Raw genomic sequence first — 42,681 nt, 5'->3', positions numbered from 1 at the left:
TTCAGGGGAGGGGTTGGGGGTGGGGGAAGCCTCGCAGAGACCTGACCCAGCCGGTGGTCGCGCTACACGGCCCCACCCCACCCCTTCTCTAAAGCGGAAGGGCTTTCCCCACACAGATCGTGTTAGTTAAGCGGGACGATCACTTCGTCCTGATGCACCACGCCAAGATCCTTGCGTGCCAGTTCATCGGCCAGATCAGGATCGGCATGCCGCGGGTCGAGCAAATTGACCCGGTTCTTCAATTCGCTGCGATTCCGGTCGAGCGCCGCCAGTTGCTTCTGCTTGACCGCGAGCTGCCGTTCCACGTCGCCATAGGCCAGCGCGCCGTTCGGGCCGAAGATCGCATAGCCTCCGAAAAACAGGCCAACGATCATCAACGCCGCCGGCGCGACGGCGCGGCGGAGCATCATTCGGACATTGGAGCGGCGCTTGATCACGGTCGCGATTCTCGCGCATCGCGACTCGTGGATCAAGACGTATTTTTCAAAGACTTCAGACGCGAAGGATAGAACGCCCCGCATAGACCGCCGCGCCCTCGAGCTCCTCCTCGATGCGGATCAGCTGGTTGTACTTTGCAAGCCGGTCGGAGCGCGCAAGGCTGCCCGTCTTGATCTGTCCGCAATTCGTCGCAACCGCGAGATCGGCGATCGTCGAATCCTCGGTTTCGCCCGAGCGATGCGACATCACCGCGGTATATTTCGCACGATTCGCCATGGATACCGCTTCGAGCGTCTCGGTCAGCGTGCCGATCTGGTTGACCTTCACCAGCAGCGAGTTGGCGAGACCGTCCTTGATCCCCTGCCCGAGCCGCTTGGGGTTGGTGACGAACAGATCGTCGCCGACCAGCTGGACCGTGTCGCCGCACAGGTCGGTCAATGCCTTCCAGCCCTCGAAATCGTCCTCGGCCATGCCGTCCTCGATCGAGAAGATCGGGTAGCGGCGTGCGAGATCGGCGAGATATTCGGCCATTTCGTGGCTGCTGAGGCTCTTGCCCTCGCCCGAAATCTCATACTTGCCGTTCTTGTAGAACTCGGTCGCGGCGCAATCGAGCGCGAGCATCACGTCCTCGCCGGGCTTGTAGCCGGCGGTTTCGATCGAACGCAGGATGAACTCGATCGCTTCGTCGTTCGACGCGATGTTCGGCGCGAAGCCGCCCTCGTCGCCAACCGAGGTCGCGAGACCCTTGTCGTGCAGGCCCTTCTTGAGCGTGTGGAATATCTCCGACCCGCACCGCACCGCTTCGAGGATCGACGACGCACCGACCGGCACGATCATGAATTCCTGGAAATCGATCGGATTATCAGCATGTTCGCCGCCGTTGATGATGTTCATCATTGGCACGGGCAGGACGTGCGCAGCGACACCGCCAACATAGCGGTACAGCGGCAGGCTGCGCGCATCGGCAGCCGCCTTGGCGACCGCGAGCGACACGCCGAGGATCGCGTTCGCGCCGAGGCGATGCTTGTTCTCGGTCCCGTCGAGCTCGATCATCGTGTGGTCGACGTCGCGCTGGTCCTCGGCTTCGAGCCCGAGCACCGCGTCGGCGATCTCTCGGTTGACCGCCTCGACCGCCTGGTCGACGCCCTTGCCGCCCCAGCGGCTCTTATCGCCGTCGCGCTTCTCGACCGCTTCATGCTTTCCGGTGGAGGCACCCGACGGGACCGCCGCGCGGCCGAAGCTGCCGTCTTCCAGCATCACGTCGACCTCGACCGTGGGGTTGCCGCGGCTGTCGAGGATCGTGCGGGCATGAATGTCGATGATTGCGGTCACGGAACGATCCTTCTACGATTTCGGAATAGCGTCGCGGGTGCCTCTATCGCTTAAGCTTCGCCGCCGCAATTCGTGCGCGACCGATGGAACTAGGCGCGGTCCGGACCGCTTATTGTCGACAAGTAACAATTGGAGGGCATTATCATGGCCACGACCCCGGGATCCCATGCGGGCGCAGATGCGCACGCCGCTAACGAAAAGATCGATGCCGCCGCTGGTGCCGCCAAGGATGCCGCCTCTTCCGCGCGCGACGAAGCCGCGAAGCTGACCAGCGGTGCCGCACAGTTGTTCAAGGACAGCACCGACAAGCTCGGCAAGGAAGTCGTCGATCGCGCCAAGACCTATGCCGAGGACGGCAAGGCGCGCGCCGGGACCGCGCTCGACGAGATCGTCCGGATGATCAACGATGCCGCGGGCACCGTGGATGACAAGCTCGGCGCCCAGTACGGCCAGTATGCGCGGACCGCTGCGGACAAGGTCCAGGGCTTCTCGGAAGGGCTGAAGGCGAAGGAGCTCGACGACTTGATCGACGACGCGCGCGGGTTCGTCCAGAAGAGCCCGGCGATTGCGATCGGCACGGCGGCGGCGCTCGGCTTCGTGCTAGTGCGGCTGATCCAGTCCGGGCTTGCCGTCGACAGCGACCCCAAGGCCTAATCGTAGCGTGACGGGAGCCGGAATGGGTGAGACCCTGAAGAACCTCGCGCCGGCTACGGTGGACGACAGCGTCGGGGCATTGCTGTCCCGCGCGGTGTCGGATGCCGAGCAGGTCGCGCGTGCCGAGATCGACCTGCGCAAGGCTAAGCTCTTCGCCAAGGTCGACGAGGCCAAGGCGGGTGTCGTGCTGGTGGCAGCAGCGGCCTTCACTGGGCTATTGGCAGCGATTGCGTTGGTCGTCGGCGTTCTGATGATCCTGACGCCGCTGGTCGGCCCGGTCTGGGCGACGGTGATCGTCGTCGGCGTGCTGCTCGTCGTGGCTGGGCTGTTGGGGATGCTGGGGATACAGCATTTCAAGCGGATGTCCGGCGCGACGGAGGTGTCGGCATGAGCATGAAGGCTCCCTCCCCGCGCGTCGTGGCCGCGCAAGCGCGGGCCGATGCGGCGCGTGCGCGCTTGTCCGAGACGATGGGCCTGCTCCAGAAGCGCGCCAACCCGCAGACGATTGCGTCGGACGTGGTCGCGACCCTCAAGACACGGGGTGGCGAAGCGATGCAAACCGCGATGGATACGGCGGAGAAGCGCCCGTGGGCGACTGGGATCGGCGTGGCGTTGACCGGCCTGTTCCTCGCCCGCGGGCCGATCTACCGGGCGATTCGCGGCACCGACAAACCCAAAGCCCCCAAGCGATAGATATTCCAGGAGATTGAGTGTGACCGTCAAAGATACCCTTCAAACCCAGGGCGCGGCGCTTTCGGACAAGGCGCATCACGCCGTCGACGTCGCGCGGGACAATGTCGGCAAGGCCGTCGAAACCGTTCGTGAAACTGCCGGCAAGGCCGCAGAGACTGCCCGCGAGACTGCCGAGAAGGCCGCCGAGACGACTTCGCATGCCGCCCACGATCTTGGCGCGCGCGCGATCGAGACGATCGAGAGCAGCCCGCTGGGCGTGCTGGTCGGCGGGATCGCGGTCGGGATGCTCGCCGCATCGGTGCTGCCGCGCAGCCAGACCGAGGCGCGCCTGTTCGCGCCGGTCGGTCGCCGCCTGACCGATACCGCAAAGGGCGCGGTCGGCGCGGCGAAGGAAACCGCGCAGTCGGAATTCGCGTCGCTGGGTCTTTCGCGGGACTCCGCGAAGGATCAGGCGGGTAAGTTGCTCGGCGGGATCGTCGACGCGCTGACCGCCGCGGGCACCGCCGCACTCACCGCTCGGCTTTCGGGCGGCAACGAAAAGCCGGTCGCCGCAGCACCGAAAACCGGCCCGGCGCACGAATAATCCTTCATGACAGGTTCCCGAAGCGGCCGGGCGTGCCTATGAGGTGCGCGAAACCTGCCGTTTTCGGGAACCCATTATCATGAGCAAGCTTCACCTGGTCTTCGGCGGTCGCGTTCGCGATCCGCGCGGAACCGACTTTGTCGATACCGCCGCGATCGAAATCATCGGGGTGTATCCGGATTATGCCAGCGCCGAGAAGGCCTGGCGCGCCGCAGCACAACGTACGGTCGACGATGCCGAGATGAAATTCGTGGTGGTGCACCTGCACCGTCTGCTCGAGCCGGATCTGCTCACGCCAGGCACTGCCGCCTGAATACAGAAAAGCCCGCCATGCATTTGCACGGCGGGCTTTTTTATTAGATGAACTCAATCTTCGAGACGACGTAGTAGCGGTCGCCCGACGGAACGGTCACTTCGACCTCGTCGTCGAGCTTCCGCCCGATCAGCGCACGGCCGAGCGGCGAGTTGTACGAGATGCGGCCGCCCTTGGCGTTCGCCTCGGTCTGGCCGACGATCTGGTACGTGACCGGCTTGTCGTCCTCGTCCATCAGCGTGACGGTCGCCCCGAACACGACCTTGTCGCCCGACAGGTCGCGGGGGTCGATCACCTGCGCGCGCGCAAGCTTGTCCTCGATATCGCTGATCGACGCTTCGATCTGGCCCTGGCGCTCCTTGGCGGCGTGATATTCGGCGTTTTCCGAAAGGTCGCCATGCGCGCGCGCCTCTTCGATCGCATCCACGATCGTCGGGCGTTCCGCCTTCAGCCGTTTCAGGTCTGCATTCAGCGTTTCATAGCCTTCCTGCAGCATCGGCATCTTTTCGACGGTAGCCATCCCTTAAACCCTTTGTCTTCGAACAATCCCTTATCAAGCGAACCCTCCGGAGAGGGCCCGCCCGCACTGTTTCAATATGTCGGGATCAATGGTGCGAAGAGGAATAATAGGATTGTAACGGTCGCACTTCAAGGCTGCGTGTCGAAAGCGCGACGATTGCCTGTGCCGCCTCGACGCTTGCGGGCGCCGTGGTGAAGTAGGGAATCTTCAATTGCAGCGCCGACGCGCGGATCGGTTGCGAGTCCTTGAGGCTCTGCCACCCTTCCGTCGTGTTGAAGATCAGCGCGATCCCGCCGTCCTTGATCCGGTCGACGATATGCGGCCGGCCCTGCGCGACCTTGTTGACGCGCTCAACCGGCACACCCTGCCCCGCGAGATAATCCGCGGTGCCGCCGGTCGCGACGATCGTGAAGCCGTGCTCGGCCAGCGCGCGCACGCCCGGCAGGATCACCGGCTTGTCGGTATCCTTGACGCTGACGAACACCGCGCCCGCCTTGGGCAGGATCGTCCCCGCCCCAAGCTGCGACTTGGCGAAGGCAAGCGTGAAGTCGGGGTCGATCCCCATCACCTCGCCCGTGCTCTTCATTTCGGGCGACAGCACCGGATCGACGCCGGGGAAGCGGTTGAACGGGAAGACTGCTTCCTTGACCGCATAATAATCGATGTGGCGATCGATCAGCGGCAGGTTGGCGAGCTTCTCCCCCGCCATCACGCGCGCGGCGATCTTGGCGATCGGCGCGCCGATCGCCTTGGCGACGAACGGCACGGTGCGGCTGGCGCGCGGGTTGACTTCGATGAGATAGACCTGTCCGCCCTTGACCGCGAACTGGATGTTCATGAGACCGACCACCGACAACGCCTTGGCGAGCGCGGCGGTCTGCTTCTCGATCTCTTCGATGATCGCGGGCGTCAGGCTGTACGGCGGGATCGAGCAGGCGCTGTCGCCCGAATGGACCCCCGCTTCCTCGATATGCTGGAGCACACCCGCGACGACGACATCGGTGCCATCCGAAATGGCGTCGACATCGACCTCGATCGCATCGCGCAGATACTGGTCGATCAGGACGGGCGAATCGCCCGACACCTGGACCGCGGTCTGGATATAGTCGTCGAGCTGAAGCGGCCCGTCGACGATCTCCATCGCGCGCCCGCCGAGCACGTAGCTCGGGCGCATCAGCACGGGGTAGCCGATCCGCTCGGCGACCGCGATCGCCTCGTCACGGCTCCGAGCGATGCCGTTGGCGGGCTGGAGCAGGCCGAGCTTGTTGATGAGCGCGGCGAACCGCTCGCGGTCCTCCGCCAGATCGATCGCGTCGGGCGAGGTACCGAGGATCGGGATCCCGGCGTCCTGGAGCGCCTGCGCGAGGTTGAGCGGGGTCTGCCCGCCGAACTGAACGATCACGCCCACGAGCGTGCCGTTCTGCTGCTCGACATGGAGGATCTCAAGCACGTCCTCTGCGGTCAGCGGCTCGAAGTACAGGCGGTCGGAGGTGTCATAGTCGGTCGACACCGTCTCCGGGTTGCAGTTGACCATGATCGTCTCATAGCCCGCATCCGCGAGCGCGAAGCAGGCATGGCAGCAGCAGTAATCGAACTCGATCCCCTGCCCGATCCGGTTCGGCCCGCCACCGAGGATGACGATCTTGCGCCGGTCGGTCGGCTGGCTCTCGCACTCGGGCTCACCGAAGCTCGGGGCTTCGTAGGTCGAGTACATGTACGGCGTCTTGGCGTTGAATTCCGCCGCGCAGGTGTCGATCCGCTTGAACACCGGACGGACGCCGAGCCGATGCCGCAGTGCGCGGACTTCGGACTCGGTCACGCCGCCGGTCATCGCGACGATCGCGTCGTGGACCAGACCCGACCCACGCGCGATGCCACGTGCGTTCCCGCGCAAATTCGCTGATTTAAGAGCGAGATAGGCGAGACGCTTGTCACTGAATCCCATCGACTTCAGACGCCGCATGCCCGGCGCGTCGATCGGCAGGCCGTTGCCGCAGATCTGCTCCTCGGCTGCGACGATCTCGGCGATGCGTTCGATGAACCACGGGTCGAACTTCGCGAGCGCGTGGACTTCGGCGACGGTGAAGCCCTCGCGCAGCGCCTGCGCTGCGACGAGCAACCGGTCCGGCGTTGCGATCGCGAGCGCGGCCTCGATCTCGGCGCGCGGCGCGCCTTCTAGGCGGTCGATCATGTTGAACCCCGACAGCCCGGTCTCGAGCCCGCGGAGCGCCTTCTGCAGGCTCTCGTGGATGTTGCGGCCGATCGCCATCACTTCGCCGACCGACTTCATCGCGGTCGACAGCACGGCTTCGGCGCCCTTGAACTTCTCGAACGCGAAACGCGGGATCTTTGTGACGACGTAATCGATCGTTGGCTCGAACGATGCCGGCGTCGCGCCGGTGATGTCGTTCATGATCTCGTCGAGCGTATAGCCGACCGCCAGCTTGGCGGCGACCTTGGCGATCGGGAAGCCGGTCGCCTTCGACGCGAGCGCCGAGGAGCGCGACACGCGCGGGTTCATCTCGATCACGATCAGGCGGCCATCCTTCGGATTGACCGCGAACTGGACGTTGGAACCGCCTGTTTCGACACCGATTTCGCGCAGGCAAGCGATGCTTGCGTTGCGCATGATCTGATATTCCTTGTCTGTCAGCGTCAGCGCGGGCGCGACGGTGATCGAATCGCCCGTGTGGACGCCCATCGGATCGATGTTCTCGATCGAGCAGATGATGATGGCGTTGTCGGCGCGGTCGCGCACGACTTCCATCTCATATTCCTTCCAGCCGATCAGCGATTCCTCGATCAGCACTTCGGTCGTCGGCGAAGCGTCGAGCCCCGAGCGCACGATCGTCTCGAATTCCTCGCGATTATACGCGATCCCGCCGCCGGTGCCGCCCATCGTGAAGCTCGGCCGGATGATCGATGGAAGTCCAGTCCGTTCAAGCACTTCGAACGCTTCGGTGAGGCTGTGTGCGATGCCCGAGCGCGCGCTTTCGAGACCGATCTTGGTCATCGCGTCGCGGAACTTCATCCGGTCCTCGGCCTTGTCGATCGCCTCGGCATCCGCCCCGATCATCTCGACGCCGTACTTCTCGAGCGTGCCGTCGTTGAACAAGGCGAGCGCGGTGTTGAGCGCGGTCTGCCCGCCCATCGTCGGCAGGATCGCGTCGGGGCGTTCCTTCTCGATGATCTTGGCGACGATCTCGGGCGTGATCGGCTCGACATAGGTCGCGTCCGCCAGCTCGGGATCGGTCATGATCGTGGCGGGGTTCGAGTTCACCAGGATGATGCGATAGCCATCTTCCTTGAGCGCCTTGATCGCCTGCGTGCCCGAATAATCGAACTCGCACGCCTGCCCGATGACGATCGGCCCCGCGCCGACGACGAGGATCGAGGAGATGTCGGTACGTTTTGGCATTAGTGGGTCTGTCCGGTTTCTTCGGTGTCTTCTTCGTCGTCGCTGCCGTCTTCCGACGTGCAGCCCCAGCCGTCATATTCGACGCCGTAGGCCATTTCGATCTGGACGCACTTGCGGGTCAGCGCGCGGATCGAGGTTTCGTCCGCCGCCTGTTCGCGGCCGAGGAACAGGCACATCTCGCCTTCCTCATCCTCTTCGCGCTCGATCACTTCGAACCCGAGTTCCTCGGCATCCGCTTCGAGCTTGTCGAGCGCGGCGTCATCGCCACGGAAGCTGACGTCGACCGGGCGGACGAGATGCGCGATGTCGCCGCTTTCCTTGAGGCTGGCGAGCACGTCCTTGTCGGCGGCCCATTCTTCTTCGAGCCGGGCGGGCGGGACTTCTGGGAGGTTCATCATGCCGGTGCTTTCAGAGATGAGACGAATTTCTCGAACAGATACAGGCTGTCCTGCGGGCCGGGGCTCGCTTCGGGGTGATATTGCACGCTGAACGCGGGGCGGTCGGTGAGTTCGATGCCGGCGTTGGAGCCGTCGAACAGCGACACGTGGGTCTCGCGCGCGGTGGCTGGCAGGGTGGCCCGCTCGACTGCGAAGCCGTGGTTCATCGAGGTGATCTCGACCGCGCCGTCACTGAGGCGCTGGACCGGGTGGTTGGCACCGCGGTGGCCCTGGAACATCTTGGTCGTGCTTGCGCCGACCGCGAGCGCGAGGAGCTGGTGACCGAGGCAGATGCCGAACAGCGGCTTGCCGGTGTCGAGCAGTTGCTGGATCACGGGCACGGCGTATTCGCCGGTCGCGGCGGGGTCGCCCGGGCCGTTCGACAGGAAGATGCCGTCGGGCGCGAGCGCCATGATGTCTTCGAAGCTCGCGTTCGCGGGGACGACCGAGACGTTCGCTCCGGCGTGCGCGAGGTTGCGGAAAATGTTGCGCTTGGAGCCATAATCGATCGCGACGACGTGGGGGCGCTTAAGCCCCTCCCCCTCAGGGGAGGGGTTTGGGGTGGGGCTGTCCTGTGAAATCGCGAGGTCGGTTGGCTGCACGGCCCCACCCCCGGCCCCTCCCCTGAAGGGGAGGGGTGAAGATGTGTCGTAGCCTGCGCCGAGCTTCCACATGCCGCCGGCCCAGCCGTAGTGCATCTCGGTGCTCACCCCGAGCGCGAGGTCCATGCCCTCGAGCCCCGGCCATGCGCGCGCCATCTCCAGCAGCGCGGGCACGTCGAACACGCCATCCGCCGCATGTGCGATTACGCCGTTAGGCGCGCCGCCGTTACGGATCCGGCGGGTCAACGCGCGCGTGTCGACGCCCGACAGGCCGATTCGCCCGTGCTTGGCCATCCACGCGTCGAGTCGCTCGGTGCTGCGGAAGTTGCTCGGTTCGGTCACGTCCTCGCGCACGATCATGCCCAAGGCGTGCGGATCGTTCGCCTCGACGTCGTCGGCATTCGCGCCGACGTTGCCGATATGCGGGAAGGTGAAGGTGATCATCTGGCCCGCAAAGCTCGGGTCGGTCATGATTTCCTGGTACCCGGTCATCGCGGTGTGGAAGCAGACTTCGCCGACCGCGGCACCTTCCGCGCCGAAGCCCCTGCCCCACACGCATTCGCCAGTGGATAGCACCAAAACGCCGGTAGCTCCGTCGGGCACAGTCATGGGATAGGCGTCGGCCATTGCGGCGGGCACTCCGTTTTTCGTTTCGATGTCGCTAAGCGCCGGGAGCTAGAGGGGGATGGGCAGTGCGTCAATCGGATAAACCCGCTACCCTCCTGCCCCAGCAAAAGGACGACACATGATTCGAGACGACATCAAGGCTGCATTGATCACTGCGATGAAGGGCGGCGACAAGGCTGGCACCGCGACCCTCCGGCTGGTGCAGTCCTCGATCAAGAACCGCGACATCGAGGCACGCGCGCCGCAATCGCGCGAGGGCAAGGCCCCGGACGACGACAATGTACTCGTGGTCGAGGTGCTGCAGAAGATGATCAAGCAGCGCCGCGAGTCGATCGAGATGTACGTGAAGGGCGGTCGTCAGGAACTGGCCGATGCCGAGAGCGCGGAGATCGCGGTGATCGAGCAGTTCCTGCCCGCGCAGCTGAACGAAGCGCAGACCGCGGCGGCGATCGAGGCGATCAAGGCGGAGCTTGGGGCTACGGGCATGAAGGACATGGGCCGGGTGATGGCGGAGCTCAAGGCGCGGCATGCGAGCGAGATCGACATGAGCAAGGCGAGTGCTGCGGTGAAGGCTGCGCTGGCGTAATGGACGAGGGCGCGCCCCTTCTTCCTCCCCTCCCGCTCGCGGGAGGGGCTGGGGGAGGGCTTGTTGGACAAGGGATACACCAGACCGACCAAGCTCGCCCGAGAGTTGCGCGCCAACGCAACGGATGCCGAGCGCAAGCTTTGGTCGTATCTGGGCGCGCGCCGCGTCGCCGGCATCCGGTTCAACCGACAGGTGCCGATCGGTCCCTTCATTTGCGACTTTGTATCCCGCGGCGCGAAGCTTATCATCGAGGTCGATGGCGGACAGCATGACGCCAATGCCGCCGCAGATCACACGCGTACGCAGCTCCTGGAACGGCACGGCTACCGTGTCCTGCGTTTCTGGAACAACGAAGTCATGCAGAATATCGAAGGCGTTGTGAACACAATCGAACGAACGTTGGCGGACATGCCCTCCCCCAACCCCTCCCGCGAGCGGGAGGGGGGTAAGGTTGCGCCCACCCCCTGCCCCCTCCCGCAGGCGGGAGGGGAGGATTTGGGGCTAGCGGATCTCCCTACGGGGACCGCAGACGCATGACCCTGTCCCCGCAATTCCTCGACGAACTCCGCAGCCGCACGCTCCTGTCCGGCCTGATCGGCAAGACCACCAAGCTCCAGAAGGCGGGGCGCGAGTGGCGCGCGTGCTGTCCGTTCCACAATGAGAAGACCCCGAGCTTTTACGTCAACGACGACAAGGGCTTCTACCATTGCTTCGGTTGCTCGGCGCATGGCGATGCGATCCGCTGGATGACCGACCAGCGGGGCTTGCCGTTCATGGATGCGGTCAAGGAACTTGCACAGACCGCCGGCATGGAACTCCCCGCGATGGACCCGCGCGCCGCCGAGAAAGCGGAAGCCGCCAAGGGCCTCCACGAAGCGTGCAACGACGCTGCGACCTGGTTCACCGAGCAGCTCGACGGCCTCGCCGGCGCGACCGCGCGCGGGGTGCTCGCCAAGCGCGGGATCAAGCCCGAGACCGCGCGGACCTTCGGGCTCGGCTTCTCGCCCGATTCGCGCGGCGGGCTCAAGACCGCGCTCAAGGATTATGGCGACCCGCTGCTGATCGAGGCCGGGTTGCTGATCAAGGTCGACGACAAGGTCCCGTACGATCGCTTCCGTGGGCGCCTGATGATCCCGATCCGCGATCCGCGCGGGCGCACGATCGCATTCGGCGGCCGCATCATCGGCGACGGCGAGCCTAAATATCTCAATTCCCCCGAAACCCCTTTGTTCGACAAGGGCCACACGCTCTACAATCTCGATCGCGCCGCGCCTGCATCACGCAAGACCGGCCGCGTGCTGGTGGTCGAGGGCTATATGGACGTCATCGCGCTCGCGCAGGCGGGGTTCGGCGAGGCGGTCGCCCCGCTCGGCACCGCGCTGACCGAGCCGCAGCTCGAGCGGCTGTGGCGGCTGTGCGAAGTCCCGATCCTGTGCTTCGACGGCGACAGCGCCGGGCAGAAGGCGGCTTTGCGCGCCGCACATCGTGCGCTGCCGCTGCTCCAGCCGGGACGGAGTCTTGCCTTCGTCACCCTCCCCGCTGGCCAGGATCCCGACGATCTCGTCCGCGCCAAGGGGCCGGGTGCATTCGAGGCGTTGCTTCAGCAGACCGAACCGCTGGTCGACCGGCTGTGGAAAAGCGAACTCGCCGCCGAGCCGCTCGACACGCCCGAGCAGAAGGCCGGCCTCAAGGCGCGGCTCGCCGATCTCGCCAAGACGATCGCCGACAGCAACGTCGCGCACGAATATCAGGCCGAGTTCCGCGCCCGCTTCGACGAGGCGTTCCGGCCACAGCGCAAGGCGTTCGAACCGCGTGCCCCCTTCCAGCCATTCCAGCGCGGCAAGCCCGGCAAACCGTACAAAGCGCCGCATCTTCCCGTCGGAGATGGTGTCAAATCGGTACGCACGCGTGGAATCGACCCGATCCTCGCCAAGGCGGTGCTGGCCGGGTTGATCCGCCATCCAGCGGAAATCGCACGGCATATGGAAGTGCTTGGCAGCCTGAAACTTGCCGATGATGCGCTCGGGCGATTGTTCGAGGCGGTGGTTGATCTCGCGGTAGAAGACCATGTGCTTGATAGTGACCGGTTGCTCACCATATTGGCTTCATCCGGATTTGACAGTATCGCGCATGATCTGCTGCGACCCGACCGTTTGTCGTGTTCGTTCACGCAGAAGGATGCCGAGCCGGCCCGGGCGCGTGAAGACCTCGATGAGGCTATCGCGATCCTGGTGGCGCGACCCGAAGTCGACGCCGCGCTGGCTGAGGCAACCGCTGCCATGCAGTCGGACTATTCGGATGAGGCCTTTGCCCGCCAAGTGGCGTTGGTGAAGGAAAAACAGACGCTCGACGCGCGACTTGCAAATCTGGTGCAGTCGAACGAAGACGCAAGAAGCTTTATGACCGAGGGCAGTTGATGGCGAAGACGGATATGGCGGACGTTGCGGATACGACCGAGTCGAGCGACGCACCGCTGATCGATTTGAACGACGCTTCGATCAAGAAGGTGATCGCGCGCGCCAAGAAGCGCGGGTACATCACCTATGAGCAGCTCAACGAAGCGCTGCCGCAGGGCGAGATGTCGTCCGACCAGATCGAGGACATCAGCGCTGCGCTCAGCGAGATGGGCATCAACATCGTCGAGAATGACGAGCAAGGCGAGGACGGCGACGAGCCCGCCAAGGCCGAGGACGACGATGATGCGGAGCCGGTAGACGCGTCCGAGGACGCCGGCCCGGCGCTTGACGTCAAGAAGAAGGAAATCGTCGACCGCACCGACGATCCCGTCCGTATGTACCTGCGCGAGATGGGCGCGGTCGAACTGCTCAGCCGTGAGGGCGAGATCGCCATCGCCAAGCGGATCGAAGCCGGTCGCGACACGATGATCCTGGGCCTGTGCGAATCGCCGATCACCTTCAACGCGATCATCGACTGGTCGACCGCGCTCAACGAAGGCACGATGCAGCTGCGCGAGATCATGGATCTTGATGCGATGCTGTCGAAGGATCCAGCGCCCGAAGCGATGGCCGAAGCCGAGGATGGCGACGGCGAGATTTCCGAAAAGAACGCAGGGCCTTCGTTCAAGGAAGAAGCCGAGCCCGAGGAACCGTCGGTCGACGACGACGAGGACGGCGAGCGCCGCACGCCCCGCGCTTCCGACGACGAGGAAGAGGACAACACCCTCAGCCTCGCGCAGATGGAAGAGCAGCTCAAGCCGATCGCGCTCGAACGCTTCGCCAGCATTACCGCGCTTTACAAGAAGTTCAGCAAGATCCAGCAGGCCCGCCTCGATGCGATGGCCGGCGGTGGGGAACTGTCGAACGCGGACGAGAAGAAGTATCACAAGCTTCGCGAGGAACTCACGGCGGAAGTCGAGAGCGTCCAGTTCCACAACGCGAAGATCGAGTATCTGGTCGACCAGCTCTACGCCTTCAACCGGCGCCTGACTGCGCTGGGCGGCCAGATGCTGCGCCTCGCCGAGCGCCACAAGGTGCCGCGCAAGGACTTCCTCGACCGCTATATCGGCCATGAACTGGACGAGCAGTTCCTGCCCAGCGTCGCGAAGCTCGACAAGAAGTGGACCGCGTTCGTCACCAACGAAGGCGAGGCCGTCGATCGCATCCGCGTCGAAATCAGCGAGATCAGCCAGGCGACCGGCATGGCGCTCGGCGAGTTCCGCCGGATCGTCAACATGGTCCAGAAGGGCGAGCGCGAGGCGCGGATCGCCAAGAAGGAAATGGTCGAGGCGAACCTGCGGCTCGTCATCTCGATCGCGAAGAAATACACCAACCGTGGCCTGCAGTTCCTGGATCTCATCCAGGAGGGCAACATCGGCCTGATGAAGGCGGTCGACAAGTTCGAGTATCGCCGCGGTTACAAGTTCTCGACCTATGCGACCTGGTGGATCCGTCAGGCGATCACGCGTTCGATCGCCGACCAGGCGCGGACGATCCGTATCCCGGTCCACATGATCGAGACGATCAACAAGCTGGTCCGCACCAGCCGCCAGTTCCTCCACGAGCAGGGCCGCGAGCCCACGCCCGAGGAAATGGCTGAGCGTCTGTCGATGCCGCTCGAGAAGGTCCGCAAGGTGATGAAGATCGCCAAGGAGCCGATCTCGCTCGAAACGCCGATCGGCGACGAGGAGGATTCGCATCTCGGCGACTTCATCGAAGACAAGAACGCGATCATCCCGGTGGATGCCGCGATCCAGGCAAACCTCAAGGAAACCGTCACGCGGGTTCTGGCGAGCCTTACCCCGCGAGAGGAGCGCGTGCTGCGCATGCGCTTCGGGATCGGGATGAACACCGATCACACGCTCGAGGAAGTCGGCCAGCAATTCTCGGTTACGCGCGAGCGTATTCGCCAGATCGAGGCGAAGGCGCTGCGCAAGCTCAAGCACCCGAGCCGCAGCCGCAAAATGCGGTCGTTCCTCGACCAGTAAGGTGCGGCGCCTGTAGGGACGTCGATGCGGCGATGGTGGGCACCCCCACCATCGCCGTTTTCGTAATCACATCCGTTTTGGCGCCAACCCGTGGCGTCCTCGCCCCGATCGCGCGATCTACTTGGCGATGATTGTCACACCACCGTTCTTCGCCGACGCGTCGATGCCGCGATCCGGCGATTCGTGCGTCACTTCCTCCATTTTGGTGCGGCATTTTGGCCTGTGGGGCCAGCGCGCCGCCAAGTCGCCCGTCGCGATCCTGCAGCATGGGCGCCCCCGCCTGATGCTGGCCTCGTGCGATCACTGGAATGCGCTGGTGGCCAAGGCAGCGGAAACGGCCTCGGTCGGGGCGATTGCGGCCGTCGAGGTGCTGGATGCCATTTCGGATCTGGTGATCGGCGCCAACCCCAAGGCGGTCGTCACCGAGACCAGCAGGACCGCACGTACCCATTTCGGCAGGATCGTGGAGCCCGGCGCGCTGCTGGAGACGATCACTCCGGAAGCCAACCGGGCAATGCTGCACGATGCCATCCGGAACGTGCTGGCGTCCGGGACCGAGGCCATGCTCGTCCTGCCATCCGCGGCCCGGGCCGGACGCACGATCCGATGGCTAATCGTTCCGCAACGCTACGGGATCGCGCTGATCGGCCGAAACGACCCCGCGATCGACCCAAGTTCGATCGGCAATACAGAAACCGACGATCTTGTTTGCCCGGAGACAAGGACATGACAGGGTTCGCGCAAAGACGTGCAAACGTTTCCGGCTTCGTCAGGACGTTTTCGACTACACGGCGGTTCGTGATTGCACCGGTGTAAAGTCTTTCTCGGGCAAACACTTGCAGAGTATTCTGCAAGAACGATCCTTTCGAAATAGGCTCGAAAAACCGGCTGTACAGGTAACCTGGCATTATTATTGGCTGCGCACGAAAGGCCTTAAACAAAGTCTTTACGGTATTTGGCGTAGTCCTTGGGATCAATGGTGCCGTAGCCAGCGTGATCTGCCCACGTGTAGCCGGCATGAGGACGCGTACGAACCATGCCGAGCCGATCGCCCAACACGCCCCGACGCGATCTCGAACCAAGCGGCTTCGCAATGCTTGCAGCGGCAGACGGAAGCGCCAGCCATCCCCTTCTCGCGCAATTGAGCGACGTTGCCGCGTGGGGCCGCGATATCGCAGATGCAATTCATTGTATTTGCGCGGTTCACGGCGGCACCACGGGCAATTTCAGGGCTGCTGCGCTGCATCCCGTTCCCGGCGTCGCGCAGCATTGGATGGAGGACGCCGCCATCGCGTTCGCAGGCGAGCGTGCCTATCTTGCTGCGGTCACCGCCGCGGTCGGGCCCCTGCCCTCCACACCGGGCCAAGCGGCCAGCGACAGTGCCTTTGCGGCGCTGCGCCACGCGTTCAATATGCTCGCGACGTCCGACCGGGTCGGCTGCTCGGCTGGTGCGGCAATCGCGCTGTTGACGGACTGGACAAGTTTCCGCCAGATTTTTGACACGGCGGCGGATCGGCTCGGTGTCGAGATTCCCGTCAACGCGCTGCCAGACACTACCGCCGTCATCGCGGCCTATGCAGCGCCGGAAGTACCGGCTGCAGCGCAACGCGCGATCCGGTTCGGGGCACAACAGGCGTTCGCCCAGCATCGCGGTTTGCTCGACCTGCTCGAGGCGCGCGCCGCCGCACGCGATCACGCGTAGCGGCTTGCACTCGACCCGACTTTGCCTCTATCGCCGTACCCGGAATTCAAACGGACGGGACCGATCGCGATGAAGCGTTTCGAAGGCACGCAAGGCTATGTCGCAACCGCCGATCTGAAAGTCGCGGTCAATGCCGCGGTGACGCTCCGTCGCCCGCTGCTCGTCAAGGGCGAGCCGGGGACCGGAAAGACCGTGCTGGCCTATGAAATCGCCAAGGCGCTCGACGCCGAGCTGATCGAATGGAACATCAAGTCGACCACCAAGGCACAGCAAGGGCTGTACGAATATGATGCGGTGGCGCGGCTGCGCGACGGCCAGTTGGGCGACGAACGCGTCCACGACATCGGCAATTACATCCGGCGCGGCAAGTTGTGGGAAGCGTTCACGCGGCCCAAGCCGCCGGTCCTGCTGATCGACGAGATCGACAAGGCGGACATCGAATTTCCCAACGATCTGTTGCAGGAACTTGATCGGATGGAATTCCACGTTTACGAAACGCGCGAAACCGTTCGGGCGATCGAGCGGCCGATCGTCATCATCACGTCGAACAATGAGAAGGAACTGCCCGACGCGTTTCTACGGCGGTGCTTTTTCCACTATATCAAATTCCCCGATCGCGAGACGATGCAGGCGATCGTCGATGTTCATTTTCCGGGGATCCAGAAGATCCTGGTCAACCGCGCGATGGACATCTTCTACGACGTGCGCGACGTGCCGGGGCTGAAAAAGAAGCCGAGTACCAGTGAGTTGCTCGATTGGTTGAAGCTTCTGTTGCACGAGGACATGCCGCTCGACGTGCTCCAGAATCGCGATCCTACTAAGGCGATCCCGCCGCTCCACGGAGCGCTGCTCAAGAACGAACAGGACGTCATGTTGTTCGAACGGCTCGCCTTCATGGCTAAGCGGCAGCAGAACAAGGGGTAACGCGGCGCTGAATTTGCCAACAGCCCCCGGTTTGCGGTAAAGAGTTGTTACGATCTTGCCGCTACGGGACGCTCGGGGGTGTCCGTTGGGATACGAGATGCGCAAAACGCTACAGATTGTTGCGGGAATGGCGCTGATCGCGACCGCTTTACCCGCGAATGCCGCCTCTTTGCTCGACTATATTGGCCAATGCGTGCCGTTTGCGCGCGCCGCTTCGGGGATTCAGCTGTTCGGCGATGCGTGGACCTGGTGGGACCAGGCGGACGGACGATACCGCCGCGGCGAACGCCCGCAACCCGGTGCGGTGCTCGTCTTCGCGCGCACCAGTCGGTTGCCGCTCGGGCATGTCGCGGTGATCAGCCGGGTGGTGGATTCGCGCGTGGCGATGGTGACGCACGCCAATTGGTCGCGGATGAACGGCGAACGCGGGCATGCCGAGCAGGACGTGACGCTGACCGACGTTTCGCCAGACAACGACTGGAGCAAGGTCAAGGTGTGGTTCCGCGACAGTGCGGGGCTCGGGGGATCGGTGTTTCCGACCTACGGATTCATCTATGGCACCCGCACGACCACCGGGGCGAGCGCACGCGCCGATACCGAGCTGACCGGGCGCAGCCCGGATTACGTGGGCGCGTTGATCGACTCCTACGCGCACTGACATCCTTAACGGTCGCGTAAGACGCAGTCGCTACCCCGGGGTCCAACGGGGGTTCCACTTGGTCGACCGGCGCTATTCCTTCTTCATCGTGGCGATCGTGGCAGTGGGCCTGCTGCTGCGGATCGCGGCCGCGCAGGGCGGGCTGTGGCTCGACGAAGCGTGGTCGGCGGAATTCGCGCGGCAAGCGGGGACGCCGCTGGGTGTGCTGCTGAGCATCAACCACGACAACAACCATCACCTCACGTCGCTCTGGCTGCTCGCGGTCGGCGAGGCGGCGCCGCCCGTCGTGCAGCGCGCGCTGTCGATCGTCACCGGGACGATCGGCATCATAGTTGCCGCCGAGATTGTCCGCCCGCGCGACCGTGGCGTGGCGGTGATCGCCGCCGCGCTGTTTGCAGTCTCGCCGATCCTCGTGACGATGGGGTCCGAAGCGCGCGGATATGCGGGGATGACGCTCGCGCTGCTCACCGCGATCCTGCTCGTCGACCGCTGGTTGATGGAGGAGCATGGGGAGAGCACGGCCTTTCGGCTGGGCCTCTGCTTTTTGCTTGGGGCGCTGTCGCAGCTGACGATGGTGTTCGGGTGCGTCGCGCTGGTCGGGTGGACGTTCGTCACGCTGGCGCAGCGCCATGGGGCCGGGATCGCCGCGCGCCGGACACTGGCGCTGTTTGCGGCACCGCTGCTCGTCCTGGCGGCCGTGCTTGGGTTCGTCGCGGTTGCGGCGCTGGCAAGCCCCACCGGGTTTCAGATCGGCAGCTACATCCCGTTCCAGAGGAGCCTGTTCGTCCGGGCCCTCACCGATGTCGTCGGCTATACCATTGGATGGGCGCCGCTGTCGGCGTGGGCGATCGTGCCGGTCCTCATTCTCGTCGCCGTAGCGCGGCGGGCGGGTGCACGGCATGTCGGCTTTTACAGCGTTGCGATCGTGGCGTTCCCGGCGATGCTCGTCCTGCTCCAGATCGGCAATACCGGCTATCCGCGCTACTACATGCTCACCGCCGTCGCGCTGCTGCTGCTGATCGCGGAAACACTCGGCACCGCCGTCGCGCGGGGCGGATGGCGGCGCGGCGCGGCGCTGGCGGTGCTCGCCGCGATGCTGCCGGGCGGGCTGTGGCAGGATGTCGCGCTGCTCCGCAACCAGCGCGGCGACCCCGATCGCGCGATCGCCGCGCTGCGCGCCATAGCACCGGGCGGCGCGACGGTCCTGCTCGATCCCGCAAGCGGCCTGGCGATCCTGCGCGTCGCCGCCGCGCGCCGGCATTACCCGATCGCGTTCGTAATGTCCGGGTGCCGCCCTGCCCGGTTCCTGTTCGCCCATTACTTCGCCGGGGAAAGCGTTCCGCTCGCGCCGATCCGCTGTGGCAGCCGCTATCGCCCGATCGCGAGCGCCACCGCGCAAGGTCTCTCCGGAACCCACTGGACACTGTACGAGCGCCGGTCCTAGCATGACGCCATGTTCCTCACCTTCCTCGACGAGCTGCGCAGCGCAGGCATCCCCGCCAGTCTGAAGGAGCATCTGCTGTTGCTCGAGGCGCTCGACGCCGAGGTGATCGATCGCACCCCGGAGGCGTTCTATTATCTGTCGCGCGCGGTGTACGTGAAGGACGAGGGGCTGCTCGATCGGTTCGATCAGGTGTTCGCCAAGGTGTTCAAGGGGATCGCCACCACCTTCGGCGAGACCAGCGCGGAGATCCCGGCGGACTGGCTGCGCGCGGTCGCCGAGAAATATCTCAGCCCCGAGGAAATGGCCGCGATCGAGTCGCTTGGGTCGTGGGACGAGATCATGGAGACGCTCAAGAAGCGGCTCGAGGAACAGCAGGGGCGCCATCAGGGCGGCAACAAATGGGTCGGGACCGGCGGCACCTCGCCCTACGGTAACACCGGCTATAATCCCGAAGGCGTCCGCATCGGCGGCGAAAGCACACACAAACGTGCGGTGAAGGTGTGGGACCAGCGCGCGTTCCGCAACCTCGACAATACGCGCGAGCTCGGCACGCGCAACATCAAGGTCGCGCTTCGCCGCCTGCGCAAGTTCGCCCGCGAAGGTGCGGCCGACGAACTCGATATCGACGCGACGATCGCGGGTACGGCGCGGCAGGGCTGGCTCGACGTCGTGATGCGCGCCGAACGCCGCAATGCCGTGAAGCTGTTGCTGTTTCTCGACGTCGGTGGATCGATGGACCCGTGGGTCAAGCTGTGCGAGGAACTGTTCTCCGCCGCCACGACCGAGTTCAAGAACCTGGAGTTCTTTTACTTCCACAACTGCCCGTACGAAGGCGTGTGGAAAGACAATACCCGTCGTTTCGCCGAACGGACCCCGGTGTGGGACGTGCTCCACAAGTTCGGCCATGATTACAAACTGGTGTTCGTCGGCGACGCGTCGATGAGCCCGTATGAAATCAGCCATCCGGGCGGATCGGTCGAGCATTTCAACGAAGAATCGGGGGCGACGTGGATGCAGCGCCTGACGACGACATACCCTGCCGCCGTCTGGCTGAATCCGATCCCCGAACAGCAATGGGGCTATTCGCAGAGCGTGCGAATCATCCGCGAGTTGATGTCCGACCGGATGTATCCACTGACGCTCGCCGGACTGGACGCGGCGATGCGCGAACTGACCCGCAAGCGTTAGGTCAGGCGGCCGTCAAGTCGGCAGACAGTGCCTGCAGCTTTGCCAAATACGATTGGACGAGGACCAAACGACGGTCGCGCGCTTCAACGGTAATCGCGCGGGCTGCGGCAAGACGTTCTGCCGTAACACGACGCTGGTAAAAAAGACGGTCCGATTCCACGTGATCCACCCTCCATGGCGATCCGACAACCCCCCAGCCGCCGCGAATCACCTGACAATTACTTGTACGATGATTCTGCTGTGCGCCATCGTCAAACAGGACCGTATCCGTGAATGGTTACTGAATTACGACCAATGGAGTATTACATAGCACATACGGGGAATTGCTTAGTATCGCAGCAATGCTTTGCGCTGTTGCGACCATAGTGTTTCATCGCCTGCGCTCATGGCATCGAGATCGCCCGGCGTCGCTTCTCCGTCGTCGACCCAAGTGCGCAAGCCGGGACCACCGTTGATGACGTCGATTGGCAACTTGCCGAATGCATATTCGTACGGGAAGTCACGCCACAAAGGATAATCGGGATACACCTGCCGGATCACTTTGAACGCCAACGCCTGGACTCGCCATGGCTTGAAGGCGTCGTGATTGTAGTAAGGGCCTTCGGCGTGGATGTGCACCCCGTTGCACAATTGGTGAACGTGCTTGTGGAAGGTCGGTTCGAACCAGATCTCCCGCAAGCGGCACCCCGCGAGCCATTCGGGCGCGAGCCGCTGCATTTCCGCGATCACGGCGGGGGCGGAAATGTCGGGCGCGCCGAACAGTTCGAGCGGGCGCGTCGTCCCGCGTCCCTCCGATAGCGACGTTCCCTCGAGCATGACGGTGCCGGGATAGGCGCGCGCCATCATTACGTTGGGCGCATTGGGGCTGGGGTTGATCCAGGTCCGCTCGGTCGGCCAGCCGAAGCCGGGCGCGGCATCGGGGTGCCAGCCTTCCATTTCGACGACCTGATAGTCGACGTCGAGCTTGAGCAGGTCGACGAACCAGTCGCCGAGTTCGCCCATCGTCAGCCCGTGGCGCATCGGCATCGGCCCTGCCCCGACGAAACTCTCCCACCCCGGCAGCAGGGTGAGCCCCTCGACCGGCCGACCGACCGGATTGGGGCGATCGAGCACCCATACCGCCTTGCGGTGCTCGGCGGCGGCTTCAAGCACGTAGCGCAGCGTCGTGATGAAGGTGTAGATCCGCGTGCCGAGATCCTGCAGGTCGACCAGCATCACGTCGAACAGATCCATCGACGCAGCGGTCGGCCGCCGGACTTCGCCGTACAGGCTGAAGACGGGCATCCCGTAGGTCGGATCGGTGAAGTCGGGCGACTCCATCATATTGTCCTGCAGGTCGCCGCGCACGCCGTGCTGCGGGCCGAACATCGCGGTGACGTTCAACCCGACCGCGATCAGCGCATCGACCGAATGCGTCAGGTCGGCGGTGACGGACGCTGGATGTGCGAGCAGCGCGATGCGCTTCCCCTCGAGCGGCTTGCGCAAGGCGGGGTCGGCGAGCAGGCGATCGATACCGAAGTTCATGCGCCGGTTGGTGCCGGGAGGGTCGCGATAAAGCAATCCCGGTTGTGGAAATCGGGGGCCCCGCGCGCATGTGCGAGCGCCCAATAGGACTTGGTGCCGTCGGTTTCCTCGATCACGGCGGAAAGGTTCATTTGCAGCTGGCCCGCTGGAAGATCGGACAGGTCCTGATCGACCGTGACCAACGCGTTGGCCGGGGTTGTGCCGCGAACGACCTGCGGTTCGATCGACAGCGGGAGGTCGCATCCGCCGGTTCGGTAGGAGTCGAACCGATATGCCGCCCATTGCGTCGACGGCGCATAGTTGAACTCGAAATAGGCGTCAGACCCGGCAGCGGCGAGGAACAGTTCGCAGCAGGTCGTCTTCCACAATCCGTCGGCGCGGGTGGCGGGCGTCGGATCGGGGATCCGGACCGCATCCTTGCCCGCGACGACGAACTCCAGCCGCAGCCCCCCACCGTCCGGGCGGACCTCGACCGTCACGCCCCGGACCGCCGCGGGCGGCGTATCCGGGTGCGACACTAGCCCATACGTCGCCATCAGCGGGTCACTGCGCCTTGGGGGCGTCGTGGCCGATCAGTTCGCGACCGATCAGCATGCGGCGGATCTCGTTGGTCCCCGCCCCGATGTCGAGCAGCTTGGCGTCGCGATAATAGCGCTCGACCGGCCAGTCCTTGGTGTAGCCTGCGCCGCCCAGCGCCTGCACCGCCTCGTTCGCGACGCGCACCGCATTCTCGCTCGCGAGCAGGATCGCGCCCGCCGCATCGAACCGCGTCGTCTTGCCCGCATCGCACGACCGCGCGACCGCATAGACATAGGCCCGCGCCGAATTGAGCGCGACGTACATGTCCGCGATCTTCCCCTGCATCAGCTGGAACGCGCCGATCGGCTTGCCGAATTGCTGCCGCTCGCGGACATAGGGCACGACCACGTCGAGACACGCCTGCATGATCCCGAGCTGGATCCCGGCGAGCACGGTGCGCTCGTAATCGAGCCCAGACATCAACACGCCCGCGCCGCCGTTGACCGGGCCCATGACGTTCTCTTCGGGCACTTCGCAATCGGTGAAGACGAGCTCGGCGGTCGGCGAGCCGCGCATCCCCATCTTGTCGATCTTCTGCCCGATCGCGAACCCGGGCATGTCCTTCTCGATCAGGAAGGTGGTGATCCCGCGCGATCCCTCGCCGGTCTTGGCATAGACGACGAGCGTATCGGCATAGGCCGCGTTGGTGATCCAGAATTTGGTGCCGTTGAGGACATAGCCGCCCTGCACCTTGTCCGCCTTGAGCTTCATGCCGATGACGTCGGACCCTGCCCCACTCTCCGACATGGCGAGGCTGCCGACATGCTCGCCCGAGATGAGCTTGGGGAGATACTTCGCCTTCTGCTCCGGGTTGCCCCAGCGCGCGATCTGGTTGACGCACAGGTTGGAATGCGCGCCGTAGCTGAGCCCGACCGAGGCGGACGCGCGCGACACTTCCTCGCACGCGACGACATGATCGAGATAGCCGAGCCCAAGCCCGCCATCCTCTTCCGCCACGGTGATCCCGTGCAGCCCGAGTGCGCCCATCTCGGGCCACAGCGCTTGCGGGAACCAGTCCTCCGCATCGACCTTGGCGGCCAGCGGCGCGATCCGATCGGTGGCGAAGCGTTGCGTGGTGTCGCGAATCATGTCCGCGGTCTCGCCCAGCGCGAAATCCATTTCGGCGATCATATCCATCTCCTTTTGCGCCCCGCCTAAACGTCCCCCCGGTATCGGGCAATGGTATGTCGCCGCGCGATGCGATACCGGTTGGCCGCATGAGTGAAGACCGATTCGAGCGCCATCGCCAGCCCTGGACGACGGATGAAATCCAGAAACTGCACACGCTTGCCAAGAAAGGCATGGCGTTGAAGGCGATTTCCAAGGCGCTCAAGCGCAGCGAGGAATCGACCAAGGATCGGGCAAAGGCGGACGGTCTTACGATCGCAAAATTGCGCTAGCGTTGCCGGACCGTGATAGGTCCGTACCGAGACAGTTGCTCGCCCTCCGGAACAAGCCCTATGTGGCCACGTTTGACGACGATTGCGCAGGGTATCCTCCTGTGGCGCATTCCCTGCGGAGCAGCGGCCCGAATGAAATTGCGGTCTTTTCCGGTGTGCGCGGTCGGCGCACTTGGTATCGTGACGCTGGCCATCGGCGGTTGTGCGCAGAAGACGGAAACGAAGGGCGGACGCGGCGGACCCAAAGGTCCCCCCGAAGTCGGCTATATCGAGATCCAGAAATCGAGCGTGCCGTCGATCACCGAGCTGGCTGGCCGCACCTCTGCCTATCAGATGGCTGAAGTCCGCCCGCAGGTTACCGGGCTGATCACCAAGCGCCTGTTTACCGAGGGGTCGATCGTCCAGAAGGGCCAGGCGCTCTACCAGATCGATCCGCGGCTGTACCGGGCATCGGCGAACCAGGCTGCGGCGAACCTCGCCAGCGCCGCCGCCAATGCGACCGCGACCAAGGCCAAGGCGGAGCGCTACAAGCCGCTCGCCGACATGCAGGCAGTCGCCGCGCAGGATTATACCGACGCGCAGGGCCTCGCGCAGCAAGCCGCCGCCTCGGTCCAGCAGACCCGCGCCGCGCTCGAAACCGCGCGGATCAACCTCAAGTTCACCACGGTGCCTGCGCCGATCACCGGCAAGATCGGGCGTTCGCTCTACACCGAGGGGGCGCTCGTCACCTCCAGCCAGACCGATCCGCTGACCGTGATCCAGCGGCTCGACCCGATCTTCGTCGACATCCAGCAGGCGAGCGCCGACCTGTTGCGGCTGCGGCGCGCGCTGGCGGGCGGCGGCGCTTCCGCGGCGAGCCGCGCCGACGTCCGGCTCAAGCTCGAGGACGGCAGCGACTATGGCATGGTCGGCGACGTCCAGTTCTCGGAAGCGATGGTCGATGCGACGACCGGGACCGTCACGCTGCGCGCGCGCTTCCCCAACCCCAACGGGTTGCTGCTGCCGGGCATGTTCGTCCGCGCGAGCTTCGCGCAGGCGATCGATAACAACGCGTTCCTCGTGCCGCAGCAATCGGTGGCGCGCGATGCCAAGGGCAATGCCACCGTGTTCGTCGTCGGCCCCAACAACAAGGCGGTGCAGAAGACCGTGACGACATCGCGCACGGTCGGGACCAACTGGGTGGTGACGAGCGGGCTCGAGCCCGGCGACAAGATCATCACGCAGGGCGTGGGCAAGGTGAAGGCGAACGAAACCGTCAGACCGGTCCCCGCCAACGCGCCGCAGCAGATTCGCAAGCCGGGCAAAGACGCCACCGCCGACCAGAAAAAGAACTGACGCGCAATGCTCTCGCGGATCTTCATCGACCGGCCGATCTTCGCCTGGGTCATCGCGATCATCATCATGCTCGGCGGCGTGGGGGCGATCTATACGCTTCCGGTCGAACAGTTCCCCGACATCGCGCCACCCCAGGTCAATATCCGCGCGAGCTATCCCGGTGCCAACGCGCAGACGCTGGAGAATTCGGTCGCGCAGGTAATCGAGCAGCAGCTGACCGGCATCGACGGCCTGCTGTACTTCACAACCAGCTCGTCCTCGCGCGGACAGGTGACGATCGCGGCGACCTTCTCCAAGGGCACCGACCCGGACATCGCGCAGGTCCAGGTTCAGAACAAGGTCCAGCAGGCGATCTCGCGCTTGCCGCAACAGGTCCAGCAACAGGGCCTGACCGTCACCAAGTCGAACCCCGACTTCCTGCTGATCGCCGCGATCTACGACACCAGCGATCGTCAGACCAACCAGGACGTGTCCGACTATCTCGTCTCCAACCTGCAGGACACGATCGGGCGCATCAAGGGCGTCGGCGACATCAACGTGTTTGGCGCGCAATATGCGATGCGGATCTGGCTCGATCCCAACAAGCTCGCCAGCTACAGCTTGATGCCGTCCGACGTGACCGCCGCGATCCAGGCGCAGAACGCCGAAGTCGCCGCGGGTGAGATCGGCGGCACGCCCACCACGCCCGAGCAGGTGCTCGACGCGACCGTGACCTCGCAGGCGCGGCTGTCGACCCCCGAGCAGTTCCGCGCGATCGTGCTCAAGACGCAGACCGACGGGTCGGCGGTGCATCTGTCCGACGTCGGACGGATCGAGCTGGGCGCGGAAAGCTACGCGGTCACCAGCCGCGTCAACGGCCATCCGGGCGCGGGTATCGCGGTCAGCCTCGCGCCTGGTGCCGACGCGCTCGGGACCGCCGAACTCGTCAAGGCGGAGATCGAGCGCTCGTCGAAGAGCTTCCCCGACGGCTTCGCCTACAGCTTCCCGCAGGATTCGACCGCGTTCATCAAGCTGTCGGTCGAAGAGGTCGAGAAGACGCTGTTCGAGGCGATCATCCTCGTCGTCATCGTGATGTTCGTGTTCCTGCAGAACTGGCGCGCGACGCTGATCCCGACGATCGCGGTGCCGGTCGTGCTGCTCGGCACGTTCGGGATCTTCGCGCTGGCGGGCTTCTCGATCAACACGCTGACGCTGTTCGGGCTGGTGCTCGCGATCGGCCTGCTGGTCGACGATGCGATCGTCGTGGTGGAGAACGTCGAGCGTCTGCTCGAGGAAAACCCCGAGATGACGCCGCGCGAAGCGACGATCCAGTCGATGAACGAGATTACCGTCGCACTGATCGCGATCGCGCTGGTGCTGTCGGCGGTGTTCCTGCCGATGGCGTTCTTCGGCGGGTCGACCGGCGTGATCTACCGCCAGTTCTCGATCACGATCGTCTCGGCGATGGTGCTGTCGGTGGTGGTCGCGCTGGTGCTGACGCCCGCGCTGACCGCGACCCTGCTCAAGCGCAAGGACGAAGAGAAGAAGGACAGCTGGTTCGCCCGCAAGAGCCAACGCGCCAAGGACTGGTTCAACAATGGGTTCGACCGCACGGTCGACCGGTATAGCAAGGGCGTGCAGAAGGTCGTCGATCGCAAGTGGATCTTCCTGCTGATCTACGCCGGGTTGATGGCGATCCTGGTGTTGCTGTTCGTCCGCTTGCCGACCGGGTTCCTCCCGACCGAGGACCAGGGCATCGCCCAGATCCAGTACAACCTCGCGCCGGGTGCGACGCTCAACCAAACGCGGGTCGCGCAGCTTCAGATCGAGAAGTATTTCAGCGAGCAGGAAGGCAAGAACGTCGGCGGCTATCTGACGGTTGCGGGCGGCGGCGGCGGTGGTGGCGGGTCGAACGCGGGTCGCGGCTTCATCGCGCTCAAGGACTGGGCGGACCGCAAGGGCGTCGAGAATGGCGCGGATGCGATCACCAGCCGCGCGACCAAGGCGTTGAGCGGCCTGCGCGACGTCGAATTCTATGCGACCGTTCCGTCGGCGGTGCGTGGTCTCGGGCAGTCCAACGGCTTTACGATGGAATTGCAGAACTCGGGCGGTTTGCCGCGCGAGAAGTTCAAGGCGGCGCGCGATGCGTTGCTGGCGGCGGCGCGCGCGGATTCGACGCTCGCGGCGGTTCGCCCGACCGATCTGGAGGACCAGCCGACGCTCAAGGTCGCGCTCGATTCGCAGAAGCTCAGCACGCTCGGGCTGACGCAGACCAACGTGAACGCGACGCTGTCGACCGCCTGGGGCGGCAGTTACGTCAACGACTTCAACGATCGCGGGCGCGTGAAGCGCGTCTATGTGCAGGGCGATGCGCCGTATCGCTCGTCGCCGGACGATCTGTCGAAATGGTTCGTGCGCGGCAGCACGGGGACGATGGCGCCCTTCTCCGCCTTCTCGTCGATTTCGTGGAGCACCGCGCCGCCGACGCTCGCGCGCTTCTCGGGCGTGTCGTCCTACGAAATCTCGGGCCAGGCCGCGCCCGGACAGAGCTCGGGCCAGGCAATGGACCGGATGGCCGAACTCGCCGCGAAATATCCGGGGACGAGCGTCGCCTGGGCTGGCCTGTCGTATCAGGAGCGGCTGTCCTCGGGCCAGGCGCCGTTCCTCTACGCCATCTCGCTGCTGGTCGTGTTCCTGTGCCTCGCCGCTTTGTATGAAAGCTGGTCGATCCCGGTCGCGGTGCTGCTGATCATTCCGCTCGGCCTCGTCGGCGCGGTGTTTGCGGTGACGCTGCGCGGGTTGCAGAACGACGTGTATCTCCAGATCGGGCTGCTGACGACCATGGGGCTCGCCGCGAAGAATGCGATCCTGATGATCGAGTTCGCCGAGCAGGCCGAGAAATCGGGGATGCGCGTGATCGAGGCGGCGCTGGAAGCCGCGCGGATCCGACTGCGCCCGATCCTGATGACGAGCTTCGCGTTCATTTTCGGCGTGCTGCCGCTGGCGATCTCGACCGGTGCCGGCGCCAACAGCCGGATCGCGATCGGCACGGCGGTGATCGGCGGGATGGTGACCGCGACGATCCTCGCGATCTTCTACATCCCGTTGTTCTTCGTGCTCGTCCGCCGGGGGACGCGCGACGTGCTCAAGCATTTCCACCACGAGAAGCCCGACGACACCGCGTCGGAGCCCTATGGTCCGCCCGCCCCCAAGGCGTCGGACCGCCCGGAGGCAACGGCATGATCCGGAAAATCCTGCTCGGCGTATCGATCTTCGCGGTATCCGCCTGTTCGATGGCGCCGAAATATGTTCAGCCCGCGCTGCCGGTGCCGCCGAGCTGGCCGACCGGGGACGCCTATCTGCGGCAAAGCGAAGCGAGCCTGCCGAGTGTCACCTATCGCGACATCTTCCGCGATCCGCGGTTGCAGGCGATCATCGCGCAGGCGTTGACCAACAATCGCGATTTACGCGTCGCGGCGGCCAATATCGAAACGGCGCGGGCGCAATATCGCATTCAGCGGGCGGAGCTGTTCCCAGCGATCGGCACCACAGCCAATTTCCAGCGGCGCGACAATGGCTCGGGCGGGGTCATTACCAATACCGGGACGGGCACCGGAAACGGCGGCGGGATCGGGGGCGGCACGACCAACCCCGGAACGGGCACTGGGACCGGCACGGGCGTGGGTAACGGCAACACCGGCGCTGGCGGCGTGACGAACATTACCGGCGCGCGGAGCAGTTTCTCGCTCAACGCTGGCATTACCGCGTTCGAAATCGATCTGTTCGGCCGGATCCGCTCGCTCACCACCGCCGCGCAGAACCGCTACTTCGCGACCGAGGCTACCGCCCGCGCGACCCGGTTGACGCTGGTGGGCGATATCGCCTCCGCTTGGCTGACCTACGCGTCCGACCAAAGCCTGCTGCGGATCGCCCAGGAAACCGCGTCGAGCGCACAACGCAGCGTCAAGCTGACCAAGGCGCGGCTGGACGGCGGGATCGCCCCGCGCACCGATCTCGCGCAGGCGCTGATCGTGCTGCAGACCGCGCAGTCCGACCTTGCGACGCAGACGACATTGGTCGCGCAGGACGCCAATGCGCTGCAACTGCTCGTGGGTGCCCCGGTCGACGCAGCGTTGCTGCCTAAGTCGATCGAGGAGGTCGCACCTACCGTCGCCGAGTTACCCGCCGGGCTCAACTCGGCAATCCTGTTGCGTCGGCCTGACGTGCTCCAGGCGGAATATGAATTGCGCGCGACCAACGCCGAAATCGGCGCGGCGCGGGCGGCGCTGTTCCCGCGCATCTCGCTGACTGCGCTTGCCGGTCTCGCCAGCACGTCGCTGTCGAGCTTGTTCACGGGGGGCGCGTTCAACTATTCGGTGTCGCCAAGCGCGACCTATTCGATCTTCCAGGCGGGCGCGGCGCGCGCTGGTGTCGCGCAGACGCGCGCTCAACGCGATGCCGCGCTGGCGACGTATGAGAAGGCGATCCAGACCGCGTTCAGCGAAGTCGCGGACGCGCTTGCACGGCGCGGGACGATCGATCGTCAGCTTGCCGCGCAAGTCGCTCTGTCGGCGGCGGCGGGCGACAATTACCGGCTGTCGGACGCGCGCTATCGCGGTGGCATCGACACGTTCCTGCAAAGCCTCGATGCGCAGCGGTCGCTCTACTCTGCGCAGCGGACGCTGGTCACGACGCGGCTGACCGGGGCGACCAATCTCGTGACGCTGTACCGCGTGCTGGGCGGGGATTCGCTGCTCGACCCGACCGTGGACGGGCCACGTCCCGTTCCCGTACAGGCCACGGACGGAGCTTCGCCACGGAACGGGTGACTTTGCGGAGTCTTTCTGCAAGGGTTCCGGCGGGGCGATGGTGACCGGGCGGTACTGGCCTTCCGGTGGATCGGCTGGGATACGATCGACATGAGCCACCGCATCCGGCGTTTTACCGCTGCCGATCAGCCTGCGATGATCGCCTTCGCGCAGCAATTGCCGGAGCACGACCTGCTTTTCCTGGGACGCGATCTGCGCCATCCCCGAGTCGTTGCCGCATGGGTCGATGCGATGGACGAGGGCTATATCGACGGTCTGGTCGCGGAAGAGAACGGCCAATTGGTCGGCACCGCGGCGCTGGTCTGCGATCCGCTCGGCTGGAGCGGGCATGTCGGGGAAGTCCGCTTGCTCGTAACGCCGCCGCGCCGCGGGGTCGGGGTCGGGCGGGATCTGCTCGAAGGGATTTACGTGATTGCGCAGGAGCGCGGGCTGACCAAACTCATCGCGAACCTCACGCCCGACCAGATCGGATCGGTCATGCTGTTCGAAAGCCTGGGGTTTCGCGCCGAGGCGCTGCTGCGCGACCATGTGCGGGATCGCGAGGGCGTGTACCACGACCTCGCGATCATGAGCGCGGACATCGGGCGGGAGACGGCCGCGGCAGCGGGCGCCTAGCCTCTAGTCGGCGGCGCCCGCCCGGAAGGGGTCAGCCCTTCTCGCCGCGTACCATGCCGACGGTGTCGCGCCCGAATTTCAGGATCAACTCGCCGATCTCGCGTGCCTGGGTCATGTTCCGCGCGCTTTGCTCGCGGATGAAATCGCCCTGGATCTTCATCACCTCGGAAAGATCGGTCGCCGACGCTGCGGCGCGCATCGCGTTGAACGCTTCGCGCGTGTTGGTCTCGGCCTGATCGAGCATCTTGAGGCTGACGGTCGACCCGTTCTCGGCCATCTTGCCGCCCGCGTCGCGCAACGCTTCGCCGGCCTTGCGGGCGGGGTCGACGATCTTTTCCTTGAACGCGTCCTGCATATGGTCGGTCATGCCTTGGCTCCTTCTGCTTGGATGCCGCTCTCCGAACGGCCGGTCCCGACGGTACGTGCCGGTATTGCGTGCAGGTGCCGACGGACGCGCCGCCGATCACCCATAAGTGTAACGCACGGAACGGCTTTTCGAACCGTCACAGCAATTGCGCCGCGTACGTCGCGGGTGCCTGTGGCAGCACGATCCTGGCGATCGTCCCGCTCACCGTGATCAGCAGCAACGCCGCGCCACCTGCCAGCCATTCGCGCCGCGTCGGCCGCCGCTCCGCCACCAGCAGCACGAGCGCGACCGACGTCGCCACCATCGACCACAGGTGATAGCGCAAGTCGGACGCGATGCTGAGGACGAGGAAGCTGGTTTCGAGCAGGATCGCCGACACGAGCAGCGCAAGCGCGATCTCACGAAGCGCCCCCGCCGGTCGACGCACCGCCACGACGAACCCCACCAGCGCCAGCCCATAGAACGCGATCGGCCAGCCGAGCGGCGTATCGACCGTAACGCGCTCGACGTTCAGCCACAGCCGAACCGTCGGAGCGGGGCTGGACAGTCCCAGCGTGTTGGCCTCGCTGACCACCGGCGGAAGCGCGCCCGGCGCCCCTGCCCCGACGAGCCAGCGCTCGGTCGAATTCCAATGCGCCAGCCGATGCGCGAGATAGGTGCCGGGCGCGCGGACGATCGCGGTGGCGAGCATGCCGTACAACGTTCCGGGCGGATAGGCGTGCAGCGCATCGACCAGCCCGCCACAGCGCGTCGCCTCGCCGAGCGGGTCCCAGAAATACGGTTTGACGCAGTGGCGTGCCGCGATCTCGCGGACGCTCGCAGCCGACAGGCCGGTCGGCGTCCCCGGCGCCCCGACGGCGATCGCTGACAGATCGTAGATCGCCTCGGTCCGCTCGACCCCGCTGCTGGCCGCACCGAACAAGCCGTGGTTGATCGGCGACGACACCGCGAGCACGGCGCCGACCCCGACGAGCGCCAGCGCGCCGCGTCCCCACCAGTTGCGCGGACCGACGAGCATCACCGCGAGCGCGACGGTCGCGAACACCGCATTGGCGCGCACAAGCGTCGCATAGCCCAGCAGGATCGTCACCAGCAGCCACGCCCAGGCCGGAACCGGCACCGCGCGCAGCCGCCACCAGGCGACCAGCCCGACCGCCGCAAGCATCGCGCCCAACATTTGCGCGTCTTTGAGCACGGTGCCCTGCCAGCCGAGGAACAGCGGCGTCAGCCCGATCGCGAACACCGCGACGCCCGACCGCGCCTTGCCGGTCCGGGCAAGCGCGGTGGCGATCAGCCCGAGCCCGGCCCAGTACAACGTCATTTGCAGGACGAGCATCGGCGCGGCTTCGCCACCGACGGCGGCGTGCAGCACGGTCCAGAGCCGCGCCATGATCGGGGGGTGCCAGTCGTCAAAGCGACCAGACACCACCTGACCGAATTGCGCGATCGTGTCGTACATCGCGACACCCGGCCAGAACAGGCCGAGCGCTACGACGCAGAGCGCCAGCGCCACCCCGGCCAGGATTGCGGGGTTGCGCTGGTCAACGGTCATATCAGAAGTGGATCGCTCGGCCGTACGCGCCGAGGACGCTCTCGTGCATCATCTCGCTGAGGGTGGGATGCGCGAACACCGTCTCCATCAGCTCTGCCTCGGTCGTCTCGAGCTGCCGCGCGACGACATATCCCTGGATCAGCTCGGTGACTTCCGCGCCGACCATGTGCGCGCCCAGCAGCTCGCCGGTCTTGGCGTCGAACACGGTCTTGACGAAGCCTTCCGCCTCGCCGAGCGCGATCGCCTTGCCGTTGCCGATGAACGGGAATTTCCCGACCTTGAGCTCGTATCCGGCCTCCTTGGCCTTCGCCTCGGTGAAGCCGACGCTCGCGACCTGCGGGCGCGAATAGGTGCAGCCCGGGATGTTCCACTTCTCGAACGGATGGGGCTTGAGCCCCGCGATCGCCTCGACGCAGACGATGCCCTCATGGCTTGCCTTGTGCGCCAGCCACGGCGCGCCGGTCACGTCGCCGATCGCGTAAATCCCCTCGACGTTGGTGCGCGCATAGCCATCGACCTTGATGTGCCCGCGCTCGGTCTCGATCCCGAGCGCCTCGATCCCGATGTTCTCGGTGTTGGGAACGATGCCGATCGCGACGATGACGTGGCTATACTCTTCCGAGGTAACCTTGCCGTCCTTGCCCTTGATCTTGGCGGTGACGCCCTTGGCCGAGGTCTCGATGCCTTCGAGCCCGGTCCCGACGAGCAGCTTGATCCCCTGCTTGGTCAGTGCCTTGTCCATGAACGCGGAGACTTCCTCGTCCTCGACCGGCAGGATCCGCGGGAGCATCTCCACGATCGTAACGTCGGCGCCCATGTCGTTGTAGAAGCTCGCGAATTCCACGCCGATCGCGCCCGATCCGATGACCAGCAGCTTGGTCGGCATTTCCGGCGGAACCATCGCGTGCCGGTACGTCCAGATCCGCTCGCCGTCCGCCTTGGCGAACGGCAGGTCGCGCGCGCGCGCGCCGGTCGCGACGATGATGTGCTTGGCTTCGAGCTCGGTGGTCTTGTCGCCTTGCTTGACGGTCAGCTTGCCCTTGCCCGTCAGCGCGCCGACCCCTTCGAACACCTGGATCTTGTTCTTCTTCATCAGGCCTTTGACGCCAGCGTTGAGCTGGCCCGCGACCTTGCGGCTGCGCTCGACCACCTTGTTCAGATCGAAGCTGACGTTGTCCGCGCTGAGGCCGTAGCTCTCGGCATTCTGCATGTAGTGATAGATTTCGGACGTGCGCAGCAGTGCCTTGGTCGGGATGCAGCCCCAGTTGAGGCAAATGCCGCCCAAGCGCTCGCGCTCGATGATCGCGACCTTGAGACCGAGTTGCGAAGCGCGAATGGCGGCGACATAGCCGCCGGGGCCGGAGCCGAGGATGACGAGGTCGAACGTATCAGCCAAGGGAGGATCCTTCTTCTTGCAACGGGCTTGGACGGTCGTCCGCCCCCATCGAAACCAGGGTAAAGCGCCCGCTTGCCGCGCGGGCAGTGTGTTCGCCGTGCCGATCGCGCCGCCAGACGGTGACCGCGACGGTCATCGAGGTACGGCCGGTGCCGGTAATCTCCGCGTGGAAGCTGACTTCGTCGCCAATTTCCACCGGCGCGGTGAAGCTGAAGCCGTCCGCCGCGACGACGGGGGCCCGCCCGCCGCAATGCCGCGACGCGACCGACCCGGCGGCCAGCGCCATTTGCCCCATCAACCAGCCGACGAAGATCTTGCCGTACGGGTTGGCGTCGCACGCCATCGCGGTCGCGCGGATCGCGGGGGCGGCGCTGGGGGGTGCTTCAGACATTCGGGGGATCGCTCCGCCCCGCGCGGTCCCGCGCGCGCGCCAGCCGGAGCGGCCCGATGCCCATCAACACCAGCACGAACATCGAGACATACGCCACACCCCAGATCGAATCCCGCGCCGACGGAACCGACCAGGTCGCGAGCGATGCGAACACCGCCGCGCCGATCAGCCCCGCGACGATCCACAGGACCTCGATCAGGGTGCGCCACAGCATCTCAGGCGAGCATGCCGAGCGGCGATTCGACCAGCGCCTTGAACGCCTGCATCAACTGTGCGCCGTCCGCACCGTCGATCGCGCGGTGATCGAAGCTGCCGGTCGCCGACATCACGGTTGCGACACCGAGCTGGTCGTCGACGATGTACGGACGCTTCTCGCCCGCGCCGATCGCCATGATCATGCCCTGCGGCGGGTTGATCACCGCCTCGAACTGCTTGATCCCGTACATGCCCATGTTGCTGAGCGACGCCGTACCGCCCTGATATTCCTCGGGCTTGAGCTTGTTGTCGCGGGCCCGCGCGGCAAGGTCCTTCATCTGCGTCGAGATCGCGGCGACGCCCTTGGTGTCGGCGTGCGAGACGATCGGCGTGATCAGCCCCGACGGGGTCGACACCGCGACCGAGATGTCCGCCCGCTCGAAGCTGATCAGCTGGTCCGGCGTGAACATGACGTTGCACTTTGGCACCTGCATCAGGCTGGCGGCGAGCGCCTTGATCAGCAGATCGTTGACCGACAGCTTCACGCCGCGGCTTTCGAGGCCCTTGTTCATGTCGCTGCGCAGCTTGAGTAGCGCGTCGAGCCGGATGTCGACCGTCAGGTAGATATGCGGAACGGTCTGCTTCGATTCGGTCAGGCGACGTGCGATCGTCTTGCGGACGTTGCTGAGCTTCTCGGCGGTGTGCGGAATATCCGGGATCGCGGCAGGCTTGGGCGCGGGCGCAGGCGCAGCACTCGGCGTGGGCGCGGCGGCGGCGTCGCTCGATGCAGGCGCAGCGGACTTGGTCGCACCGGCCTTGGCGTTGTCCAGATCCGCCCGGACGATCCGACCGTTCGGGCCGGAACCCTGCAGCGCGGCAAGGTCGATGCTCTTTTCGGCAGCGATGCGCCGCGCGAGCGGGCTCGCCTTGACGCGCTCGTTATCCTGGCGCGGTGCGGGCGTCGGCGCGGGTGCCGCCGACTTGGGCGCAGCGCCGCCTTCGGGGTTGCCGTGATCCTCGGCCTGCTCGGTCGTGCGCTCGACGGGCTTGGCTTCGCTGCCGGTCTTGTTGGGATCTTCCGCCGACGGCTTGGGCTCGGATTCCTTCGCGGCGGGCGCCGGCGTCGTGTCGCCGGCGCTCTCGCCGTCTTCGAGCAGCGTCGCGATGACCGTGCCGACCTTCACGTTGTCGGTCCCCTCGGCAACGAGGATCTTGCCGATCGTGCCTTCGTCGACCGCTTCGAATTCCATCGTCGCCTTGTCGGTCTCGATTTCGGCCATCAGGTCACCGGATTTGACGACGTCGCCTTCCTTGACCAGCCACTTGGCCAGCGTACCCTCCTCCATCGTCGGGGAAAGCGCAGGCATTTTGATCTCGACCGGCATCGACACGTCCTTGTTTTGACCGAATCCTATGGCCGCAGTCCTTCGCGCCCGATCAAGGTGCGGTCAAGACCGACGCTTGCGTCAAGCGGCCGTTAACCCCACTTAACCACAGGGGAGAGTTCACACAAATGCGCATATATCTGGTCGTGATCGATGAAACGCCCGAAAGCAGCATCGCGCTGCGCTTCGCCGCACGCCGCGCGGTCAAGACGGGGGGCGGCGTTGAGATCCTCGCGCTGGTGCCGCCGACCGAATTCACGCCGTTCGGCGGCGTGCAGGCGACGATCGAGGACGAAGCGCGCGACCATGCCGAAGCGCTGGTGACCGGGGCGGCGGGAACGCTCATCCAGGAATCGGGGCTCCGCCCGTCGATCACGGTGCGCCAGGGCGAAGGCCCCAAGGTGATCCGCGAGATGATCGGCGCCAATCCGGACATCGCCGCGCTGGTGCTGGCGACGGCAGCGTCGGGCGCGCCCGGTCCGCTGGTCGCGCATTTCGCGGGACAGGATGCGGGCGGTCTGCCGATCCCGCTGATGATCGTGCCGGGCTCGCTCGACCGCGAAGCGATCGACCGGTTGAGCTGAACGGCGCGGCGGAAACCGCTGTGGAAAAAGAGCCTTTGTAAAGTTTCGTGAAACTGCGGTCGCCAGCGCGCGCTCTTGAATTCCGTCGGAAATTCTCCGAACGCACGCGGCATGCAGTATCCCCCCTCGGCATCGCCGGTGCCCCACCCGGATCGCGGCTTCCAGGCCTGTCTGTTCGACATGGACGGCACGCTCCTGACCTCGATCGAGTCCGCGGAACGCGTCTGGTCGCGCTGGCTGCGCGGGCACGGGCTCGATCCGGTGAAGATCCTTCCGACGATCCACGGGGTGCAGACGATCGAGACGATCAAGCGGCTCGCCATTCCCGGAATCGACCCGGTCGCGGAAGCCGCGTGGATCGCGCGTGAGGAGATGGTGGATCTGGACGGCGTCCGCGCGATCGATGGCGCGCGCGATTTCGTCGCGAGCCTCCCCCACGACGGCTGGGCGATCGTGACCTCGGCCACGCGCGCACTCGCCGAGGCGCGGCTCGCGGCGGCCGGGCTGGTCGCGCCCGGCCTGTTCATCACCGCCGAGGACATCGCCGCCGGCAAGCCCGCCCCCGATTGCTACATCGAAGCCGCCCGCCGCCTCGGCAAGGACGTGACGCAATGCCTCGTGTTCGAGGACGCGCCCGCCGGGATCCAGGCGGGGCGCGCCGCGGGCGCGCCCGTCGTGGTGATCACGGTGACGCACCAGCACCCGATAGACACCGAATATCCGCACATCCGCGATTATCGCGGTCTCACCACGCGCCACGCGGACGGGCTGATCCGGCTCGCCGCGATCGGCTAGAGCGCGCCCAGCTTGATCCTTACCCCCGTGACCGCGGTGAACGGCTTGCCGTAGAGCGCGGCGGTAAAGCCGTCGTTGGTCCCGATGTAGCGGCGGTCGAACAGGTTTTCGATCTGGCCGAACAGTTCGACGTCGCGCCGGACGGGAACGCTCGCGCCGAGGTCGGCGATGAAATGTGCATCGGTCCGATACAGCGCATCCGGGTCGCCGTTGGTCCGCGCCAGATACCGAACGCGCGGCGACAGCGTGATTCCGTAGGGTCCACGCCAGTCGACGGCGGCGCTCGCACGGTGCTTCGGGATCCCCGGCTGCTGGACGCCGATGCTCGCGGGGTCCTCCGGGTTCCGCGTGACCAATGAATCCGCATAAGTGTAGGCGATCGTCGCGGTCAGCGTCGGCCGCGGTTTCCACGTCAGTTCGGCCTCCACCCCACGGGTGCGCGCGCGCCCGGCGTTGATGAGCCGCGCGCCGATGTCGAACCCCGCCGGCAAGGTCGCGGGGTCGAGATAGCGATAGGTCAGGAAATCGGCGATGCGACTGGCGTAGGCCGTCGCCTGGAACCGGACCGCCCCACGATCCACGTCGAACCCCGCCTCCACGCCCTCGAGCGTCTCGGGCTTCAGCGCGGCATTGCCGTACAGGATATAGCCGGGCACCGAGGCACCGCGATACAGGTTGTCGAGCGTCGGCGCGCGAAACGCGCGGTACAACGCGCCGCGCAAGGCGACGCCCTCGGGAAGCTGATAGCGGATCGACAGTCGTGGATCGACATCGCTGTCGTGGCGGCGCGCCACCTTGCCCAGCCCGCCCGGCGTATCGTCCACGCCGTCATAGCTGTAGAAATCCTGGTAGCGGACGCTCAACAACAGTTGCAGGCGGTCGAGCGGCCGCAGATCGGCTTGCGCGAAGCCACCGAGGAAGCGCTGGTTGCCGGAACCGGTATCGAGCCGCACGCGCGCGCCGGTCTCGTCAAAGATGGTCGCGCGGTCGCTTCCGCGCACGCCGTGATAGTCCGCGCCGACCGACACCGCGCGCAGCGGGCCGGAGAAGGTCTTCGCCCAGATCAGCGACACGCCCGTGTCGTGCGCGCGGGTGCGGTGGCTGTTCTGGACGAACTCGACGTCGTTGGGGTTCGCGCCTTCCGGCGCACCCGGATTGTTGGTGAGGAACCGCTCGTCATTGTGGAACGCGGTCAGATCGACCGACTCGCCGTCGCGCGGCTTCCACGTCAGCGTGCCGGTGTAGCGCCAGGTCCGCTGATCGTTTGTGTTGCGCCGGGTGAGGAAGGTCTGGTCGTTGTCGTAATAGCTCGCTCGCCCCCGTGCGGAGAGAGTGGGCGTCAGGTCGGCATTCCCAGAAAGCCCGACCGAGCGCGCGGTGAAGGCGGTCGGCACCGTCGCCGCGCCGCGCGCGCTTTCGACTTGCTGGATATAGCCGTCGCTGTGGTTGATCCCGGCGTCGAGTCCGACTCCGTATCCGTTTCCGGCAAGCGCCGCATGGCCGTCCACGCGGTAACTCTCGCGACTTCCGCCCGCCGCTTCGGCGACCACGCTGGTCTGGTCGATCGGGCGAGTCAGGATGTTGATGACGCCCCCCATCGCGTAATTCCCCCACAGCGGCGCGCCGCCGCCGCGGACCACCTCGACCCGATCGATCGTCTGCAGCGGCACCTCGCTCCACTGGACATAGCCGAAGAACGGGTCGTTGATCGGCACGCCGTCCAGCAGGACGAGCGCACGGATCCCGCTCAACCCCCGCATCGAGACGATCGTGTTGGTCGGATGCTGTTCGTTGGTGCTGGCGATCGGCAGGTCGACCGAGGGCACGCGTCGCAACACGTCGTCGATCGTGCGCGCGGGCGTGCCGGCGATCTGTTCGGCGGTAATGACGCTGACACTGGACGGCACGTCCGCCAACGCGCGCGCGGAGCGCGTGGCGGTGACGACGATGTCGTTCAAGGGAGACGCGGCGGCATCCTCGGCGGATGCGGGAGCGGCGAGCACGAAGCACGACAGCGCGCCCCCTGCCAGCAGGTAGGATCTGGACATGGCAATACCTTTGATCGGTTCGACGTGTGCAACGCCGACCGTAGTTCACGAACGCGACGATCGGGCCGACGCGGGGAGACGGATCAAAGGCGGCGCGGCGGTCCGCGCAGCGGCGGCCGCAAATGCGTGGGAGCGAACGGGGCGGGCAGCAATACCCCGCCCAGCCCGATCGCGATCACGAAGGCGATGAGGGCGGCCAACTGGATCGGGTCGATCGCCCCCGTCATCGCCGCTGACAGTCCGGCGAAGGCGCAGGGCATTTCCGCCTTGCCGTGATCGCTCGACTTGCCCTGGCCCGTCGCGTGGTGCTGCATGCCGGGCATCGCCATCGCCGTAGCCGTCGGCACGACCCCCGGGCAGACGGTGATCGCGATGTGGCCGTGGTCGACCCCGATCATATAACCGGTCGGGACGAGCAGCTTGAGCAGCAGCGTGGCGGCGCAGAGCAGGACGACCAGCACGCGTTGCGCGAAAAGGTGTCGAATGGCCTGCACCGCCGCGGCTTATCGCCTCCCACCGATCCTGTCACTCGGACCTTCGTCCTAATCCGGTCGCCCCCGCCGTCGTCAGCCGACCCCAGCGGTCCGACACCCCTTGAAGCCGCGCCGCTTCCCCGCCACGATGAGGCGATGCGTATCTTCCCCCTTCCCCTCGCCGCTCTTGCGATCTTAGCCACCCCAGCCCTCGCCCAGACCACGCCGCCGCAAGCCCCTGACCCTGCCCGCCTGCCCGACCCTGCCCGCCTGAAGGCCACCGTCGAAAAGCTCGTCAGCTTCGGCACGCGCCACACGCTGTCCTCCGCCGACGACCCCGTCCGTGGGATCGGGGCTGCGCGGAAATGGGCCGGGGGCGAGCTCACGCGCATCGCGGACGCGTGCGACGGCTGCATCACGGTCGCCAACATCGCGCAAACCGTCACCAACGCGCGCGCGCCGAACGGCGTCAACATCGTCGACGTGCTCGGTTTCCAGCAGGGGCTCGACCCCAAGCGCGTCGTCATCGTCGGCGCGCATATCGACAGCCGCGTTACCGACGTGATGGACATTACCAAGGATGCCCCCGGCGCGAACGACGATGCATCGGGCGTCGCGCTGGTGCTCGAGGCGGCGCGGCTGTTGTCGAAGGAGAAATTCCGCGCGACGATCGTCTATGCGGTGTTCTCGGGGGAGGAACAGGGACTGCTCGGCGCGACGCTGCTCGCCGACACCGCTAAGCAGCGCGGCTGGACGGTCTCGGCGATGCTCAACAACGACATCGTCGGCAATACGGTCGGCCAGAACGGGGTGCGCGTCGCCGATCGGGTGCGCGTGTTCTCGGAAGGGATTCGCGCGTCGGAGGACCTCCCCGCGCAGATCGCGCGGCGCGGCAATGGCGGCGAGGACGACGGCCCCTCGCGCAGCTTGGCAAAGGCGATCGACGGCGTCGCTCAAGGCATCCCCGGCGGGCTCGACGTGATGCTCGACCGCCGCCCGGATCGGTTCGGGCGCGGCGGCGACCATGAGCCGTTCCTCAAGCTCGGCTATCCCGCGGTGCGCTTCTCGGTCGCCGCGGAGAATTACACGCAGCAGCACCAGGACCTGCGCACCGAAAATGGTGTCGTCTACGGCGACACCGTCGACAAGATGGACTTCCCCTATCTCGCGAAGGTCACCGCGATCAACGTCGCGACGATCCGCCGGATCGCCGCCGCCCCCGCCGCGCCGACCGGCGTGACGATCGCGGGTGCGCTCGCGACCGACACGACGGTCAAGTGGGAGCCGGTCACAGGCGCGGTGCGCTACCGCGTCCATTATCGGCGCAACGACGTGCAGGACTGGCAGAAGGTCGTGGAGGTCGCCGCGCCCGCTGTCACGTCGGTGCTGAAGGACGTGATCGTCGACGATACGTTCGTCGGCGTGGGCGCGGTCGGTGCGGATGGGGCGGAAAGCCTGATCACGTTCGCCGGGCCGGAGCCGCGCAAGCGCTGAGGTTGGGGATCCCCTCCCCGACGACGGTCGGGGAGGCGCAAACGGAAGACTCAGGCGCCCTGCGCTCGAAGGGCGATCGCTACCGCCGCCGCACCCGCTTGCGATGGCGCGGAGGGGCCACCGCTTCCGGATAGCCGTAAGTGGCGCCACTCCGAACCGTCACGACGCTGCTGCCCCCGGCCTCATAGCGTTGCCCAGCCCCGCCCAGATACGCGCCGTTGGTCGCGTAGCTCGTCACGCCGCCGCGCGACACGACCTGCGGCAACTCGACCACGGGCGGGACGTCCAGATAACCGTAATCGCCGGTTCGGTCGGCCCGGTCGTTCGCCTCTCGCACGATCGCGCTTGCATCGACGTAGACGAGCGGCGCCGCATCCTGGGGTGGCGCCGGGGCGCGGGTCTGTTGCGCATGCCCCGCGGTCCCGACGAATACCGCCGCCATCGTCGCTATAAAAACGCCAAACCGTACCATCACATTGCTCCCAGCATTTCCGAGCCTGCCGGAGCGAGATGAAGACTCGGTAAACCCCAGCCCTGGTCAGGCCGCAATCCGCGGCGCGAGCAACGTCATCAGCGCCTCGCACCCAGCGGCATCCTGCGCGTCGAACCGCGCCGCGCTCGGGCTGTCGAGATCCAGCACGCCGATCAACCGGTCCTCATGGACGATCGGCACGACCAGTTCGGAGCGGCTCGCCGCATCGCACGCGATATGCCCCGGGAACGCGTGAACGTCCTCGACCAGCTGCGTCTCCAGCGTCTTCGCCGCCGCGCCGCAGACCCCGTCGCCGACCGCGATCCGGATGCACGCGGGCTTGCCGAGGAACGGCCCGACGACCAGCTCGCCCGCGACCATCCGGTAGAATCCCGACCAGTTGAGATCAGGCAGATATTGCGCAATCAGCGCCGCCGCATTCGCCATATTGGCGATCGCATCGTGCTCGCCCTCGGTCAGCGCGTCGAGCGCGGCATGCAGGTCGCGATACAGTTCGGCCTTGGAGTCCGCGGACACCGTGAATTCGTACATCGTCATCTCCGTCGCGCGAACGCCCTGCGCGCCCACGCTCTTGGCAAAGCTGGCCGGTCGGAACAACCCGCCCGTCCGCGCGCGACAGCCAATCGACCCGGGCGCGCTCTTGGATTAGGAGGCGATTCATGGTCGCCATTCCCGTCACCCGTT

General features: G+C 65.7%; 42 protein-coding genes. 23 read left to right on the top strand and 19 right to left on the bottom strand.

From position 1 onward, the window contains the following. Window positions 1-122: 122 nt before the first annotated feature. Window positions 123-410 (bottom strand): FtsB family cell division protein, encoded by a 288-nt coding sequence (locus QBJ92_RS17160; protein ID WP_277970911.1) that lies wholly within the window; start codon window positions 408-410, stop codon window positions 123-125. A gap of 82 nt (window positions 411-492) precedes the next feature. Further along, a complete protein-coding gene (gene eno, locus QBJ92_RS17155; protein ID WP_277970906.1) occupies window positions 493-1,770 on the bottom strand; it encodes a phosphopyruvate hydratase in 1,278 nt (425 codons plus the stop codon). 144 nt (window positions 1,771-1,914) lie between these two features. On the opposite strand from eno, the gene QBJ92_RS17150 reads away from it, so the two are divergent. The 5 genes from QBJ92_RS17150 to QBJ92_RS17130 all read left to right on the top strand — a co-directional run bounded on the left by QBJ92_RS17150 (window position 1,915) and on the right by QBJ92_RS17130 (window position 4,013). Beyond that, window positions 1,915-2,424, top strand: a complete 510-nt coding sequence (locus QBJ92_RS17150) for a hypothetical protein (protein WP_277970905.1) — start codon at window positions 1,915-1,917, stop codon at window positions 2,422-2,424. Between the two features lie 22 nt (window positions 2,425-2,446). Continuing rightward, window positions 2,447-2,815: a phage holin family protein gene (locus QBJ92_RS17145; protein WP_277970904.1), complete on the top strand. Its 369-nt coding sequence runs from the start codon at window positions 2,447-2,449 to the stop codon at window positions 2,813-2,815. Further along, window positions 2,812-3,117 (top strand): DUF3618 domain-containing protein, encoded by a 306-nt coding sequence (locus tag QBJ92_RS17140; RefSeq protein ID WP_277970903.1) that lies wholly within the window; start codon window positions 2,812-2,814, stop codon window positions 3,115-3,117. The genes QBJ92_RS17145 and QBJ92_RS17140 overlap by 4 nt, the downstream gene beginning before the upstream one ends. 19 nt (window positions 3,118-3,136) lie before the next feature. Next, a complete protein-coding gene (locus tag QBJ92_RS17135) occupies window positions 3,137-3,700 on the top strand; it encodes a hypothetical protein (protein WP_277970902.1) in 564 nt (187 codons plus the stop codon). 79 nt (window positions 3,701-3,779) lie between these two features. Further along, window positions 3,780-4,013 carry a DUF4170 domain-containing protein gene (locus QBJ92_RS17130; RefSeq protein WP_277970901.1) on the top strand — a complete coding sequence of 78 codons (234 nt, stop codon included), beginning with the start codon at window positions 3,780-3,782 and terminating at the stop codon, window positions 4,011-4,013. A 43-nt stretch (window positions 4,014-4,056) separates the two neighbouring features. Here the strand turns inward: QBJ92_RS17130 and greA are convergent, their stop codons facing one another. The 4 genes from greA to carA form a co-directional block, all read right to left on the bottom strand. Continuing rightward, window positions 4,057-4,533, bottom strand: coding sequence for a transcription elongation factor GreA (greA, locus tag QBJ92_RS17125; protein ID WP_242186948.1), 477 nt, complete (start codon window positions 4,531-4,533; stop codon window positions 4,057-4,059). 85 nt (window positions 4,534-4,618) lie between these two features. Next, the gene (carB, locus tag QBJ92_RS17120) at window positions 4,619-7,951 is read right to left on the bottom strand and encodes a carbamoyl-phosphate synthase large subunit (RefSeq protein WP_277970900.1); all 3,333 of its coding nucleotides are present in this window, start codon (window positions 7,949-7,951) and stop codon (window positions 4,619-4,621) included. Beyond that, entirely contained in the window at window positions 7,951-8,346 is a 396-nt protein-coding gene (locus QBJ92_RS17115) for a ribonuclease E inhibitor RraB (RefSeq protein ID WP_277970910.1), read from the bottom strand. Before QBJ92_RS17115 ends, carB begins: the two co-directional genes overlap by 1 nt. Further along, entirely contained in the window at window positions 8,346-9,617 is a 1,272-nt protein-coding gene (gene carA / locus QBJ92_RS17110; RefSeq protein ID WP_277970909.1) for a glutamine-hydrolyzing carbamoyl-phosphate synthase small subunit, read from the bottom strand. The genes QBJ92_RS17115 and carA overlap by 1 nt, the downstream gene beginning before the upstream one ends. A 118-nt stretch (window positions 9,618-9,735) precedes the next feature. On the opposite strand from carA, the gene QBJ92_RS17105 reads away from it, so the two are divergent. The 10 genes from QBJ92_RS17105 to QBJ92_RS17060 all read left to right on the top strand — a co-directional run bounded on the left by QBJ92_RS17105 (window position 9,736) and on the right by QBJ92_RS17060 (window position 20,563). Beyond that, window positions 9,736-10,203: a GatB/YqeY domain-containing protein gene (locus QBJ92_RS17105; protein WP_277970899.1), complete on the top strand. Its 468-nt coding sequence runs from the start codon at window positions 9,736-9,738 to the stop codon at window positions 10,201-10,203. Window positions 10,204-10,266: 63 nt separating this feature from the next. Continuing rightward, the gene (locus QBJ92_RS17100; protein ID WP_277970898.1) at window positions 10,267-10,740 is read left to right on the top strand and encodes an endonuclease domain-containing protein; all 474 of its coding nucleotides are present in this window, start codon (window positions 10,267-10,269) and stop codon (window positions 10,738-10,740) included. Further along, window positions 10,737-12,620, top strand: a complete 1,884-nt coding sequence (gene dnaG / locus QBJ92_RS17095) for a DNA primase (protein ID WP_277970897.1) — start codon at window positions 10,737-10,739, stop codon at window positions 12,618-12,620. The genes QBJ92_RS17100 and dnaG overlap by 4 nt, the downstream gene beginning before the upstream one ends. Next, window positions 12,620-14,647 carry an RNA polymerase sigma factor RpoD gene (rpoD, locus tag QBJ92_RS17090; RefSeq protein WP_277970896.1) on the top strand — a complete coding sequence of 676 codons (2,028 nt, stop codon included), beginning with the start codon at window positions 12,620-12,622 and terminating at the stop codon, window positions 14,645-14,647. The genes dnaG and rpoD overlap by 1 nt, the downstream gene beginning before the upstream one ends. A 121-nt stretch (window positions 14,648-14,768) precedes the next feature. After that, complete coding sequence (locus QBJ92_RS17085; RefSeq protein WP_277970895.1) at window positions 14,769-15,377, top strand: hypothetical protein; 609 nt, start codon at window positions 14,769-14,771, stop codon at window positions 15,375-15,377. Between the two features lie 306 nt (window positions 15,378-15,683). After that, the gene (locus tag QBJ92_RS17080) at window positions 15,684-16,349 is read left to right on the top strand and encodes a DUF6975 family protein (protein ID WP_277970894.1); all 666 of its coding nucleotides are present in this window, start codon (window positions 15,684-15,686) and stop codon (window positions 16,347-16,349) included. 69 nt (window positions 16,350-16,418) lie between these two features. Beyond that, entirely contained in the window at window positions 16,419-17,273 is an 855-nt protein-coding gene (locus QBJ92_RS17075; protein WP_277970893.1) for an AAA family ATPase, read from the top strand. A 97-nt stretch (window positions 17,274-17,370) separates the two neighbouring features. Further along, a complete protein-coding gene (locus tag QBJ92_RS17070; RefSeq protein WP_277970892.1) occupies window positions 17,371-17,931 on the top strand; it encodes a CHAP domain-containing protein in 561 nt (186 codons plus the stop codon). 58 nt (window positions 17,932-17,989) lie between these two features. After that, window positions 17,990-19,375 carry a hypothetical protein gene (locus QBJ92_RS17065; protein WP_277970891.1) on the top strand — a complete coding sequence of 462 codons (1,386 nt, stop codon included), beginning with the start codon at window positions 17,990-17,992 and terminating at the stop codon, window positions 19,373-19,375. A 9-nt stretch (window positions 19,376-19,384) separates the two neighbouring features. Beyond that, on the top strand, window positions 19,385-20,563 hold the full coding sequence (locus QBJ92_RS17060; RefSeq protein WP_277970890.1) for a vWA domain-containing protein: 1,179 nt from the start codon (window positions 19,385-19,387) through the stop codon (window positions 20,561-20,563). A 327-nt stretch (window positions 20,564-20,890) separates the two neighbouring features. On the opposite strand, the gene QBJ92_RS17055 is transcribed toward QBJ92_RS17060, so the two are convergent. Genes QBJ92_RS17055 through QBJ92_RS17045 form a run of 3 tightly spaced genes read right to left on the bottom strand, consistent with a single transcriptional unit; the run spans window position 20,891 to window position 23,797 of the window. Next, on the bottom strand, window positions 20,891-22,087 hold the full coding sequence (locus tag QBJ92_RS17055) for an exo-beta-N-acetylmuramidase NamZ family protein (protein WP_277970889.1): 1,197 nt from the start codon (window positions 22,085-22,087) through the stop codon (window positions 20,891-20,893). Continuing rightward, a complete protein-coding gene (locus tag QBJ92_RS17050) occupies window positions 22,084-22,623 on the bottom strand; it encodes a DOMON-like domain-containing protein (protein WP_277970888.1) in 540 nt (179 codons plus the stop codon). The genes QBJ92_RS17055 and QBJ92_RS17050 overlap by 4 nt, the downstream gene beginning before the upstream one ends. A gap of 7 nt (window positions 22,624-22,630) precedes the next feature. Then, complete coding sequence (locus QBJ92_RS17045) at window positions 22,631-23,797, bottom strand: isovaleryl-CoA dehydrogenase (RefSeq protein WP_277970887.1); 1,167 nt, start codon at window positions 23,795-23,797, stop codon at window positions 22,631-22,633. A gap of 86 nt (window positions 23,798-23,883) precedes the next feature. Here QBJ92_RS17045 and QBJ92_RS17040 point away from each other — a divergent pair, with 86 nt between their 5' ends. The 5 genes from QBJ92_RS17040 (at window position 23,884) to QBJ92_RS17020 (ending at window position 30,824) form a co-directional block, all read left to right on the top strand. After that, window positions 23,884-24,066: a hypothetical protein gene (locus QBJ92_RS17040; RefSeq protein WP_277970908.1), complete on the top strand. Its 183-nt coding sequence runs from the start codon at window positions 23,884-23,886 to the stop codon at window positions 24,064-24,066. A 132-nt stretch (window positions 24,067-24,198) separates the two neighbouring features. Beyond that, window positions 24,199-25,401, top strand: coding sequence for an efflux RND transporter periplasmic adaptor subunit (locus QBJ92_RS17035; RefSeq protein ID WP_431358428.1), 1,203 nt, complete (start codon window positions 24,199-24,201; stop codon window positions 25,399-25,401). A 6-nt stretch (window positions 25,402-25,407) separates the two neighbouring features. Then, window positions 25,408-28,623, top strand: coding sequence for an efflux RND transporter permease subunit (locus QBJ92_RS17030; RefSeq protein WP_277970886.1), 3,216 nt, complete (start codon window positions 25,408-25,410; stop codon window positions 28,621-28,623). Further along, entirely contained in the window at window positions 28,620-30,209 is a 1,590-nt protein-coding gene (locus QBJ92_RS17025) for an efflux transporter outer membrane subunit (RefSeq protein WP_277970885.1), read from the top strand. The genes QBJ92_RS17030 and QBJ92_RS17025 overlap by 4 nt, the downstream gene beginning before the upstream one ends. A gap of 90 nt (window positions 30,210-30,299) precedes the next feature. Further along, entirely contained in the window at window positions 30,300-30,824 is a 525-nt protein-coding gene (locus tag QBJ92_RS17020; protein ID WP_277970884.1) for a GNAT family N-acetyltransferase, read from the top strand. Between the two features lie 31 nt (window positions 30,825-30,855). Here QBJ92_RS17020 and QBJ92_RS17015 read toward each other — a convergent pair whose 3' ends face one another. The 6 genes from QBJ92_RS17015 to QBJ92_RS16990 all read right to left on the bottom strand — a co-directional run bounded on the left by QBJ92_RS17015 (window position 30,856) and on the right by QBJ92_RS16990 (window position 36,110). Continuing rightward, window positions 30,856-31,191: a phasin family protein gene (locus QBJ92_RS17015; RefSeq protein WP_277970883.1), complete on the bottom strand. Its 336-nt coding sequence runs from the start codon at window positions 31,189-31,191 to the stop codon at window positions 30,856-30,858. A 136-nt stretch (window positions 31,192-31,327) separates the two neighbouring features. Beyond that, complete coding sequence (locus tag QBJ92_RS17010; protein WP_277970882.1) at window positions 31,328-32,743, bottom strand: hypothetical protein; 1,416 nt, start codon at window positions 32,741-32,743, stop codon at window positions 31,328-31,330. A gap of 1 nt (window position 32,744) precedes the next feature. After that, window positions 32,745-34,139 (bottom strand): dihydrolipoyl dehydrogenase, encoded by a 1,395-nt coding sequence (gene lpdA / locus QBJ92_RS17005; protein WP_277970881.1) that lies wholly within the window; start codon window positions 34,137-34,139, stop codon window positions 32,745-32,747. Continuing rightward, window positions 34,132-34,530: an acyl-CoA thioesterase gene (locus QBJ92_RS17000; protein ID WP_277970880.1), complete on the bottom strand. Its 399-nt coding sequence runs from the start codon at window positions 34,528-34,530 to the stop codon at window positions 34,132-34,134. The genes lpdA and QBJ92_RS17000 overlap by 8 nt, the downstream gene beginning before the upstream one ends. Further along, a complete protein-coding gene (locus tag QBJ92_RS16995; RefSeq protein ID WP_277970879.1) occupies window positions 34,523-34,744 on the bottom strand; it encodes a hypothetical protein in 222 nt (73 codons plus the stop codon). The genes QBJ92_RS17000 and QBJ92_RS16995 overlap by 8 nt, the downstream gene beginning before the upstream one ends. 1 nt (window position 34,745) lies before the next feature. Continuing rightward, on the bottom strand, window positions 34,746-36,110 hold the full coding sequence (locus QBJ92_RS16990) for a pyruvate dehydrogenase complex dihydrolipoamide acetyltransferase (RefSeq protein WP_277970878.1): 1,365 nt from the start codon (window positions 36,108-36,110) through the stop codon (window positions 34,746-34,748). A 128-nt stretch (window positions 36,111-36,238) separates the two neighbouring features. On the opposite strand from QBJ92_RS16990, the gene QBJ92_RS16985 reads away from it, so the two are divergent. Further along, window positions 36,239-36,694, top strand: a complete 456-nt coding sequence (locus tag QBJ92_RS16985; RefSeq protein ID WP_277970877.1) for a universal stress protein — start codon at window positions 36,239-36,241, stop codon at window positions 36,692-36,694. A 111-nt stretch (window positions 36,695-36,805) separates the two neighbouring features. Next, a complete protein-coding gene (locus QBJ92_RS16980) occupies window positions 36,806-37,489 on the top strand; it encodes an HAD-IA family hydrolase (protein WP_277970876.1) in 684 nt (227 codons plus the stop codon). On the opposite strand, the gene QBJ92_RS16975 is transcribed toward QBJ92_RS16980, so the two are convergent. Together QBJ92_RS16975 and QBJ92_RS16970 are read right to left on the bottom strand one after the other, a co-directional pair. Further along, window positions 37,486-39,537: a TonB-dependent receptor gene (locus QBJ92_RS16975; RefSeq protein ID WP_277970875.1), complete on the bottom strand. Its 2,052-nt coding sequence runs from the start codon at window positions 39,535-39,537 to the stop codon at window positions 37,486-37,488. The two genes, QBJ92_RS16980 and QBJ92_RS16975, sit on opposite strands and share 4 nt — an antisense overlap. An 83-nt stretch (window positions 39,538-39,620) precedes the next feature. Beyond that, window positions 39,621-40,031 (bottom strand): hypothetical protein, encoded by a 411-nt coding sequence (locus QBJ92_RS16970; RefSeq protein ID WP_277970874.1) that lies wholly within the window; start codon window positions 40,029-40,031, stop codon window positions 39,621-39,623. A gap of 135 nt (window positions 40,032-40,166) precedes the next feature. On the opposite strand from QBJ92_RS16970, the gene QBJ92_RS16965 reads away from it, so the two are divergent. Continuing rightward, on the top strand, window positions 40,167-41,504 hold the full coding sequence (locus QBJ92_RS16965; RefSeq protein WP_277970873.1) for a M20/M25/M40 family metallo-hydrolase: 1,338 nt from the start codon (window positions 40,167-40,169) through the stop codon (window positions 41,502-41,504). Window positions 41,505-41,583: 79 nt separating this feature from the next. On the opposite strand, the gene QBJ92_RS16960 is transcribed toward QBJ92_RS16965, so the two are convergent. Together QBJ92_RS16960 and QBJ92_RS16955 are read right to left on the bottom strand one after the other, a co-directional pair. After that, window positions 41,584-41,976 (bottom strand): hypothetical protein, encoded by a 393-nt coding sequence (locus QBJ92_RS16960; RefSeq protein ID WP_277970872.1) that lies wholly within the window; start codon window positions 41,974-41,976, stop codon window positions 41,584-41,586. Window positions 41,977-42,042: 66 nt separating this feature from the next. Next, on the bottom strand, window positions 42,043-42,528 hold the full coding sequence (locus QBJ92_RS16955; RefSeq protein WP_277970871.1) for a GAF domain-containing protein: 486 nt from the start codon (window positions 42,526-42,528) through the stop codon (window positions 42,043-42,045). Between the last annotated feature and the right edge of the window lie 153 nt (window positions 42,529-42,681).

Source organism: Sphingomonas echinoides, from assembly GCF_029623395.1.
Taxonomy (GTDB): Bacteria; Pseudomonadota; Alphaproteobacteria; order Sphingomonadales; family Sphingomonadaceae; genus Sphingomonas; species Sphingomonas echinoides_A.
Note: the sequence above shows the minus strand (reverse complement) of the source record. Positions and strands in the feature narration are given on the sequence as shown.

What these genes read in the sequence shown, in the direction of transcription:
- QBJ92_RS17160 (WP_277970911.1), bottom strand. Translation starts at nt 410, where the DNA reads ATGATGCTCCGCCGCGCCGTCGCGCCGGCGGCGTTGATGATCGTTGGC.
- QBJ92_RS17150 (WP_277970905.1), top strand. Translation starts at nt 1,915, where the DNA reads ATGGCCACGACCCCGGGATCCCATGCGGGCGCAGATGCGCACGCCGCT.
- QBJ92_RS17145 (WP_277970904.1), top strand. Translation starts at nt 2,447, where the DNA reads ATGGGTGAGACCCTGAAGAACCTCGCGCCGGCTACGGTGGACGACAGC.
- QBJ92_RS17140 (WP_277970903.1), top strand. Translation starts at nt 2,812, where the DNA reads ATGAGCATGAAGGCTCCCTCCCCGCGCGTCGTGGCCGCGCAAGCGCGG.
- QBJ92_RS17130 (WP_277970901.1), top strand. Translation starts at nt 3,780, where the DNA reads ATGAGCAAGCTTCACCTGGTCTTCGGCGGTCGCGTTCGCGATCCGCGC.
- greA (WP_242186948.1), bottom strand. Translation starts at nt 4,533, where the DNA reads ATGGCTACCGTCGAAAAGATGCCGATGCTGCAGGAAGGCTATGAAACG.
- carB (WP_277970900.1), bottom strand. Translation starts at nt 7,951, where the DNA reads ATGCCAAAACGTACCGACATCTCCTCGATCCTCGTCGTCGGCGCGGGG.
- QBJ92_RS17115 (WP_277970910.1), bottom strand. Translation starts at nt 8,346, where the DNA reads ATGAACCTCCCAGAAGTCCCGCCCGCCCGGCTCGAAGAAGAATGGGCC.
- carA (WP_277970909.1), bottom strand. Translation starts at nt 9,617, where the DNA reads ATGGCCGACGCCTATCCCATGACTGTGCCCGACGGAGCTACCGGCGTT.
- QBJ92_RS17105 (WP_277970899.1), top strand. Translation starts at nt 9,736, where the DNA reads ATGATTCGAGACGACATCAAGGCTGCATTGATCACTGCGATGAAGGGC.
- dnaG (WP_277970897.1), top strand. Translation starts at nt 10,737, where the DNA reads ATGACCCTGTCCCCGCAATTCCTCGACGAACTCCGCAGCCGCACGCTC.
- rpoD (WP_277970896.1), top strand. Translation starts at nt 12,620, where the DNA reads ATGGCGAAGACGGATATGGCGGACGTTGCGGATACGACCGAGTCGAGC.
- QBJ92_RS17080 (WP_277970894.1), top strand. Translation starts at nt 15,684, where the DNA reads ATGCCGAGCCGATCGCCCAACACGCCCCGACGCGATCTCGAACCAAGC.
- QBJ92_RS17075 (WP_277970893.1), top strand. Translation starts at nt 16,419, where the DNA reads ATGAAGCGTTTCGAAGGCACGCAAGGCTATGTCGCAACCGCCGATCTG.
- QBJ92_RS17070 (WP_277970892.1), top strand. Translation starts at nt 17,371, where the DNA reads ATGCGCAAAACGCTACAGATTGTTGCGGGAATGGCGCTGATCGCGACC.
- QBJ92_RS17060 (WP_277970890.1), top strand. Translation starts at nt 19,385, where the DNA reads ATGTTCCTCACCTTCCTCGACGAGCTGCGCAGCGCAGGCATCCCCGCC.
- QBJ92_RS17055 (WP_277970889.1), bottom strand. Translation starts at nt 22,087, where the DNA reads ATGAACTTCGGTATCGATCGCCTGCTCGCCGACCCCGCCTTGCGCAAG.
- QBJ92_RS17050 (WP_277970888.1), bottom strand. Translation starts at nt 22,623, where the DNA reads ATGGCGACGTATGGGCTAGTGTCGCACCCGGATACGCCGCCCGCGGCG.
- QBJ92_RS17045 (WP_277970887.1), bottom strand. Translation starts at nt 23,797, where the DNA reads ATGATCGCCGAAATGGATTTCGCGCTGGGCGAGACCGCGGACATGATT.
- QBJ92_RS17040 (WP_277970908.1), top strand. Translation starts at nt 23,884, where the DNA reads ATGAGTGAAGACCGATTCGAGCGCCATCGCCAGCCCTGGACGACGGAT.
- QBJ92_RS17035 (WP_431358428.1), top strand. Translation starts at nt 24,199, where the DNA reads ATGAAATTGCGGTCTTTTCCGGTGTGCGCGGTCGGCGCACTTGGTATC.
- QBJ92_RS17030 (WP_277970886.1), top strand. Translation starts at nt 25,408, where the DNA reads ATGCTCTCGCGGATCTTCATCGACCGGCCGATCTTCGCCTGGGTCATC.
- QBJ92_RS17025 (WP_277970885.1), top strand. Translation starts at nt 28,620, where the DNA reads ATGATCCGGAAAATCCTGCTCGGCGTATCGATCTTCGCGGTATCCGCC.
- QBJ92_RS17020 (WP_277970884.1), top strand. Translation starts at nt 30,300, where the DNA reads ATGAGCCACCGCATCCGGCGTTTTACCGCTGCCGATCAGCCTGCGATG.
- QBJ92_RS17015 (WP_277970883.1), bottom strand. Translation starts at nt 31,191, where the DNA reads ATGACCGACCATATGCAGGACGCGTTCAAGGAAAAGATCGTCGACCCC.
- QBJ92_RS17010 (WP_277970882.1), bottom strand. Translation starts at nt 32,743, where the DNA reads ATGACCGTTGACCAGCGCAACCCCGCAATCCTGGCCGGGGTGGCGCTG.
- QBJ92_RS17000 (WP_277970880.1), bottom strand. Translation starts at nt 34,530, where the DNA reads ATGTCTGAAGCACCCCCCAGCGCCGCCCCCGCGATCCGCGCGACCGCG.
- QBJ92_RS16995 (WP_277970879.1), bottom strand. Translation starts at nt 34,744, where the DNA reads ATGCTGTGGCGCACCCTGATCGAGGTCCTGTGGATCGTCGCGGGGCTG.
- QBJ92_RS16990 (WP_277970878.1), bottom strand. Translation starts at nt 36,110, where the DNA reads ATGCCGGTCGAGATCAAAATGCCTGCGCTTTCCCCGACGATGGAGGAG.
- QBJ92_RS16985 (WP_277970877.1), top strand. Translation starts at nt 36,239, where the DNA reads ATGCGCATATATCTGGTCGTGATCGATGAAACGCCCGAAAGCAGCATC.
- QBJ92_RS16980 (WP_277970876.1), top strand. Translation starts at nt 36,806, where the DNA reads ATGCAGTATCCCCCCTCGGCATCGCCGGTGCCCCACCCGGATCGCGGC.
- QBJ92_RS16975 (WP_277970875.1), bottom strand. Translation starts at nt 39,537, where the DNA reads ATGTCCAGATCCTACCTGCTGGCAGGGGGCGCGCTGTCGTGCTTCGTG.
- QBJ92_RS16965 (WP_277970873.1), top strand. Translation starts at nt 40,167, where the DNA reads ATGCGTATCTTCCCCCTTCCCCTCGCCGCTCTTGCGATCTTAGCCACC.
- QBJ92_RS16960 (WP_277970872.1), bottom strand. Translation starts at nt 41,976, where the DNA reads ATGGTACGGTTTGGCGTTTTTATAGCGACGATGGCGGCGGTATTCGTC.
- QBJ92_RS16955 (WP_277970871.1), bottom strand. Translation starts at nt 42,528, where the DNA reads ATGTACGAATTCACGGTGTCCGCGGACTCCAAGGCCGAACTGTATCGC.